The sequence below is a fragment of the Burkholderia sp. BCC1640 genome, assembly GCF_902833125.1.
Lineage (GTDB): Bacteria > Pseudomonadota > Gammaproteobacteria > Burkholderiales > Burkholderiaceae > Burkholderia > Burkholderia diffusa.
In genome coordinates this window covers 1-55,661 of record NZ_CADFEF010000031.1, presented here as the reverse complement: position 1 = coordinate 55,661, position 55,661 = coordinate 1, and the positions used below count along the sequence as shown (strand labels likewise).

53 protein-coding genes and 2 pseudogenes are annotated in these 55,661 nt (G+C 64.9%); 38 read left to right on the top strand and 17 right to left on the bottom strand.

Annotated features, from left to right (window positions below):
• Window positions 1-75 precede the first annotated feature (75 nt).
• Complete coding sequence (locus tag HWX25_RS27140) at window positions 76-711, top strand: thiol:disulfide interchange protein DsbA/DsbL (protein WP_175911518.1); 636 nt, start codon at window positions 76-78, stop codon at window positions 709-711.
• A 317-nt stretch (window positions 712-1,028) separates the two neighbouring features.
• Window positions 1,029-1,241 (top strand): annotated as a pseudogene (locus HWX25_RS27135) (transposase); the annotation flags it as partial.
• On the opposite strand, the pseudogene HWX25_RS33540 reads toward HWX25_RS27135, so the two are convergent.
• Window positions 1,225-1,344: pseudogene (locus HWX25_RS33540) on the bottom strand (IS3 family transposase); the annotation flags it as partial. The pseudogenes HWX25_RS27135 and HWX25_RS33540 sit on opposite strands and share 17 nt — an antisense overlap.
• A gap of 331 nt (window positions 1,345-1,675) precedes the next feature.
• Between HWX25_RS33540 and HWX25_RS27130 the strand changes: the two are divergent.
• The 7 genes from HWX25_RS27130 (at window position 1,676) to HWX25_RS27100 (ending at window position 8,307) form a co-directional block, all read left to right on the top strand.
• Window positions 1,676-2,206: a CS1 type fimbrial major subunit gene (locus HWX25_RS27130; protein ID WP_175911516.1), complete on the top strand. Its 531-nt coding sequence runs from the start codon at window positions 1,676-1,678 to the stop codon at window positions 2,204-2,206.
• Window positions 2,207-2,522: 316 nt separating this feature from the next.
• On the top strand, window positions 2,523-4,655 hold the full coding sequence (locus tag HWX25_RS27125) for a TcfC E-set like domain-containing protein (RefSeq protein WP_175911549.1): 2,133 nt from the start codon (window positions 2,523-2,525) through the stop codon (window positions 4,653-4,655).
• A gap of 30 nt (window positions 4,656-4,685) precedes the next feature.
• Window positions 4,686-5,366, top strand: coding sequence for a pilus assembly protein (locus HWX25_RS27120; RefSeq protein ID WP_175911514.1), 681 nt, complete (start codon window positions 4,686-4,688; stop codon window positions 5,364-5,366).
• 8 nt (window positions 5,367-5,374) lie between these two features.
• Window positions 5,375-5,836, top strand: coding sequence for a hypothetical protein (locus HWX25_RS27115; protein ID WP_175911513.1), 462 nt, complete (start codon window positions 5,375-5,377; stop codon window positions 5,834-5,836).
• Window positions 5,837-6,128: 292 nt separating this feature from the next.
• A complete protein-coding gene (locus HWX25_RS27110) occupies window positions 6,129-6,947 on the top strand; it encodes a hypothetical protein (RefSeq protein ID WP_175911512.1) in 819 nt (272 codons plus the stop codon).
• 8 nt (window positions 6,948-6,955) lie between these two features.
• Window positions 6,956-7,504 (top strand): hypothetical protein, encoded by a 549-nt coding sequence (locus HWX25_RS27105; RefSeq protein ID WP_175911511.1) that lies wholly within the window; start codon window positions 6,956-6,958, stop codon window positions 7,502-7,504.
• 92 nt (window positions 7,505-7,596) lie between these two features.
• The gene (locus HWX25_RS27100; protein ID WP_244135295.1) at window positions 7,597-8,307 is read left to right on the top strand and encodes a hypothetical protein; all 711 of its coding nucleotides are present in this window, start codon (window positions 7,597-7,599) and stop codon (window positions 8,305-8,307) included.
• Between the two features lie 508 nt (window positions 8,308-8,815).
• Here HWX25_RS27100 and HWX25_RS27095 read toward each other — a convergent pair.
• Window positions 8,816-10,669: an ABC transporter ATP-binding protein gene (locus tag HWX25_RS27095; RefSeq protein WP_175911510.1), complete on the bottom strand. Its 1,854-nt coding sequence runs from the start codon at window positions 10,667-10,669 to the stop codon at window positions 8,816-8,818.
• A 354-nt stretch (window positions 10,670-11,023) separates the two neighbouring features.
• Between HWX25_RS27095 and HWX25_RS27090 the strand changes: the two genes are divergently transcribed.
• The 3 genes from HWX25_RS27090 to HWX25_RS27080 all read left to right on the top strand — a co-directional run bounded on the left by HWX25_RS27090 (window position 11,024) and on the right by HWX25_RS27080 (window position 12,684).
• Window positions 11,024-11,395 carry a CidA/LrgA family protein gene (locus tag HWX25_RS27090; RefSeq protein WP_175911509.1) on the top strand — a complete coding sequence of 124 codons (372 nt, stop codon included), beginning with the start codon at window positions 11,024-11,026 and terminating at the stop codon, window positions 11,393-11,395.
• Window positions 11,392-12,126: an LrgB family protein gene (locus HWX25_RS27085; protein WP_175911508.1), complete on the top strand. Its 735-nt coding sequence runs from the start codon at window positions 11,392-11,394 to the stop codon at window positions 12,124-12,126. Before HWX25_RS27090 ends, HWX25_RS27085 begins: the two co-directional genes overlap by 4 nt.
• A 243-nt stretch (window positions 12,127-12,369) precedes the next feature.
• Window positions 12,370-12,684: a hypothetical protein gene (locus HWX25_RS27080; protein WP_059820816.1), complete on the top strand. Its 315-nt coding sequence runs from the start codon at window positions 12,370-12,372 to the stop codon at window positions 12,682-12,684.
• 119 nt (window positions 12,685-12,803) lie between these two features.
• Here the strand turns inward: HWX25_RS27080 and wrbA are convergent, their stop codons facing one another.
• Both wrbA and HWX25_RS27070 read right to left on the bottom strand, forming a co-directional pair.
• The gene (wrbA, locus tag HWX25_RS27075; RefSeq protein ID WP_175911507.1) at window positions 12,804-13,406 is read right to left on the bottom strand and encodes an NAD(P)H:quinone oxidoreductase; all 603 of its coding nucleotides are present in this window, start codon (window positions 13,404-13,406) and stop codon (window positions 12,804-12,806) included.
• Between the two features lie 61 nt (window positions 13,407-13,467).
• Window positions 13,468-14,193 carry a pirin family protein gene (locus HWX25_RS27070; protein ID WP_175911506.1) on the bottom strand — a complete coding sequence of 242 codons (726 nt, stop codon included), beginning with the start codon at window positions 14,191-14,193 and terminating at the stop codon, window positions 13,468-13,470.
• Between the two features lie 127 nt (window positions 14,194-14,320).
• On the opposite strand from HWX25_RS27070, the gene HWX25_RS27065 reads away from it, so the two are divergent.
• The 7 genes from HWX25_RS27065 to HWX25_RS27035 all read left to right on the top strand — a co-directional run bounded on the left by HWX25_RS27065 (window position 14,321) and on the right by HWX25_RS27035 (window position 21,499).
• Complete coding sequence (locus HWX25_RS27065; protein WP_175911505.1) at window positions 14,321-15,205, top strand: LysR family transcriptional regulator; 885 nt, start codon at window positions 14,321-14,323, stop codon at window positions 15,203-15,205.
• A 253-nt stretch (window positions 15,206-15,458) separates the two neighbouring features.
• Window positions 15,459-16,442 carry a lysozyme inhibitor LprI family protein gene (locus tag HWX25_RS27060; protein WP_244135294.1) on the top strand — a complete coding sequence of 328 codons (984 nt, stop codon included), beginning with the start codon at window positions 15,459-15,461 and terminating at the stop codon, window positions 16,440-16,442.
• 318 nt (window positions 16,443-16,760) lie between these two features.
• Window positions 16,761-17,174 (top strand): DoxX family protein, encoded by a 414-nt coding sequence (locus HWX25_RS27055; RefSeq protein ID WP_059449243.1) that lies wholly within the window; start codon window positions 16,761-16,763, stop codon window positions 17,172-17,174.
• Window positions 17,175-17,337: 163 nt separating this feature from the next.
• On the top strand, window positions 17,338-18,282 hold the full coding sequence (locus HWX25_RS27050) for an SDR family oxidoreductase (protein ID WP_175911503.1): 945 nt from the start codon (window positions 17,338-17,340) through the stop codon (window positions 18,280-18,282).
• 728 nt (window positions 18,283-19,010) lie between these two features.
• Window positions 19,011-19,340: an H-NS histone family protein gene (locus HWX25_RS27045; RefSeq protein WP_175911501.1), complete on the top strand. Its 330-nt coding sequence runs from the start codon at window positions 19,011-19,013 to the stop codon at window positions 19,338-19,340.
• Between the two features lie 267 nt (window positions 19,341-19,607).
• Entirely contained in the window at window positions 19,608-20,855 is a 1,248-nt protein-coding gene (locus HWX25_RS27040; protein ID WP_175911499.1) for an MFS transporter, read from the top strand.
• Window positions 20,856-20,932: 77 nt separating this feature from the next.
• Window positions 20,933-21,499, top strand: a complete 567-nt coding sequence (locus HWX25_RS27035; protein WP_175911497.1) for a DNA-binding protein — start codon at window positions 20,933-20,935, stop codon at window positions 21,497-21,499.
• A gap of 39 nt (window positions 21,500-21,538) precedes the next feature.
• Here HWX25_RS27035 and HWX25_RS27030 read toward each other — a convergent pair whose 3' ends face one another.
• The 4 genes from HWX25_RS27030 to HWX25_RS27020 all read right to left on the bottom strand — a co-directional run bounded on the left by HWX25_RS27030 (window position 21,539) and on the right by HWX25_RS27020 (window position 24,886).
• Window positions 21,539-22,657: a polyamine ABC transporter substrate-binding protein gene (locus HWX25_RS27030; protein ID WP_175911496.1), complete on the bottom strand. Its 1,119-nt coding sequence runs from the start codon at window positions 22,655-22,657 to the stop codon at window positions 21,539-21,541.
• 193 nt (window positions 22,658-22,850) lie between these two features.
• The gene (locus HWX25_RS33535; RefSeq protein ID WP_244135293.1) at window positions 22,851-23,072 is read right to left on the bottom strand and encodes a hypothetical protein; all 222 of its coding nucleotides are present in this window, start codon (window positions 23,070-23,072) and stop codon (window positions 22,851-22,853) included.
• A 398-nt stretch (window positions 23,073-23,470) separates the two neighbouring features.
• Window positions 23,471-24,163, bottom strand: a complete 693-nt coding sequence (locus HWX25_RS27025) for a pentapeptide repeat-containing protein (protein WP_175911494.1) — start codon at window positions 24,161-24,163, stop codon at window positions 23,471-23,473.
• Between the two features lie 84 nt (window positions 24,164-24,247).
• Window positions 24,248-24,886 (bottom strand): TetR/AcrR family transcriptional regulator, encoded by a 639-nt coding sequence (locus HWX25_RS27020; RefSeq protein WP_175911492.1) that lies wholly within the window; start codon window positions 24,884-24,886, stop codon window positions 24,248-24,250.
• A 273-nt stretch (window positions 24,887-25,159) separates the two neighbouring features.
• Between HWX25_RS27020 and HWX25_RS27015 the strand changes: the two genes are divergently transcribed.
• Window positions 25,160-26,347 carry a beta-propeller fold lactonase family protein gene (locus HWX25_RS27015; RefSeq protein WP_175911490.1) on the top strand — a complete coding sequence of 396 codons (1,188 nt, stop codon included), beginning with the start codon at window positions 25,160-25,162 and terminating at the stop codon, window positions 26,345-26,347.
• A gap of 50 nt (window positions 26,348-26,397) precedes the next feature.
• On the opposite strand, the gene HWX25_RS33800 is transcribed toward HWX25_RS27015, so the two are convergent.
• Window positions 26,398-26,532, bottom strand: coding sequence for a hypothetical protein (locus tag HWX25_RS33800; RefSeq protein WP_006750603.1), 135 nt, complete (start codon window positions 26,530-26,532; stop codon window positions 26,398-26,400).
• A 400-nt stretch (window positions 26,533-26,932) separates the two neighbouring features.
• On the opposite strand from HWX25_RS33800, the gene HWX25_RS27010 reads away from it, so the two are divergent.
• The 3 genes from HWX25_RS27010 to ampC all read left to right on the top strand — a co-directional run bounded on the left by HWX25_RS27010 (window position 26,933) and on the right by ampC (window position 29,619).
• Window positions 26,933-27,349: a hypothetical protein gene (locus HWX25_RS27010; RefSeq protein ID WP_175911488.1), complete on the top strand. Its 417-nt coding sequence runs from the start codon at window positions 26,933-26,935 to the stop codon at window positions 27,347-27,349.
• A gap of 102 nt (window positions 27,350-27,451) precedes the next feature.
• A complete protein-coding gene (locus HWX25_RS27005) occupies window positions 27,452-28,264 on the top strand; it encodes an alpha/beta hydrolase (protein ID WP_175911486.1) in 813 nt (270 codons plus the stop codon).
• Between the two features lie 185 nt (window positions 28,265-28,449).
• Window positions 28,450-29,619: a class C beta-lactamase gene (ampC, locus tag HWX25_RS27000; RefSeq protein ID WP_175911484.1), complete on the top strand. Its 1,170-nt coding sequence runs from the start codon at window positions 28,450-28,452 to the stop codon at window positions 29,617-29,619.
• 174 nt (window positions 29,620-29,793) lie between these two features.
• On the opposite strand, the gene shc is transcribed toward ampC, so the two are convergent.
• A complete protein-coding gene (gene shc / locus HWX25_RS26995) occupies window positions 29,794-31,839 on the bottom strand; it encodes a squalene--hopene cyclase (RefSeq protein WP_175911482.1) in 2,046 nt (681 codons plus the stop codon).
• 52 nt (window positions 31,840-31,891) lie between these two features.
• Between shc and HWX25_RS26990 the strand changes: the two genes are divergently transcribed.
• Window positions 31,892-32,596 carry a TetR/AcrR family transcriptional regulator gene (locus HWX25_RS26990; protein ID WP_175911480.1) on the top strand — a complete coding sequence of 235 codons (705 nt, stop codon included), beginning with the start codon at window positions 31,892-31,894 and terminating at the stop codon, window positions 32,594-32,596.
• 44 nt (window positions 32,597-32,640) lie between these two features.
• Here the strand turns inward: HWX25_RS26990 and HWX25_RS26985 are convergent, their stop codons facing one another.
• Complete coding sequence (locus HWX25_RS26985; protein ID WP_175911478.1) at window positions 32,641-33,054, bottom strand: hypothetical protein; 414 nt, start codon at window positions 33,052-33,054, stop codon at window positions 32,641-32,643.
• A 57-nt stretch (window positions 33,055-33,111) separates the two neighbouring features.
• Here HWX25_RS26985 and HWX25_RS26980 point away from each other — a divergent pair, with 57 nt between their 5' ends.
• Both HWX25_RS26980 and HWX25_RS26975 read left to right on the top strand, forming a co-directional pair.
• Window positions 33,112-33,366, top strand: a complete 255-nt coding sequence (locus HWX25_RS26980; protein ID WP_059820801.1) for a hypothetical protein — start codon at window positions 33,112-33,114, stop codon at window positions 33,364-33,366.
• A gap of 144 nt (window positions 33,367-33,510) precedes the next feature.
• Complete coding sequence (locus HWX25_RS26975) at window positions 33,511-34,683, top strand: 4-hydroxybenzoate 3-monooxygenase (RefSeq protein WP_175911476.1); 1,173 nt, start codon at window positions 33,511-33,513, stop codon at window positions 34,681-34,683.
• Window positions 34,684-34,767: 84 nt separating this feature from the next.
• On the opposite strand, the gene HWX25_RS26970 is transcribed toward HWX25_RS26975, so the two are convergent.
• Complete coding sequence (locus HWX25_RS26970; protein WP_059820799.1) at window positions 34,768-35,667, bottom strand: helix-turn-helix domain-containing protein; 900 nt, start codon at window positions 35,665-35,667, stop codon at window positions 34,768-34,770.
• Window positions 35,668-35,853: 186 nt separating this feature from the next.
• On the opposite strand from HWX25_RS26970, the gene HWX25_RS26965 reads away from it, so the two are divergent.
• The 4 genes from HWX25_RS26965 (at window position 35,854) to HWX25_RS26950 (ending at window position 40,489) form a co-directional block, all read left to right on the top strand.
• Window positions 35,854-36,687, top strand: a complete 834-nt coding sequence (locus tag HWX25_RS26965) for an SDR family oxidoreductase (RefSeq protein ID WP_175911543.1) — start codon at window positions 35,854-35,856, stop codon at window positions 36,685-36,687.
• 85 nt (window positions 36,688-36,772) lie between these two features.
• A complete protein-coding gene (locus HWX25_RS26960) occupies window positions 36,773-38,554 on the top strand; it encodes an FAD-dependent oxidoreductase (protein ID WP_244135297.1) in 1,782 nt (593 codons plus the stop codon).
• Window positions 38,555-38,568: 14 nt separating this feature from the next.
• Window positions 38,569-38,910: an NIPSNAP family protein gene (locus HWX25_RS26955; protein ID WP_175911472.1), complete on the top strand. Its 342-nt coding sequence runs from the start codon at window positions 38,569-38,571 to the stop codon at window positions 38,908-38,910.
• A 205-nt stretch (window positions 38,911-39,115) separates the two neighbouring features.
• On the top strand, window positions 39,116-40,489 hold the full coding sequence (locus tag HWX25_RS26950; RefSeq protein ID WP_175911470.1) for an MFS transporter: 1,374 nt from the start codon (window positions 39,116-39,118) through the stop codon (window positions 40,487-40,489).
• Between the two features lie 148 nt (window positions 40,490-40,637).
• On the opposite strand, the gene HWX25_RS26945 is transcribed toward HWX25_RS26950, so the two are convergent.
• Entirely contained in the window at window positions 40,638-41,579 is a 942-nt protein-coding gene (locus HWX25_RS26945) for a dihydrodipicolinate synthase family protein (protein ID WP_059525958.1), read from the bottom strand.
• 579 nt (window positions 41,580-42,158) lie between these two features.
• Here HWX25_RS26945 and abaF point away from each other — a divergent pair.
• Window positions 42,159-43,538, top strand: coding sequence for a fosfomycin efflux MFS transporter AbaF (gene abaF / locus HWX25_RS26940; RefSeq protein ID WP_059820796.1), 1,380 nt, complete (start codon window positions 42,159-42,161; stop codon window positions 43,536-43,538).
• 289 nt (window positions 43,539-43,827) lie between these two features.
• Here the strand turns inward: abaF and HWX25_RS26935 are convergent, their stop codons facing one another.
• Entirely contained in the window at window positions 43,828-44,751 is a 924-nt protein-coding gene (locus HWX25_RS26935) for a recombination-associated protein RdgC (protein WP_175911540.1), read from the bottom strand.
• 270 nt (window positions 44,752-45,021) lie between these two features.
• Here HWX25_RS26935 and HWX25_RS26930 point away from each other — a divergent pair, with 270 nt between their 5' ends.
• The 3 genes from HWX25_RS26930 to HWX25_RS26920 all read left to right on the top strand — a co-directional run bounded on the left by HWX25_RS26930 (window position 45,022) and on the right by HWX25_RS26920 (window position 47,218).
• Window positions 45,022-45,624: a DnaJ domain-containing protein gene (locus tag HWX25_RS26930; RefSeq protein ID WP_175911539.1), complete on the top strand. Its 603-nt coding sequence runs from the start codon at window positions 45,022-45,024 to the stop codon at window positions 45,622-45,624.
• 323 nt (window positions 45,625-45,947) lie between these two features.
• Window positions 45,948-46,331: an ATP-dependent protease gene (locus HWX25_RS26925; RefSeq protein WP_175911468.1), complete on the top strand. Its 384-nt coding sequence runs from the start codon at window positions 45,948-45,950 to the stop codon at window positions 46,329-46,331.
• 206 nt (window positions 46,332-46,537) lie between these two features.
• Entirely contained in the window at window positions 46,538-47,218 is a 681-nt protein-coding gene (locus HWX25_RS26920) for a GntR family transcriptional regulator (RefSeq protein ID WP_059525948.1), read from the top strand.
• 125 nt (window positions 47,219-47,343) lie between these two features.
• Here the strand turns inward: HWX25_RS26920 and HWX25_RS26915 are convergent, their stop codons facing one another.
• Window positions 47,344-47,538: a hypothetical protein gene (locus HWX25_RS26915; RefSeq protein WP_059693630.1), complete on the bottom strand. Its 195-nt coding sequence runs from the start codon at window positions 47,536-47,538 to the stop codon at window positions 47,344-47,346.
• 555 nt (window positions 47,539-48,093) lie between these two features.
• On the opposite strand from HWX25_RS26915, the gene HWX25_RS26910 reads away from it, so the two are divergent.
• The 4 genes from HWX25_RS26910 to HWX25_RS26895 all read left to right on the top strand — a co-directional run bounded on the left by HWX25_RS26910 (window position 48,094) and on the right by HWX25_RS26895 (window position 52,196).
• A complete protein-coding gene (locus tag HWX25_RS26910) occupies window positions 48,094-49,080 on the top strand; it encodes a TRAP transporter substrate-binding protein (RefSeq protein WP_059693628.1) in 987 nt (328 codons plus the stop codon).
• Window positions 49,077-49,655 carry a TRAP transporter small permease gene (locus tag HWX25_RS26905; RefSeq protein WP_175911466.1) on the top strand — a complete coding sequence of 193 codons (579 nt, stop codon included), beginning with the start codon at window positions 49,077-49,079 and terminating at the stop codon, window positions 49,653-49,655. Before HWX25_RS26910 ends, HWX25_RS26905 begins: the two co-directional genes overlap by 4 nt.
• A 4-nt stretch (window positions 49,656-49,659) precedes the next feature.
• Window positions 49,660-51,012, top strand: a complete 1,353-nt coding sequence (locus HWX25_RS26900; protein WP_175911464.1) for a TRAP transporter large permease — start codon at window positions 49,660-49,662, stop codon at window positions 51,010-51,012.
• Between the two features lie 359 nt (window positions 51,013-51,371).
• Window positions 51,372-52,196 (top strand): alpha/beta fold hydrolase, encoded by an 825-nt coding sequence (locus HWX25_RS26895; protein WP_175911462.1) that lies wholly within the window; start codon window positions 51,372-51,374, stop codon window positions 52,194-52,196.
• Between the two features lie 69 nt (window positions 52,197-52,265).
• Here the strand turns inward: HWX25_RS26895 and proP are convergent, their stop codons facing one another.
• Window positions 52,266-53,735 carry a glycine betaine/L-proline transporter ProP gene (proP, locus tag HWX25_RS26890; protein WP_175911460.1) on the bottom strand — a complete coding sequence of 490 codons (1,470 nt, stop codon included), beginning with the start codon at window positions 53,733-53,735 and terminating at the stop codon, window positions 52,266-52,268.
• Window positions 53,736-54,204: 469 nt separating this feature from the next.
• Window positions 54,205-55,272, bottom strand: a complete 1,068-nt coding sequence (locus HWX25_RS26885; RefSeq protein ID WP_175911458.1) for a porin — start codon at window positions 55,270-55,272, stop codon at window positions 54,205-54,207.
• Window positions 55,273-55,661 lie beyond the last annotated feature (389 nt).

Here is a 55,661-nt window from a genome sequence, read left to right as displayed (position 1 = left end):
AAATAGAAATCCGGCATCGGTGCGGCGGGAGTTTCCAACACGTTTCGCGCCGGTTGCCGGCACAAGGGAAACACGATGAAGAAAGAGTGGGTGCGGGCCGCGTTGATCACGGCGCTAGTCGTTGTACTTCAGGGCGGTCTCGATGTGCAGGCGGCGCAGGCGGGTGTTCGGACGCTCGATACGCCGGTACCGGTCAGCGTGCCGGCCGGCAAGGTCGAAGTCGTCGAATTCTTTCATTTCGGCTGCCGGTACTGCCGGTTGCTCGAACCGACCCTCGCGACCTGGCGGGAAAAGCAGGGCGACAGGATCGTGTTCCGACGTGTGCCGGTCGCGCCAGTTCCGCAATTGCTCCCGTATGCGAAGCTCTATCACGCGCTGGTTGCGTTGCACCAGGAGGCGTTGATTCCGGCCGCGTTCGATGCGATTCACGGGGGTAGCAACCGCTTGCTGACCACGGAACAACAAATGGCGTTCGTTTCCGCACACGGCGTCGATCCGCAGCGCTTCGCCGTAATGGTCGATTCGCCGGCGACGCAACGTGCGCTTCAGGCGGACCGGCAAATGTGGGAAGCGTACCGCGTGCGCGCGGTGCCGATGTTGGTTGTACAGGGGAAGTACAGCCCCACGATGGGCACCGGGCCGGCCGAGACAGTCGATGCGCTTGATCGCATCGTTGCCGATCAAATGAACGAGCATCAACGTGACAGATAATGGTTCGTACACGAACTGCACGATACAGCACATTCCGTGCGTTTGTGGTGCTGGGCAGGTCCTCTCGAAGTAGTAAGAGATGCCGCGGGGGAACCAAGCCATGTCCGCTGCTGCGCCATCTCGCGCAGCCGTTGCCGCAGTTCGTGGTCGGCGACAGACGGCGCCGGCCGTCGGAACGTCCGGCGATTGAGCTCAATGAGCGCGCGCACGTCCGGCGCTCCGAATAGTCGCGCTGTTCAATCACCTGCTGCACGGCTTCCCGGCGCGGTGTGGGCGAACTCACTTTTTTCCGAGAACACCCTGCAGGCCCCCGATGGCAAGGCTTCGCGCAAAGCCTGCGCGATCTGGCTTTGGCTTCCCTGCCGGTACCAAGCTACACGGCGCTGTGCCTTCGCGCGCAAACACTCGAGATCCAACTGCCGATCGTTCACGACAGCGACCCGATCCATCTGGCGGGCGACAGTTCGGGCATGAAGGTCGACGGCGAATGGAACGTGCTCCAGCCTGGCCATAGGCGATCTCGCGCATACACGACCGAAGCTTCGGACGAGGTTCCTTGACGCTTCTGTAGTACTGAACGCTGCGCAGTCGCATTACAAGCCGACAGGGCCGCCTCATCGTCAATCCGTAATGGCTCGTCGCATCATCCTCACGTCTCGTTTTGTCTCGTCTCTGCGCATGTAACGCTCGCGGGAAGCCTCCCGTTCGACTCCGGGGAATTTTTTTGGGGCTCGATGAATTGTTAAATTAATCTATCAATCACCGCGAAAATTTCCGGAAGAACGCCTTTTTCGCTCTTACTTGTCATATCTATTCCAATAATATTTTCTGACTTGTCTTATTTAAGAGGAGTTGGGAATCCGGAAAATTGCTTTCCTGTGGGGTGTGCATTCCACGCATTGCGTGTCGACCTTAATTTTAAATCGGCATTTATTTTTTTAAACGGCTTTATAGAGATTAGCTGATGAAACTCAAGCAACTCGTTCTGGCACTGGGCGTGACCTCGGCACTGTTTGGCATCGTAAACACGGCTCATGCCGATACGGTGTCGAAGAAAATCACGCTGACCGCGCGAATCGACGACGGCATCTTCGTGTCGAAGCCCGACGGCTCGACCTGGTACAGCACTGAAGAACTGCAAGCAGACGACCACACGCAGACGAAGTTCTCGAAGACGCTGCCGGTTCGCGTATGGTCGAAGAACGCGGACTTCAACATTTCGCTGGCCCAGCCGCTGAAACTGTCAAACGGCAAGTACGAAATGAAGAATGCCGCGGTCACGATGTCGAGCAACAGCGGCGACGCAGCTGTCACGTTCGGCACGGCGCAGAAGATCACTCAGACGGTCGCGGGCAACGGCGGCTTTGACGAAATTCACGACATCAAGATCAACGTCGAGGCGCCGACGAAAGTCGGCACCGTGAGCACGAGCGGCAGCTACAGCGGCGATCTGGTCATGGTTTTCGAACCTCTGGCAACTGCACCGAAGCCCTAACGGGAAGCACTCATTGAGCACGAACGGCAGCTGCCGCCGCGCTCAGGCCATGGTTTTCGAACCTCTGGTAATTGCAGAAATGATGAAGTAAGCGCTAACCGGAAGCCCTCATTGCAGGGCTTCCTGATTCGCTCCAGCCGAAAAAAATCGCTTATGTCCGTTCCTCCTCTTCCCCCATAGATTAAGCGTGTACGCCGATCAAGTCCCTTTTCGTCTCAACAAGCTGTGGGTAGGTGCGTTTCTCTTCATCTCGTCGCAGGCATTTGCAGATCTGAAGATTTCGTATGGAATCCCTGAGGGGTTCAGTGCGGCCGAAATGGATGATGCGGCGAATTACGTTGCGACGTTCAACGGGCGGACACTGCCGGGCTTTATTGGTTTTTCGCAAGCGGATGGCGTGCTGACGTTCGACGCCGCGAAATTCCAAGAAAATGGAATATCGGCGGAAGATGTCTCGACGCTCAAGCGAGTCGTCTCGCAACTGGATTACAAGCGTTGCAGCAAGGGCTGCGACCTGGAGATAGACGGTTATCACGTGACCGTCGACAAGATGAGACGATCGATCTCGATCCGCGACGCGCGCGAGGATTACATAGCGCCGCCGACGAATCTGGGTATCGTCAACAATCAGTCGATCGATCTCCGCGCCGCGTCCGACGGCTATCGCGCGGCGAATATCAACGGCAACACCTGGGTCGGGCTTCCATCGCAAAGCTTTGGCTATGCGAACTGGTATGCAAACCAGACGACGGCGCGCGGCCACAGTGGTAGCGACCGCGGCGTGTCGTCGTATTACTTGCAGAAGAACTTCGCCAGCACGTATGTTCGGGCAGGCAAGCAAAACAGTATCGACTATACGTCGGGCTCCGTCAGCACGCTGCTGTCGCCGAGCTTCGACCACTTCGTGACGATCGGCAGTCAGGCACACCTGAAGGTGAACACTAACGCCGGTTCGCTGATCCTTTATGCGACAGCCGAAGGTAATTACGAGTTTTACCGCAACGATCGCCTGATTTTGAAGCGGCCGGCATCGATCGGGCGTAATGAAATCAGCTTTGTCGACTTGCCGGGCGGCTACTACCCGGTCGAGGTCCGGCTCGTCGACCGCAACGGCAACGTGGTTAGCCGCGAGCGTCGTGAAGTCAACAACCTCAATTTCGGCGCCTCCGGCAGCAATGCTTGGCATTTCACCGCGGGCAAGGAGATGGGTAGCGGCGGGTATTTGCTCGAAGCTGCCGTGAGTCGCAACCTGAAGCAGTTCTATGTGAATGCTTCGATGCTGGCCGGCCACGGCGGCAAATGGGCGGCAGAAATCAATATCACGCGCCCGACGCAGATCGCCGGTATCGATGTTACCCCGACGCTCGGCGTGCTGAGCGGCGAGCGCGGAGTCGGCGGTTACGTGAACATCTCGATGGCCAGCGAGGCACTGGGCAGTCTGACAGTGAGCCGCTACCAACGCACGAATGTGTCGCGCTTTTACAGTGGGCAGCCGAGTACGAGCGCATCCTACAGTCGCAACATCGGAAAGGCGATCGTCGGATACAACTACCAGCAGTCGGGGTTCGGCGGTGCTTCACATCAGGCGGAGGTCCGCTGGAACTACCGGCCGAACGGCTTATGGGCCATGTTCGCACTCGGCGTGCAGAAGGGGGGCTACCAGAACGGCAACGGCGGCTACGGCGTGTACTTCAACACGACGATGACGCTGGACAAGGTTCAGGCAAGCTTCAACGCCGCGCATGCGGGTGGGCAGACCCAGTTGAGCGGCGATGTCCGCAAGGATTTCGTCAACGGCTTCGGCACATCGACCATTGGCGTCACGGCCAATCGGGTCGGCAGCAACTACGGCGTCAACCTCTACGGTACGCGGTCCGGTACGCGTGGCGATGTTTCGCTTAACCTCGGCACGAGCAATGGCGGCAGCAATGCCGACTTCAACTATCGCGGCATGGTGGCAGCGAGCAAGGACGGCGTGGCTGTCGGACGTTACAGCGCGAGCGGCAGTGCTTTATTGCTCAAGACACCGAATATGGACGGCATGAAGTATGGCTTCAATGTCGAAGGCAGCCCGGTAGCGGGAGGCGGAACATACGCTGTGCCGCTCAACGCGTACAGCGACGTGTCGTTTGCACGTGTGTTCAGCGACAACGCGAAGCTGGACATGAACATCGAGGTGCCGGCAAACGTCGTTCGAGCCCATCCGGGGCAGGTTTATTCGGCGAAGGCGCGCGTCGACATCAGCATGATCTACAGCGGCTTCCTGACGGACGAGAGAGGCAAGCCCGTCAGCGGCAGGATCGCCGAGACGGGCGACGTGGCGTACCGGAACGGGCTGTTCTCGATCGTGAGCAAGAAGATGCTGCGGCTCGTCACCGTTGAGCAAGAAGGGCGACGCCTGACATGCGATCTGACGGAGGAAAGCGGCAACTACTTCCGTTGCAAATGACGACCCGGTCAATTTCAGAGAGGAAATGCAATGAAACGTAATACCCCGCTTTCGCTGTTGTTCGGCTTGGTGATGGCAGCTAGCCAGTTTGCCCATGCCGAAGGCGAGTTGATGGTCATGCCGGTGTCGACGCAGGTCTTCAACGCGCACGAACAGACGGTGACCGTGAAGAACATGGGCGATGCGCCGCTCTATTTGAACATCAACGTGCAGAAGGTCACGAATCCCGGTGTGACGCCGGAAAAGAAGGTGAATCTGGGCGAGGTCGCCCGCCCGGGCATGCTGGCGAGCCCCGACAAGCTGACGCTCGGCCCGGGCCAGACGCGATCGATCGTGTTGAAATCGCTGGGCGAGCCGGAGCTGGAAGAGCTTTACCGGTTGTACATCCTGCCGGTCAGATCGCTGAAAGTCGACAACGCGCCGGACGACAAGATCACCGCCCCCATGTCGGTGGCGATTGGCTACGGCGTGCTGGTGCGGCACATGCCGGCACCGGGCAAGCAGAAATCCGCGTGGACGCATCGCTGCGAAAACGGCGGATTGACGCTGGAAAACACGGGGAATATCCGCCAGATCTTTACCGACGTCGTGTATGACAAGGCGAAGCCTGCGCAGACCCTGGCTGTCTTCCCCGGGACGCCGCAGCATTTTCCGGCCCGGCAGATGACGTTGCGTGTGGACGATGTGGCAAAAACGCTGGTGTGTCCGTGACGAGGCGCATGAACTGGGTTCCGGCGGCGCTCGCGGTGCTGTGCTGCGCCGGCTGTCATGCGGCGGGTATTCTGAAGTTATCGCGCACCGAATTGACGCTGGCGCCGGACAAGCCCGCGAGCGAGCTGTGGGCGACAAACATCGGCGACACGCCGTTGTATCTCGACATCACCCAGCAGTTGGTGATCAACCCGGGGCAAGTGCCGGAGCAGCGGATGCTGGTTGAGGAGGTTGAGCGGCCCGCGTTACTGGTTTTGCCCCGGCGGTTGGTACTCTCGCCCGGGCAGCGATATCGGATGGTACTGAAGGAGATTTCGGTGCCGGGACAGAATCAGGTATGGCGGGTGACATTCCGGCCGCGCGAGCGCGTCGCGGTCAGAGCCGATCAAAAGGAAGGCACGACGGCGCCGCTGCTTGTCAGTGTTGGCTATGGCGTCGTGATCTACCAGATGAACGGTCAGGGGGGGTAACGCCTCGCAGTTTGCGATGATGGTGTATGCGTCTGGTTGTCGATGTCGAGTCGCAGACAATTGAGCTTGTTTCTCAAATATTTATCAGCATGGCGGTACCTGACGCCGTGCCAGGGGAATGCCAAAGGTGTTGTTAGATAAAGTGAAATGTCCGAAATGGAAGCTATTGACGATGTGCGCCCTTTTTTTAGTATGCACGCATGCGAGCGGGAGTTCTTTGGTGCCCGCGAGCTTAATCAATGGATATAGCGATTGTTCATGGATGGACAACGGAGATGGAACGAGCAGCTTCATGGTCTCGATCGATTTCAAGAAAATGGCCCCTAGTAGTGGCAGCGTGGGTAGGGTATTGATCGTTCATACTTATGACGGAAATGGAAACGTTTTGGTCAAACGTCCAAGCGGCGTTTTTTTGAATGGCGTTGTAACTGCTTGGGGATGGCAAGACAATCCTCCCGGTGGAAGATCTTACGGCTATGGTCAATCCGAAGATTGGGTCAATACCGAACCGTTTATCGGAGTAGCGAGTGTACGAATGGATAACAGCAAAATTGCGGATTGGCCGGCTATCGGAATTATGGCTGCACAGAGTTTTTCTGATGGTTATCCAGGTTATTATGAAAATACCGGTTCCGTATATATCCGCGTTGGAGAGACCGGGGGGGCATGTACAGTTGTGAACCCGAATTCACCCCAGCCGCTGGATATCGCAGTAAACGTGACGGCACCGGACTGGAATCTGGGCGAGTTACCGCGGGGGGAATCGGAAAAATCGTTTCCCGAGATTGCGAATCAACTTTGCTTCACTTACTCCGGACCGAAGGTCAAAGGCAAGAATTTCGTCATCAACGCGAGCGACGCCAACGGCGTCGTCGCTAACCGGTACAGGCTTAAGAACGTGGCCGATGCGTCGCAGCTGATCCCGTACGACATCACGCTGGACAGTGGCACATCGGCCCTGTCTCTGCCAAACGCCTCGAATGCCGCGTTGCCGTTCGACAGCTCTGGCAAGACGTGTTTCGTGCCGACATTCAAGACCACCGTGGACGCCAAGGTGAAAGAGGGCGATTACAGCGATGTGCTGACGTTCACCGTAGTGGTCAAACCGTAGGAGCGAGCATGCCAAAGCGATTTATGAGGAAGTGGCTGTGCGTTGTGCTGATGCTGCCTGTGGTCGTGCAGGCGCAGACGGTAAAACTGACCGGCAAAACGACAAGCAAGATCACCGCCCACGTAACACGGCCCAACAATCTGTTTGTCACGAACGATTCGGGCGGGTGGTTCGATCATGGACTGGAAATGCAGCAACTCGGCGGCTGGGATACGCCCTACGAGGTGCAGGCACGGTTGAAGCTCGTGTCGAGCAGCGGAACCTTCCAGGTTCGCCTGGATTCACCGCTGACGATCACGCATCAATCGAATCCGGAGTTGGAATTTCGCGCGCCGACGGTCAAGCTGGGTATCGAAGGCGGCGCATCAAAGCCGCTGCTGGTCGGGCAGGCCACGGAGTTCCAGAACCCATCCGCGCCGGTTGAGGGAGTCGATTCGGTCGGGTATTACAACCTCAACATTGCCGCCTATCCTCCCGCCGGCGAATTCAAGAGCACTGCTGGCACGTACAGCGGCGTGTTGTCGATGACATTCGAGCCCGTGATCAAGACACCCTAACGGCCGACGTGTCGTCGAGCGTTCATCGGTCAAGCAAGATTCGGCGGCGAGCGTGCCGGCACAGTGAAGGGTTATTTGAAGGATATCTCCGCATGAACGAAAAATCATCCGTGTTCTTGCGCGCATTCAGTGCGATGGCGCTGACCATCCCGTTCTCGGCGATCGCGGCGATCGACATGATGCCGAAGGACGCGACAGTGAGGGATGAGGGCACCTCGGTCAAGGTGATCAACAATGGAGATCGCAACGAATACGTCAGCGTAACGCTGTCACGCCTGTTGAATCCCGGTGTGCCGCTGGAAAGCGAACGTCTTGAACCCGTCAGTAACGCCGTGCAGCCGACACTTTATGCATATCCATTCCGGATCAGCTTGGCTCCCGGGCAGACGAAGGTCATCACGCTCAAGGCACTGCGCGCGGTGGAGACGGAAACCCTCTATCGACTCGATGTGAAACCAGTAGTTAAGGTGCTGGGGGCCGATCATACAAAAAAGTCGTCTGCAAGCGTGGTCACCAACCTCGCCTTCAGCGGGATTGTTCGCCAATTGCCGGCGAAGCCCCGCGAGGGGCTCTCGGTCTCGTGCGAAACGTCCGGCGTGAAGCTGACGGCGAACGGAAATGTTCACTATCGAGTGGAAGGTGCCAAAGCGGACGGCCAAAGCCTCGACAATTTCAACGTTTATCCCGGCACCCCGATTCCGGTGACGGGACGTATCGTGGAGATTCCCGGCTATCCCGTCTGCAACGCGGTGGCCAGACCGAATGGATCGCTTCCAGCAGGGCGGGGCGTGCTCGAGTGGTGAGGTGTCGTCAAGTCCAAGTGAGTCGCGATGTCTAGCCGTAGCCTTTCCGGACTCTGTGGAAGAACTATCCCGCCTGTCGTCGATAAGGAGGTGTCTGCACGGAAGCTGTCTTTGGAAGCGCGCGTGATCTGCTATCGGTATGGGCAGTTTGAGCGCTGCAGCCTCGAGCGCCGGTCGGCGCGCGATTACGTGCAGAAGGTCACGAATTCCGGTGGACGCCGGAAAAGAAGGTGAATCTGGGCAAGGGCGCCCGCCCGGGCATTCTAGCCGCCGTGTGTTGCACGAGCAGTCCGGCCGCTGGCGTGCTGAAACTGTCCCGAACCGAGGTTACGTTGGAAGAGGGGAAACCCGCCAGTGCACCGATCGGGCCGATCCGGCCCGCCCTGAAGAGCCGGAATTTTCCACTTAAGACCGGGACGGAATTTGGGCCACCCGCATCAAACCGGCTCAACGACGCGCGCCATCGTGCATCCGCGCGCGTGGCGAATGCCCGATGCGTTGTCGTGCGTTACTGCGCCGCCCCCTCCGCATCCGCCGTCTCGCCGAGGAACCCGCCGCTCTGGTGCGCCCACAGCGCCGCATAGATGCCGCCCGCCTGAAGCAGCTGCAGGTGCGTGCCTTCCTCGACGATGCGCCCTTCGTCGAGCACGATCAACCGGTCCATCGCCGCGATCGTCGACAGCCGGTGCGCGATCGCGATCACCGTCTTGCCGCTCATCAGACCGTCGAGGCTGCGCTGGATCGCGACTTCGACTTCGGAGTCGAGTGCGCTGGTCGCTTCGTCGAGCACGAGGATCGGCGCATCCTTGAGCATCACGCGTGCGATCGCGACACGCTGCCGCTGACCACCCGACAGCTTCACGCCGCGCTCGCCGACCTCGACGTCGTAGCCGCTGCGCCCGTGCCGGTCGCGCAGCCGGTCGATGAAGTCGGACGCTTCCGCGCGCACGGCCGCGTCGTGCATCTCTTGCTCGGTCGCGTCGGGGCGGCCGTACAGGATGTTCTCGCGCATCGTCCGGTGCAGCAGCGACGTATCCTGCGTGACCATCCCGATCGCCGCGCGCAGGCTGTCCTGCGTCACGTGCGCGATGTCCTGTCCGTCGATCCGGATCGCGCCGTCGTCCACGTCGTAGAAGCGCAGCAGCAGGTTCACGAGCGTCGACTTGCCGGCGCCCGAGCGGCCGATCAGGCCGATCCGCTCACCCGGCCGGATCGTCAGGTTCAGCCCGTCGAACACCGCGCGCTCGTTGTCCTCGTGCGCGAAGCTCACGTTGTCGAACACGATGCCGCCGCGTTGCACGGCGAGCGCCTTCGCGTCGGGTGCGTCGACCACGCTGCGCACCTTCGTCAGCGTGTTGATGCCGTCCTGGACCGTGCCGACGTTCTCGAACAGTTCGGTCATCTCCCACATGATCCAGTGCGAATAGCTCGACAGGCGCAGCGCCATCGCGATCACGGCCGCGACCACGCCCGCGCTCGCCTCGCCGTGCAGCCACAGATAGAGCGCGAGGCCGGTCGAGCCGACCAGCAGCAGCGTCGACAGCAGGTGGTTGACGACCTCGAACGCGCTGACGAGCCGCATCTGCGCATCGCCGGTCACCTTGAACGCCTCCATCGCACGCCGCGCGTGGTCGGCTTCCCGGCGCGTGTGCGAGAACAGCTTCACGGTCGTGATGTTCGAATAGGCGTCGGTGATGCGGCCCGTCATCAGCGCGCGCGCGTCAGCCTGCCGGCTACCGACCGCACCCAGGCGCGGCACGAAATACGCGCACGCCACGCCGTAGCCGAGCGCCCACAGCGCGAGCGGAATCATCAGCCGCCAGTCGAAGCTCGCCGCGAGCGCGAGGATGCCGATCAGGTACGCGCCGACGCCGATCACGACGTCGACCGACATGAACAGCGCGTCGCGCACGGCGAGCGCGGTCTGCATGATCTTGGTCGTCACGCGGCCCGCGAACTCGTTCGCGTAGAACGAAAGGCTCTGATCGAGCATCAGCCGGTGAAACAGCCAGCGCAGCCGCATCGGGAAGTTGATCGCGAGCACCTGGTGCTTGATCATCGTATGCAGCGCGATCAGCAATGCGCTGCCGGCAAGGATCGCCGCGAAGCCGGCGAGCGTGCCGAAATGCCGGCCGCCGAATTCGGCCGGCGTCGCCGACGACAGCCAGTCGACCACGCGCCCCATCATCGCGAACAGCACGGCTTCGTACGCGGCGGTCGCGGCCGACGTCAGCGCGATCAGCAGGATCCAGCCGCGCGCGCCTTTCGTGCACGCCCAGACGAACGAGAAAAACCCCTTCGGCGGCGTGGCGGGATCCTCGAGCGGGAACGTCGGCAGGCGCCGTTCAAACCACGAAAACATTGAACCTTCTCCTTGATGCGGCGCGGGCAGGTGGCCCGGCCGCTCATGCATGTCTCATGTGCGCCGTGCGGCGCGCATTCGTTGCGAACGAATCCATGACTCGATCGCGCCGTGCGTAGGCGACGCATCCGCGTGCGCGCGGATTGCATCGTTTTCGCATCGTCCGGCGGCAAGTGTCGCATCGATTCGATCCGGCTGCAGGGCGGTTGCCCGCAGTCGCGCGCCGCGCCGACAGCCCGCCCGGCAGCCTTTGTTGATACGATCGCGCGTATCGTCCACGCCGGCGCGACACGCCGCCGGCTGATCGGTCGCGCGTCTGCACGAGCGCGCAGCCATGTTCGGGAGAAGCGCTTCATGCTGCAGGCGTTCGCGGTCTTGCTGACCTTCCAGTGTCTCGGGGAAGGGGTGTCCTATCTGTTCGGCCTGCCGGTGCCGGGCCCCGTGATCGGCATGCTGCTGCTGTTCGGCTTCGTGATGCTGCGCCCGCAGATGGCCGACGCGATCGAGCCGACTGCGCTCGAACTGCTGCGCCACCTGTCGCTGCTGTTCGTGCCGGCCGGCGTCGGCATCATGGTGTCGGCCGACCGCGTGCGCGGCGATGCGCTCGCGGTCGTCGTCGCGCTGGCGGTGAGCACGTCGCTCGCGATTGCCGTGACCGCGCTCGTCACGCGTGCATTGCTGCGCCGCCAGCGGCGCGCGGACGGCACGGCGGAGGGCACGCAATGACGGCCTTCCCGAAACTCGGCGCGATCTGGGTCTACCTCGCCGCGACTCCGTTGCTCGGCCTGACGATCACGTTGATCGCGTACCTGATTGCACAGGCCGTCTATACCCGCGCGCGCTTCAACCCGCTCGCGAATCCGGTGCTGATCGCGGTCGCGCTGATCGTCGTGCTGCTGACGATCACGCACACGCCGTATCCGACGTATTTCGAGGGCGCGCAGTTCGTCCACTTCCTGCTTGGCCCGGCGACTGTCGCGCTGGCGCTGCCGCTGTACCGCCAGTGGTCGAAGCTGCGGCGCGCCGCGGTGCCGCTGCTCGTCGGGCTGCTGGCCGGTTCGCTGACCGCGATCGTGTCCGCGGTCGGCATTGCCGCGCTGTTCGGCGCGTCGCACCAGACGATCGCGTCGCTCGCGCCGAAATCCGCGACCACGCCGATCGCGATGGCCGTCGCGCAGGAAATCGGCGGGATTCCGTCGCTGACCGCCGTGCTGGTGATCTCGACCGGGATTTTCGGCGCCGTGTGCGCCCGCGCGATCCTGAACGCGTTGCGCATCGAGGAGCCGGCCGTGCGCGGTTTCGCGCTCGGCGTCGCGTCGCACGGGATCGGCACAGCGCGTGCGTTCCAGGTCAGCGAGGAGGCCGGCGCGTTCGCCGGCCTCGGGATGGGGCTGAACGGCGTGCTGACCGCATTCGTCGTGCCGATCCTGCTGCCGGTGCTGTCGCGCTGGATCTGAGCGGCGCCGGGTGCCGGCGGCGCGCGATGCTATCGGTTTCCCTGATGGCACGTGCGCCACGCCGTCTGGCCGGGCGCCTGCCGCGCATGTATCGTTGCCGTTATCAGGAGAATTCAGGAACCGGCACGGACATTTGCGCAGCGATCGGCTAACGTTGCATCGGCGCCGTGGTCGCACGCCGACGTCCGTCGCGTGCGTGCCGGCGTTCGACCCACAACCAACAATCGACAAGGAGATCCGGCCATGACGAAGTCTCGCGTGGTTTCGGTGGCAGTGGCAGTAACGGCGTCGTTCGGTCTGCTGTTGACCGCCGCGCCGGCGGCATATGCGCAGGATCCGGCGTCCGCGCCGACGCAGAAGCAACTCGACAAGGCGCAGAAGAAGGCAGCCCGCAAGGCGGCCCGCGCGCGCCACGCGAAGGACCTGAAGGCGATCGGCACGGGCAGCGGCTACCGGCTGACCAACGATCAGAGCAACTATCCGCAGAACGCGGTCGAGAAGGCGCCCGCGACGAAGGCGGCGCCCGCTGCGCCCGCCGCGCCGGCATCGGGCCAGTAACGGCCTGCGTTCGCGCGACGGAAAACGGCGCCGGGTCGAACCGGCGCCGTTCGTTCTCGTGCGTGCCGCGCAGGCGGCGTGCGGCGCGGTCCCGGGCTTCCCGGGAGGGAGCGCCCGCGTTACGACGCGAGCTTCGCGGCGAGTTCCGCGACGTGCTTGCCCTGGTAGCGCGCGATGTCGAGTTCGTTCGCGCTCGGCTGACGGCTGCCGTCCGCGCCCGCGAGCGTGGTTGCGCCGTACGGCGTGCCGCCCGTGATTTCGTTCATGTTGACGAGCCCGCTGCACGCATAGGGCACGCCGACGATCACCATCCCGTGGTGCAGCAGCGTCGAGTGGAACGACGTGATGGTCGTTTCCTGGCCGCCGTGCTGCGTGCCGGTCGACGCGAACACGCTGCCGATCTTGCCGACGAGCGCACCCTTCATCCACAGGCCGCCGGTCTGGTCGAGGAACGTGCGCATCTGGCCGGCCATGTTGCCGAAGCGGGTCGGCGTGCCGAAGATGATCGCGTCGTAGCTCGCGAGTTCGTCCACGGTGGCGACGGGTGCGGCCTGGTCGACCTTGACGCCGATCGCCTTCGCCTGGTCGACGGGAATGGTTTCAGGCACGCGCTTGAGCGTGACCTCGACGCCGGGCACCGATTTCGCGCCTTCCGCGACGTGCTGCGCCATCGTTTCGACGTGCCCGTAGGACGAGTAGTAAAGAACGAGTACCTTGGCCATGTTGCGAATCTCCGAATAAGAAGGCCCCGCGTTCAGCGGGGCCCGATGTTCCGAACGGGCGTCATGCCCACTCGGCCGTCACTTCGACCGGACGCAAATCGAATACCAGCACTTCGGCATCCTTGCCATCCGTGAACGTCAATACCTGCTCGTCGCGGATACGTGCGCCGTCGCCTTCGCCGAGCGTCACGCCGTTGACCGTCACGCTGCCGCGTGCGACATGCACGTAGGCGAAGCGGTCCGGTGCGAGTTCGAGCGTGGCGCGCTCGTCGCCGTCGAACAGGCCCGCGTAGATCCGCGTGTCCTGGCGGATCTTCAGCGAACCGCCGCTACCGTCGGGCGACACGATCGGCGTGAGCTTGCCGCGCTTGTCGTCCGCCGCGATGTTCGTCTGCTGATAGCGCGGCTCGGCACCCTTCTCGGACGGCCCGACCCAGATCTGCAGGAAGTGGACGGGCGTCTCGTGCGAGTGGTTGAACTCGCTGTGACGCACGCCGGTACCCGCGCTCATCAACTGGACGTCGCCCGGCACGATCACCGACCCGGCGCCCATGGAATCCTTGTGCTCCAGCGCACCGTCGAGCACGTACGACAGGATTTCCATGTCGCGGTGCGGGTGCGTGCCGAAGCCGCGGCCCGGCGCGACGCGGTCGTCGTTGATGACCAGCAGGTCGGAGAAGCCGACTTGCTTCGGATCGTAGTAATTCGCGAAAGAAAACGTGTGACGGGAGCTGAGCCAGCCATGCTCGGCACGGCCACGTTGGTTTGCTGCACGAGTCTCGATCATGATTTTTTCCTGGATTTGGCCTGCCCTCGGAAGTGGGGCCGGCTGTTCGTTGAGATGAATCTTAGGTCAATCGATTTGACAAATAAATGGCTGTAGAGATAATGACTGTCACTTTGAGGTGGACAATATGGAACTCAACGACCTGAGGATCTTCGTCGCGACCGTCGATGCGGGCAGCTTCACGGCGGCGGCCGACCAACTGATGCTGTCCAAGCAGTTCGTGAGCCGGCGCACGATGGCGCTCGAGGCAGCGCTCGGCGTGCGTTTGCTGCATCGCAATACGCGCAATCTCGCGGTCACGGAATCGGGGCACGAGTTTTATGCGCGTGCGCAGCGGATCCTGGCCGAGGTCGCCGACGCCGAGCAGGCGATGTCGGTGCGCAGCACCGAGCTGCACGGCTCGCTGAAGATCAGCGCGCCGCTGTCGTTCGGGATCACGCATGTGTCGCCGCTGATCGCCGAATTCCTGTCCGCGCATCCGGCCGTGCGGCTCAACGTCGACCTGACCGACCGGCGTGTCGACCTGATCGGCGAGGGCTTCGATCTCGTGCTGCGGATCGGCACGCTCGAGGATTCGACGCTGATCGCGCGGCAGCTCGGCGCGTGGGAGATGATCGCGTGCGCGAGCCCCGCTTACCTGAAGCGCCACGGCACGCCGGCGACGCCGGCCGACCTCGCCGGCCACACGTGCCTGATGTATGGGCGCGAGCGGCGCGTCGGCTGGGAGTTCCGGGTCGACGGTGCGGCGCGCACGTTCGACGTGCAGGGGCCGCTCGTCGCGAACAACGGCGAAGTCGTGCGCGACGCGGCGATCGCGGGGCTCGGCATCGTGCTGCTGCCGCATTTCATCGTCGGCGCGGCGCTCGACAGCGGCGCGCTCGTGCCGGTGCTCGACGCGTATGCGCCGTCGCCGATCACGCTGAATGCGGTGTTTCCGCAGCACCGGGAAGGGTTCGTCACGCTGCGCACGTTCATCGGGTTTCTGGCGGAGCGGTTGGGCGCGCGGGGGTAGCGCGCCGATTGATCGGCGGCGCGCATTCGCGTTAGGCTTCGCCGGGGGCGCGGGCCGACAGCGCATGCCGGGCCGGGTATTTTTACCTCGAACGAATCGGGCACGTACATCGGGCACGTAGCTTCTACTCACCGCCATCCACGACGAGTCCAGTCCAATGACAATGAAGAATCGATCGAATGCTCGCGCGGGCGAGCGAGGGCAGGCTGCACTTCACGGCCGGCATGCGTGGAGCACGAACCTGCGATCCGTCATGATGTTGGCAATGCTTACGATCTCGCCGATTGCCGCGCACGCGGCCAGCTTCGATTGCGCGAAAGCCGTTTCGCCAACCGAAAAGGCGATCTGCGCGGACGCCGGGCTGTCGTCGCTCGACGGCGAGCTGGCGGCGGCATGGAAAAAGGCGCTCGCAAAAGGCGGCGATACGGCCGCGCTGAAGGCCGCGCAGCTGAAATGGCTCAAGCAGCGCGATCGCTGCGGCAACGATGCGTCCTGCCTCGGCGACCGCTATCGCGAGCGGCTCGCGATCCTGAACGGCACGTCGCTTGCGGCCGACCGCTGGCAGCAGACGTGGTATCGCGACAGCGCGAACCCGTCCGTCGGCGGCGTGCTGACGTTCACCGGCACGGCACCGCGTCTTCACTTCGAATTGAGCGGCAACAACGGCGCGAATACCGGCGGACTCAGCGGCGATATCGAATTGCACGGGGACAGCGCCACGTTTCGCCAGGATCGATGCCGGCTCGATTTCAGCCGCAAGGGCGGGCGCGTGCGGGTCGCACAGCAGGGCGGCGATGCCGATTGCGGCGCCGGTGCGGGCGTCGTGTATTCGGGCGACTACGTGACGGCGTCGAAGGCGCAGGCGAGCCAGGCGGCGGATCTCGTGACCCTGAAGGTGCTGGCGGATGCACGGCAGAACGCGATCGCGCACAAGCTGCTGGGCGCCGATTATCAAACGCTCGTCGACACGGTCAACTCCAGCGCGGACGAACAGGATCTCGACGGCCTGAATGCCGGCGTGAAGTCGTACTGGGTACGCGGCATCGCGACGACGAACGCCGCGATCGTGATGCGCCGGGGCACCGATTTGTGGATCGGTCTGCTGGTGTTCGATGCGCAAGACAAGGTGCGGATGCGCTATTACACGAGCGCGCCGGCGTGGAAAAAGACCGTGCCGAAGACCATTCGCGCATGGCATGACAATCTCGACAAGACGCTGCCGGTCGATTTGATGTGATCCGGCGGGCAGGCGCGCCGGCCAATGTGCCCGGCCGCGGATGACGCGTTTGTTACGTGACAATTGTCCACTCAATCGCGACAGCCAATCTTGTTTCGACGGATTGATGATTTTCGGTGAGACAGTAGACTGCACCCGTGCTTCGCCAGAACCGCTCCGCAGCGCGCCACGACGGCGCGACGGGGCGGATTCCTCGGCAGCGGGCCGGCCGGCCCGCCGTTCGATCGTGCGAGGAGGGTTCGTTGCCGATCCGTGGGTTCGCCGTTGCGGCGGCCATCGGCACCGAATGCGTCAAACCGTCAATTCAAGGTGATTGCTATGCGTTACGTTTCGCTGGAGTCGAAGAAGGACGAGCTGCTGCTGGCGGCTCGCGTGCTGATGATGATCCTGTTCGTGCTGTTCGGCTGGCAGAAGCTGAACGGCTTCTCGGGCACGGTCGCGTACATGGCCTCGACGGGCGCACCGTCGCCCGAGCTGTCGGCGGTGATCGCGGTGGCGGTCGAACTGGTCGGCGGCGCGCTGATCGCGGTCGGGTTCTACACGCGTCCGCTTGCGCTGGTGTTCGCGGTCTACACGCTCGCGACCGCGTTGATCGGGCATCGCTACTGGGCGCTGCAAGGCATGGACCAGTATCTCGCGATGATCAACTTCTACAAGAACATCAGCATCATCGGCGGGTTGCTGTTGCTCGCGGTGAGCGGGCCGGGGCGCTATTCGTTCGACCGGAAGTAAGCGGGCGCGAGGCTTCGTGCCGCACGACAGGCCCGGTGCGCGCAATCGCGCATCGGGCCTTGTTTTCATCACGCGCACGTCGTCGACGTGCGATCGAAATCGACATCGGTTGCGTGTTCTCGTATAGATTGGGGGCCCTCACTCCCTTTCATCGTTGGCCACCGTGTCGCATCCGACCATCCTTCTCATCGGCGCGTCCGGCCTGCTCGGCCGTGCGGTTGCCGCATCGCTGTCCCGCGAATCGTCACTGACGCCGATCGGAACGATCCGTAACCCGGACACCGCGGGCGCCCGGCGCCTCGCGTTGCCGCCGGAAAACGTCGCCCGACTCGACGCGCTCGATCAGCCGGCGCTCGAACACCTCTTCGCAACTCGCCGACCGGCCGCCGTGATCATCTGCGCCGCCGAACGCCGCCCGGACGTCTGCGAACGCGACCCGGCCGCCGCGCGTGCGATCAACGTCGACGCACCGGCCCGCATCGGCGCGCTCGCGGCGCGCTACGGCGCGTGGACGCTCGGCATCTCCACCGACTACGTGTTCGACGGCAAGGCCGCGCCGTACCGCGAAGACGCCGCGCCGAACCCGCTGAACATCTACGGCCGCACCAAGCTGGAAGGCGAGGCCGCGTTGCTCGCCGCATCGCCGCTTGCCTGCGTGCTGCGGCTGCCGTTGCTCTACGGGCCGATCGTCGACTGGCGCGAGTCGGCCGTCACGAGCCTCGTGCCGGCGATCGTCGCGTCCGCGCGACCGGGTGCGGATGCGGTCGGGATGGACGCATGGGCGATCCGCTATCCGACCTACACGCCCGACGTCGCGGCGGTCATTCGCGACCTGACGCTGCGCCATCTCGCGGGCTCGTCGGTCACGGGCATCCGTCACTGGTCGGGCGAGGAGCCGATGACGAAGTACGACATCGCGCAGCGGATCGCGGTCGCGCTCGGCGTCGATGCGGCGCTTGCACGGATCGACACGCCGGCCGACGCGACGCCGCGTCCGTACGATTGCCACCTGGATGCGTCGCGCGTGCGCGCACTCGGGATCGATCATGCGACGCCGTTCGCGACCGGGCTGCAAGCCGTGCTGCGCGACGCGCCGCCGCTGCCGTAAGCGCGTCGAACCGTGATGCCGCGACGCATGGCAGCGGTCATCGCAGGTGCACGGCAAGACGCCACGCCGCGCAACATTCCCGCTCGGCGGGGAACGTCGAGGCTGCGGGGCGGTGCGTCGGGTTCGCCGATGGCTTGACGCAATCGAACAATCACGAGAGCAGAGAGCGCCCATCGCGCTACGTCTTCGTATCGGATTCAATCGCGTGCACGACCTCGTGCGTGCCCGTTCCCGGCCAGGCTACCTTCTGGCCGCGTTGCCCGGAGACGTGAAACGTTACGTCATCCATATCGACGCCGAAACGTTGCACGCGCCGCGCGCGGCCAGCGCGGTCGTCAGATCGGGGCCGCGCGCGGCACGAAGCTGCATGCGCTGTTCGCGCGAGTTGCGTGGAACGGGTGCCGCTTCGGCACGTAAACCGCCGCACCGGCGCCGACGCGCGCGGGCTGGCGAAGGCAAGTGTGCGCCGGACCGCAAAAGTCCTCGAACATGACGGATGCGCACTGCTATCATTCGCGCCATGCCGCGCCTGTGCAAGGTGCGGCGCCATGTGTTGCGTGCCGATGCCGTGCGGTTTTCGACGATGGCGTGGCGTTCGGTACACTTCGAAAGCGTTACAGGTCCAGGCAAACGATTCACATATCGCAACACCGATTGGCGGAACTTCGTGATAGGTTCGGCCGTCGGAGGTTTTTTTGAATAAAAACATGCCCAAAGAGGATGAATACATGACCCAGGCCCTGCAGGATCTCGAAGCACAACTTCGGGACCTGAATATCAAGCTGTCGGAAGCCAAGCAGAAGGAGAAGCAAGCCGCACTCGCGGCATTCAAGGAGCAGGTCGAGTTGTTGGGCATCTCGCAGCAGGAAGTGCTGAGCGCCCTCGGCTACATCGTCCAGCGCAAACGCAAGGCGCCTGCCAAGTATTACGATCCGACGACCGGCCGCTCGTGGTCGGGCCGTGGCCCCCGTCCCAAGTGGCTCGAAGGCAAGGATCTCGATACGCTGATCGTCGACCGCGAAGCCAAAACCTGGTGGCCCGGCGACGATCAGGGCTGAGGCTGCCCCGCACCGGCACCGCTCCGGTGCCGTTCGACCCGCGCCGGCGGCGACGCCGGCCTCCCAACACCCGCTTCATCGCGTTCTTTCGGTGTCCCGCCTGACTGCGGATCGCCGGCTTCAATGTCTTTCAAATTTATTACCGACGCTGCCTGCTTCCGTTCCCGGAAGCGGGCAGCGCGGCGCTTTTCGCGTGCGCGCGTCCGGCGCCCGTGATGCGCGGGAACAGGCTTTAGAATGTCGCCCGGACATTTCCGGCAGGACACCATGGCAGCAAACATGAAATCTTCGGCGCTCGGCGATCCGGCGACGCCGCGCGGCGAGCAGGTCGGCGCGTACGCGTGGAAGGCGCTGGCCGGTTCGGCGATCGGCTACGCGATGGACGGCTTCGACCTGCTGATCCTCGGCTTCATGCTGCCGGCGATCACGGCGGCATTGCAGTTGACGCCCGGGCAAGGCGGCGCGCTTGTCACGTGGACGCTGATCGGCGCCGTCGCGGGCGGCATTCTGTTCGGTGCCCTGAGCGACCGCTACGGCCGCGTGCGCGTGCTGACCTGGACGATCGTGCTGTTCGCGATCTTCACCGGCCTGTGCGCGTTCGCCCAGGGTTTCCGGGATCTGCTCGTGTATCGGACCATCGCCGGCATCGGCCTCGGCGGCGAGTTCGGAATCGGCATGGCGCTCGCGGCCGAAGCGTGGCCGGCGAGCAAGCGGGCGCGCGTGTCCTGCTACGTCGCGCTCGGCTGGCAGGCTGGCGTGCTGCTGGCCGCGCTGCTGACGCCGTTGCTGCTGCTCCACATCGGCTGGCGCGGGATGTTCGCGGTCGGGGTGCTGCCCGCGCTGCTCGCGTGGCTGCTGCGCAACCGGCTGCACGAGCCGGAAGTCTTCGTGCAACGCGCGGCGCGGCCGCGGGCCAACGCGTTCCGGATGCTCGTCGCCGACGCCCGCACCGCGCGCACGAGTCTCGGCATCGTGATCCTGTGCTCGGTCCAGAACTTCGGCTATTACGGGATCATGATCTGGCTGCCGACCTTCCTGTCGAAGCAGATGGGTTTCTCGCTGACGAAGTCGGGGCTGTGGACGGCGGCGACTGTCGTCGGGATGATGATCGGCGTCTGGACGTTCGGGCAGCTCGCCGATCGCATCGGCCGCAAGCCGACGTTCCTGCTGTACCAGCTCGGTTCGGTCGTGACGGTCCTCGCATATGCGCGCCTGACGGACCCGACGGCGATGCTGTGGGCCGGCGCGCTGATGGGGATGTTCGTCAACGGGATGGTCGGCGGCTACGGCACGCTGATGTCCGAAGGCTATCCGACCGCCGCGCGCGCGACCGCGCAGAACGTGCTGTGGAACATCGGTCGCGCGGTCGGCGGCTTCGGGCCGGTGGCGGTCGGCGCGCTCGCCGCACACTACTCGTTCCAGACGGCGATCGCGCTGCTCGCCGGCCTCTACGTGCTCGACATGGTCGCGACGCTGTTCCTGATCCCCGAGCTCAAGGGCGTCGAACTCGAATGACGACGCGCGGCGCGCGCCGGGATTCGCGACCTGGCGCCACGCTTCGGTTCAATTCAACTTCATCACTGGAATTCACGATGCAACGCAACAACCGAACGATCGGCGTGATGGGCTCGGGCAAGGAACCGTGGCTCGCGTTTTCCGAGCCGCTCGGCGCGTGGCTCGCGCAGGCTGGCTTCAACCTGCTGACGGGCGGCGGCCAGGGCGTGATGCTGGCGGTCGCGCGTGCGTTCGCCGGCGTGCCGGGACGGGCGGGCCGGTCGATCGGCATCCTGCCGACGCAGGCCGATCCGCACGCGGGCTTCGCGCCGCTCGACGGCTATCCGCATCCGTTCGTCGAGATACCGATCCTCACGCCGCTGCCGCGCCGCGAACCGGGCGCCGATCCGCACACCATCAACCGGAACTACGTGAACGTGCTGAGCAGTGACCTGATCGTCGCGCTGCCCGGCGGGCACGGGACGGCCGAGGAGATCGCGCTCGCGCGGCAATGGCGCAAGCCGCTCATCTGCCTCGGACCGGACGGCGCGTTTCGGGAGCTTGCCGCGGGCGCGAAGTGTACGTCGTCGCTCGATGACGTGATCCGGTTCATCGACGCCACGTTCGCGGCCGCGTTGCCGCATGCGGAGCGGGTGCAGCGATAGGGTGGCCGTGGCCGTTGCTGCCCGTCGCGAGCTGCCCCGTCAGCGCCCGGTCTTCAGTTGCGCCCACAACCGGTTCTGGAGCCGGCGGATCTCGGGCGGCATCGGTTTGAGCAACGTCATCTTGCTCAGTACCTCGTCGGCCGGATAGACCGACGGATCGCGCGCGATCGCGGGCTTCACGAACTGGCGCGCGGCCTTGTTCGCGGTCGGGTAGAACACCGCGTTGGTGATCCCCGCGTTGACCTTCGGGTCCTGCAGGTAGTTGATCCACTTCAGCGCGGCGTCGCGGTTCGGCGCGTCCTTCGGGATCACCATCATGTCGAACCACAGCAGCCCGCCTTCCTTCGGATTCGCGAAGCGGATCTCGTACGGACGCTTCGCTTCCGCTGCCCGGCGATGCGCGATGCCGACGTCGCCGGAATAGCCGAACGACACGCACAGGTCGTTGTTCGCGAGATCGTTGATGTAACCCGACGAGTTGAACTGCGTGATGTACGGGCGCACCTTCTTGAGCACCTCGTACGCGGCGCGGTAATCGGCCGGATTCGTGCTGTTCGGATCCTTGCCCATGTACTGCAGCGTCGCGGCGAACACGTCGACGGCCTGGTCGAGGAACGATACGCCGCAGCTCTTCAGCTTCGCCATGTTGGCCGGGTCGAACACCAGCGCCCAGCTGTCGACCGGCGCCTTGTCGCCGAGCGCTTTCTTCACCGCCTGCACGTTGTAGCCGATGCCGTCGGTGCCATACGCCCACGGCACGCCGTACTGGTTGCCCGGATCGGCGTCGGCGACCATCTTCATCAGCAGCGGATCGAGGTGCGACAGGTTCGGCAGCTTCGTCTTGTCCAGCGGCTGGTAGACGTTCGCCTGGATCTGCTTGGCCATGTAGTTCGATGTCGGCACGACGATGTCGTAGCCGGAGTTCCCCGACAGCAGCTTCGCCTGCAGCGTGTCGTCGCTGTCGTAGTTGTCGTAGCGCACGTGCAGGCCGGTCTGCTTCTGGAAATTCGGGATCGTGTCCGGCGCGATGTAGTCGGACCAGTTGTAGATATTCAGCTCGCCGACCGCCTGGGCGTTCGTGCTGCCGAAGGCGGCGATGCCCGCGACGGACATCATGGCGGCGGTTGCGATGGCGAGGCGAAGGGTGCGGAGTTGCATGGCATGTCTTCCGTATTGGAGCGCGCGGTGCTCGGCGGTTGGCGAGTCGCCGCGCCACGGTTCAAGGGTGGACGTGTGTAACCGGCCGGCATTCGAAACGAGCGCCGGCGCTGCATGATGATCGGGAGTCCATTCGGTCTACGAAGCGAATCGCGCAGACACGATGCGCAGGTCGAACGGAAGGGACGGGGTGCTAAGGCAGGAGCGATGCCACGTCGTCGGTGTGGATCGCAACGAACGCGCGTGCGGCGACGGCGTTGTGACGGCGGACGGAACGGCGGGACAGGATGGTATAGATCGACAGATGCTGGCGAGGACTCTGCCGGCGGTCACTGTCGTCGGCGGACGAGATCGCGACGCGCACGTTGCGCGCATCGCCTCGTCTCCACCGCACCAGCGGGCCACGGATTCTCACGATTACTCTCGACCGGGTTGTTGAAAGTATTGAACACCTGGCGACTTGCGGACGCTTGCCGTTTCGTGCTTCGATCGTCGCGTTTGCCGCGCGGAGATATCGAAGCGTTAAAGCAAAACGAAAGCACTTTGCAAAGTGGAATCGCCGAAACATGACGTTCCTGTGAATCATCAGGTAAATCGCTGTAAGGATGTCTCAGGATTTTCCCTAGTGATTTGAATTCCGTTGGGTTCAGTGGGCGAATGTGAGCGCGCGGGGCGTGCGTGGTGCGCGCCGCTCGGAATGCCGCCGAAGTGACGAAAATATTCGACAGATCGCCGGCGACATTTGCAACATGCGCGGTTCGCGCGCGAAGTCGCGGATATCGGCCGCGATGCGAAGCAATGCGCGTGCAGTCGTCAGGTGACCCGGATTCCCAGATTCTCGATCAGCATCGCGGCCTGGTCATACGAGATGGTCGCGCCGCGCAGCACGCCCGACGCGAGTAGCTTCGGCGTGCCGCCGAGTTCCACGTCGCGCAGGTCGGCTCCATCGAACCGGACGTCGTTCAGATGCGCGTTGCTCAGGCTGCCGCCTTCGAACACGGCGTCGCGAAAGTCGGTGCCGGCGAGATCGGCATCCGAGAAATCGAGCGCCACGAGCCGCGTCTTTCGGAACGAGAAACGGCGCAGACTCGCGCCGACCAGCAGTGTGTTCGAGAACTCGATGCCGAGTGACTTGCATTCCTCGAAGTCCGCACCGGTGAGCCTGCATTCGTCGAAGCGTGCGGAGCTCAGCTTGCTGCGGCGCCAGCTCGTGTTGTTGAGATCGCAGGACTGAAACTGCGCGTCCTCCAGGTCGGCCGACGCGAAGCTCGTCTGGCGCGCGCGGCAGCGAATCCACGCGGTCTGCGCGAGTGTCGCGCCGACGAACGACGCTTCCGCGAGCGCGCAGCGCTCGAATCGCACGCCGCGCAAATCGAGCCGCGAAAGGTCCGCGCCTTCAAGGTCGCAGTCTTCGAGACGAATCGGCGCGGGCGAGCCTTCGACGAGAAGCAGCAAGTCGGCGCGATCGAGCGTTCGGCCGGAGACGGAAACTCCGCAGGTCGTCATGAGGGAATCCAGTGTGAGTTGAAAGGTTCGTGGCCGGTATCGGATGGCATCGGCCGGGTTGCGCGACATCGCGCGCGTTGCCGTTCAGCGCGCCGCCTTCATCCTGGCGGCGACCGGCTTGCCGGTCGGTACGGGCCGGAACGTCCACAGGATGCGCATCTGCGCGCGCATCGCCTGCTCGTCCGCCGGAATCAGGCAGTATGCGAGCCCGATGCGGCTGATCAGCGCGATGATGTCGTCAAGTGCGGGCACCTGCGCGCCATGCAGGGCGACGTATTCGCGGTACGGCCGTTCCAGCACGCGTTGCCACATTGGCGCGACGTTCTCGACGATGTAGCCGAACACCTCCGTGGAGACGCTCGTCGCGAGATAGTTGTGGTGAAAACCGCCGTGATGACGATCGCGGTAGCGCACCGCGAAGCACATGCTTTCCTCGCAATAGGCCTCGAAGTCGTGCTCGAAGCCGGTGAGCGCACGCTGCATCTCGTCGAAGAACGCGGCATTCTCGACGCCAATCACGCCCTGGATCAGTTCCTTCTTCGTGCCGAAATAGCGGTACAGCGTGCGTCGAGAAATGTTCGCGCGACGCGCGACGTCGTCGATCGACAGACGGTCGATCCCGTGCTCGATCATCGTATCGAGCGTCGCGCGCAGGATGGCATTTCGCCCGTCGTTGACGCTGTCCCTCCTGCTGGCGTCGCCCCAGCGCAGTTGCCGATCCATGCGTTTCCTCGATGCCGTGAGTGTCGTGAGTCGCGCGACGTGTGCCGGTGTGCCGACCGAATGCGCCGGTTCGGAATTCTCGCACACGTTGTCACAAATTGATTGATATGTGACATAGCGCGGGACGCATCAACCCGCCCTGCATGTTCTCGAGCGGCGGGCACGAGACGCCGGATTCGAGGGCTTTCATGCATCATGCGGTTGCATCGACCCGTCGAGCAGCAGGGTCGTGCGAGTCATTGCGTCCGCAACCAATCCGGAGAACCGACCGCCATGCATTCGAATCCCTTTCGCCTTCGTCGCGCCCGCCTGCTCGCCGCGCTGACGCTCGTCACCACTGCCGTCGCCGCGCATGCGGCCGACTGGATCGTGTCCGGCAACGACGGCAAGTACCAGCGCGTCGAAGGGCGCGACACCTATCTCGCGTCGCCGCCCGCCGACACGCTGACGCTGCTCGACGCGAGTGTGGTTCCGCCGAAGGTCGTGCTGCAGGTCGATGTCGAGAACGGCATCCAGGGGCCGCCGCAGGCCGTCGCGATCGCGCCCGGCGCGAAGCTCGCGCTGGTCGGCGCGCCGACGCGCTATGACCAGAACGCGAAGCAGCTCGTGTACGACACGTTCCTGCAGGTCGTGAACCTTGATGCGTCGCCGCCGGCGATCACGCGTATCGAACTCGGCACGCACCCGCAGGGGATCGCGATCGACCGGTCGGGCCGGCTTGCGCTGGTGGCGAACGTCGACGGCAGCGTGTCGATCCTGCGAATCGACGGGACGCAGGTGACGCTCGACGGCAACCTGAGGATCGGCAAGAAGCGGCTCGCGGGGATCAGCTTCACGCACGACGGCAAGCATGCGCTCGTGTCGCTGCGCGACGAGCAGGGTGTCGCGGTGCTGAACGTCGACGACGGCAAGGTGACCGACAGCGGCACGCGGCTGAGCACGGGCGTTGCGCCCTATACGATCGACGTGTCGAGCGACAATCGCTGGGCCGTCGTCAGCAACGTCGGGCTCGCGGGGCTGCCGGGCTACACGGGCACGCTCGCGGGCGATGCCGATTCGGTCGCGCTGATCGACGTGTCGCGCACGCCGTTCCGCACGGTCCAGTACCTGACGGTACCGTCGCTGCCGGAAGGCGTTGCGATCTCGCCGAACGGGAAGTGGATCGCCGTGCAGGCGATGGACGGCTCGAACCTGACCGCCGACAACCCGGGTCGCCACAAGCTCGGCAGGGTGGTGCTGTTCGAGATACGCGACGGCCGTGCGGTGCAGACGAGCGACGTGCCGGGCGGCGAAGCCGCGCAGGGCATCGTGTTTACGGCCGATAGCCGGCACGTGATGGTGCAGTTCAACGTCGAGCGCCAGCTCGCGCTGTATGTGGTCGAGGGCGGCAAGCTGCGCGATACGGGCAAGCGCATTGCGCTGTCGGGCGGGCCGTCGTCGTTGAGGACGTTGCCGCGGTGATGTGTTGAAGCGTTGACGGGCTGATCGTGTTCGCGCCGCGCCGACCGGCGTTACGGACGCAGCAGGTCGAATCCGCCGAACACGACCACGCCGCTGAGCGCAATCATCGCGACCGAATGCTGGCCGAAATAGAGAATCGCGGCCGCGAGCCACGTGGTCAGGCAGAAGGCGCCGATGCGGGCCATCGTAAGTTCCTCGAAATGCGTGATGAAGGGTGTGCGTGCCGGAGTCGGCGCGTCGTCATGTCGATGCGGGCGCGGGGCTCGCGCACCGACGGCGCCGGACGGCATCGCGTATCGGGCCCGATCGGGCGGGCGCCGACGCGGATAGCCCGCGCGGCCTTGCCGGAAGCAGCCGGTATGCCGCGGCAGCAGGCCAGCGGGCGATTTTACCAGCGTCGACGGTCGCCTAATCTGGCCCCTTCGCGACAATCGACGGTGCGCGTACGGCAGCCACGGCGCAGGTGCCGTTTCAACGCACTTCGGAGGGCGGGGCTAAAGTTTTGTCCGACGAATGCCGTAAACGAGTTGCAAGGTATCCCTTGTTCAACCGACCCGAGTCGCACACTCATTACGGACCGACACGATGCAGATCGATCTTTCTTCCGCCGCGCAGACTTCGCTCACCACCGGTCAGACGGCCACCGGTGCCGCGTCGACGGCGACGTCCACCGCGTCGTCGCCGACGGGCAGTGCGGCGCCGGCCGACAGCGCGGGGCAGACGCCGGGCGCGTCGGAATCCTCGTTCGAGGATCCCGCGGTCAAGCAGCTGAAGCAACTCATCGAGCGCTTGCAGAAACAGCTCGCGCAAGTGCAGCAGCAAATGGCGGCCGCCGCGCAGCGCGCGAAGAACGATCCGGCCGCGGCGATCGAGCAGCAGACGCTGAGCGCGGAAGCCAGCACAATCTCCGCCGCGCTGTCGACGGCGATCGCGCAGCTTGCGCAGGCGATCCAGAAGTCTGGCGGCTCGACCTCAGGCGGGCTGGTGTCGACGCAGGCCTGACGGCACGGCGCCGCACCGTCGCGCAGTGCGCGGACGCATCGCGGCACGCCACCCCGCGCATTACAATCGCAAGCTCGTCTCCCTCGAAAGGACGGCAGAACGATGAATGCGGAATTCACCGACGACGATCTCATCCGCTTCGACGCGCAAGGCGGCACGCCGCTGCCGGCGGCCGACAACGAGGGATGGCTGGACCACGACGGCGCGCGCATCTGGCACGCGTCGTTCGGTGATGGGCCGCCGGTCGTGCTGCTGCACGGCGGTCTCGGCCACGCCGGCAACTGGGGCGGCCAGGTGCCGGCGCTGCTCGCTGCCGGCTACCGCGCGATCGTGATCGACAGCCGCGGCCATGGCCGCAGCACACGCGACGATCGCCGGTATTCCTACGAACGCATGGCCTCCGACGTGCTCGCGGTGCTCGATGCGCTGCACATCGGGCGCGCGCGCTGCGTCGGCTGGAGCGACGGTGTGTGCGTGTCGCTCGTGCTGGCTGCCCGCGCGCCGGAGCGTGTGGTGGGCGTGTTCTTCTTCGCGTGCAACATGGATCCGGGCGGCACGAAGGAGATGGTGCCGAGCCTGCTGATCGACCGCTGCTTCGCGCGGCACCGCAAGGACTACGCGCGGTTGTCCGCGACGCCGGGCGAGTTCGATGCGTTCGTCGCGGCCGTCAGCGAAATGATGCGCACGCAACCGGATTACAGCGCGGCCGACCTCGCGGCGATCACCGTGCCGGTCGCGATCGTGCAGGGCGAGCACGACGAATTCATCCGCCCCGACCATGCAGCGTATCTCGCACACACGATTCCGGGCGCGACGCTGACGATCCTGCCAGGCGTGAGCCACTTCGCGCCGCTGCAACGGCCGGCGCGCTTCAACGCCGCGATGCTGGCGTTTCTCGACCGGTTGCCGGACTGACGTCCGTATGGCCGGTTCGCGGGCCGCATAAGTTTTTCTTTAGGCTCGCGCAAAATTTCATCGATTGTTGGCAAGCGGCCGGCGGCGGATAGTCCTGCTCGACAGATCGGCTACCGCAGTCCTCACGCGGCGCGGCCGGACCTGTTGTTCACGCAACCATCACAAAAATCGAAGGAACCGCAATCATGCGATTCAACGCGATCCGCATTGCCGCGACCCTGTTCGTCGCCGCGTGCGCCGCCGCCATGGCCGGCCGCTCGGCCGCCGCCACGCAGGACGAAATTCACGACACCGTGACCCGCCACGTCGCGCCGCTGATGAAGCAGTTCGCCATTCCCGGCATGGCGATCGGCGTCGTCGCCGACGGCAAGCCTTATGTGTTCGACTACGGCGTGATGTCGACGCAAACCGGCAAGCCGGTGACCGGCGATACGCTGTTCGAGATCGGCTCCGTCAGCAAGACGCTGACCGCGACGCTCGCGGCCGACGCACAGGAAGGCGGCGAACTGTCGCTCACGGACCCCGCCGGCAAGTACCTTCCCGCGCTGCAGGGCAAGCCGTTCGGTGTCGTCACGCTGCTCAATCTCGGCACGCATACGCCCGGCGGAATGCCGCTGCAGGTGCCGGACAGCATCCGCGACGATGCGGACCTGATGCGCTATCTCGACGCATGGCGGCCTGCGTACGCGCCGGGAACGCGTCGCACGTATTCGAACGTCGCGATCGGGATGCTCGGTTTTCTCACCGCGAAGGCGATGCACGAAGACTTCGCGGTGCTGATGGAACAGCGGCTGTTCCCCGCGCTCGGGATGACGCATACCTACATCGACGTGCCCGCCGCGCGCCAGGCCGACTATGCGCAGGGTTATACGCAGGACGGCAAGCCGATCCGGATGACGGGCGGCATGCTGTGGCAGCCGGCGTACGGCGTCAGGACGACGGCGGCCGACCTGCTGCGCTTCGTGCAGGCGAACATGGGGCTCGTCGAAACGTCGCCGCGGCTGCAGCGCGCGCTCGAACGCACGCATACCGGCTATTTCCGTGCGGGCCCGTTCACGCAGGACCTGATCTGGGAACAGTATCCGTATCCGGTCGCGTTGCCGACGCTGCTCGCGGGGAATGCGCCGCCGATGCTCCACAACGCGACGCCCGCGACCAAAATCGAGCCGCCGCTCAAGCCGCGCCCGGACACGTGGATCAACAAGACGGGGTCGACCAACGGCTTCAGCACGTATGTCGCCTTCGTTCCCGCGAAGCGGATCGCGATCGTGATGCTCGCGAACCGCAGCTTCCCGATCGAGGATCGCGTGAAGACCGCGTACCGGATCGTCGAGTCGCTGCAGGGCAAGCCGTAACCTGCGTCGTGCCGGCCTGCGTGGAATTGCCGACGATCGGCGTGCAGTGTCCGAGAGCGATCCGCGCGACGAGCGAGCGGGAAGGGTGGCGGATCGAAGTGTGATCGCGCCGGACGCCGTGACGCGCACCGGCGCGTTGCCGCCCGAGCCTGGGCTCGGGCATGACGCACATGCTCAGGCGAGCGCGGTGTCGGTGGTGTGCGAGGTCGCCACGCCGGACCCGCTGGAAGAAGACGCACCGGCCAGACGCCGATAGCGCGCGAGCGCCCACAGCGGGAAGTACGCGGTGTAACCGTGATACTTCAGGTAAAAGATGCGCGGAAAGCCCGGCGCATTGTGCGATCGGTGCCACCAGAAGCCGTCGTCCTGCTGCACCGATTGCAGATACGCGATGCCGCGTTTCACCGAGTCGGATTCGCAATCGCCGAACGCCATCTGCGCGAGCAGCGCCCACGCGGTGAAGTTCGACGCGCTTTCGCTTGCGTTGGTGCCGGCGAGCGCCGGGTCGATGTAGCTGTCGTTCGTTTCACCCCAGCCGCCGTCAGCGTGCTGACGCGCACGCAGCCACGCGAGCGCACGGGCGATGTACGGCTGCGACGGGTCTTCGCCTGCGAGCGCCAGCCCGGCCAGCACGCTCCACGTGCCGTAGATGTAGTTCGTGCCCCAGCGGCCCCACCAGCTGCCGTCGGGTTGCTGCGTGCGCTTCACGTAGTCGATCGCGCGCGCGAGCGACGCGCGGTCATCCGCGCGCTTCGTGACGCCGAAGCACAGCAGCACGCGGCCCGACACGTCCTCGGTCGGTGGATCGAGCAGCGCGCCGTGATCGGCGAACGGGATCGCATTCAGGTACATGCGGTCGCAATCGGCGTCGAAGGCCGCGAAGCCGCCGTTGCGCGATTGCAGGCCACGCATCCAGTCGAGCGCGCGCGCGACGCGTGCCGCATACGGGTGCGAGCCGTCCGCGTTGCGATGCGTGCGGCCGCGACGGTCGAGCATCGCGGTGACGACCGCGGTGTCGTCGATGTCAGGGTAGTACGGGTTCGCGTACTGGAACGCCCAGCCGCCCGGTTGCGTGTCGGCGGGCGCGTTCTCGACCCAGTCGCCGCGCAGGTCGTTCACCTGACGCTCGGCGAGCCAGTCGTACGCGCGCGTGATGCGCGCGTCGAGTTCGTCCAGTGCACTCGCGGGTGCGCCGGCTTCCGGCGCGGCCACGCCGCGTGCCTGTTCGAGCGCCATCGTGCTCCACGCGGTGTCCCATACCGGCGACAGGCACGGCTGGCAGTAGACGCTGCCGTCGGGCCGCGTGACCAGCAGCTTCTCGAGTGCGTTCTGGCAGTCACGGCGCAACGGATGATCGTCAGGATAGCCAAGTACGTCCATCATCTGGTAGCTGTAAACGATCGGCGGAAAGATTCCGCCGAGGCCGTCGTCGCCGTTCATGCGCTCCGCGCACCATGCTTCCGCATGCCGGATCGCGTGCTGCCGCAGGCGTTTTGGCAGCAGCGGCTCGACGTGGCGCACCACGCGGTCGAGCGCGAGGAACGCGCGGCGCATCCCGCGCGCGGGCGGGAAGTACTGGCGTTCCTGGTCGGGCGGCGTGACGAACAGCTCGGGAATCGCGATGTTGCGCGGGTTGCGCGCACGCGCCTTCAGCGAGCACAGCACGAGCAACGGCACCATCGTCGTGCGCGCCCAGTACGCGACCTTGTACATCGAGATCGGCACCCACTTCGGGAACAGCACGAATTCGATCGGCATGAATGGCGCCGCGCGCCATGGCACCTGGCCGAACGTCGCGAGCAGGATGCGCGTGAACACGTTCGCGCGTGCGGCGCCGCCGAGCTTCAGGATCGCGTCGCGCGCGCGGACCATGTGCGGTGCATGCTCGCTGTCGCCGGCGGCCTTCAGCGCGAAGTACGCCTTCACGCTGCACGACACATCCGGATCGCCGTCGACGTACAGGTCCCACCCGCCGTGCGTGTCGAGCCGCTGGATCGCGCGCAGGTAGCGCGCCATCTGCGCCTGGCGCGCGTCGTCGATCTTGTCCACGAAATGCATCATCAGGATGTATTCCGCGGTGATCGTCGCGTCGGACTCGAGTTCGAAACACCAGCTGCCGTCAGGCTGCTGAAGACGCATCAGCGCGTCGCGTCCGCGGGCGATCGCGGCGTCGAGCGCGGACCAGTGGGAGGGGGCGGGTTTGTTCATGCGGCGGATCATACCATCCAGCTGGAATGTTTATATCGAGACCACGGGTGCTAACATCGCCCCCATGAAAAAACGCCCAGAATCCGCTTCGCGCGACATCTCCACGCCTGTCGACACGGCAGGGCCGGCAGGCGCACCGGAAGCACACGAAGCCGCGCCCGCCGCCGGCGTGCGGCGAAAAAAAGCGCCGGAGCAGGTGCGCGCGCAACTGCTGGAAGCCGCATCCGAGATCGCGACACATCAGGGTGTGGCCGCGTTGACGCTCGACGCGGTCGCCGAACGCGCGGGCGTGACGAAAGGCGCGCTGCAGTATCACTTCGCGAACAAGCAGGGCTTGCTCGATGCGCTGTTCGGGCAGGCGACCGAGCGCTTCGCATCGCAGATGGCCGCGCACCGGGCGGCCGATGCGCATGACAATGGCGCGGCGGCGCGCGCGTATCTGCATGCGGTGCTCGACACCGCGCAGCCGGCCGCGAGCACCGACGTGCTGCGCGTGCTGGTCGCGTCGATGATTACCGAGCAGGAGACACGTGCACGCTGGTCGGTGCCGATGCGTGAGTGGACGCGCCCGGACCCGGTGCCGCTCGAGCAGGCGGCGATGCTGATGATCTGCCGGCTCGCGGCCGACGGGCTGTGGATTTCCGAGCTGCTCGACAGCGTGGAGATTTCGGCCGAGTTGCGCGCGGAGATCGTTCGGCAACTGGACCGGATGAGTGCGGGCGAACCGCCTGCGGGCAAGAGCAAAGGCTTGCGCGGCCGGCGCGGCTGAGCGGGTTCGGTCGCCTTACAGCGCGCCGGGACCGGCGCGCCTTCTCACAACCGTTCTTGCGACGGCGCCTTGATCTTGCTGCGCATGGTGCCGATCCGCACGCCGTGCATGCGGCTGTCGATGTCGGTCGTGACGGCCATTTCCGCACGCGTGAGCGTGCCTCGGACATCCCCATTTTCTGATTGCCGCAGGCGCCGCATCGCACGGATGCGGTGCGATCGATTCCAGCAGGCATCCTCAATATTGAGGATGTCGCGGCGAGGCGCAGCATCTACGATCGTCAACGAAGGATCGGGGTGCGGGTGCATCCGACGCGGCACGGCGGCGACGTTTCGAAGGCTGCGCGGCAATGATCCGATGATAAGAACCAAATCATTGCGCTGATCGGCGGTGTTCTGACACAGAGCGTGCGTACCGTGACGAGAAGCGAGTACGACGTGTCCCGCGAAAACGACCATGCGGCGATGCGGCGATGACGACAGGCCAGGGCTGTGTTGCGGGGGAATATCGATCAAATGCTGACGAGAGACTATGTGGAGCGCGAGCTGTCTCATATCGAGAGAATGGTCGCGTTGCTGGAAAGCGATGCCGAAAGCGGCGATGCGGCGATGCCGTGCGCGATGCGCGTGAGTCGTCCGAGTTACTGGCGCGGGCGGATCGAAGCGCTGCTGGCGATTCCCGGCATGCCGCGCCGCGTGACGGAACTCGGCAATGGCCTGCTCGCGAAGATCGACGGGATGGAGTCTCGGCTGACGACGGTAAAACCCTGACCGGGTAGCCGCATACCACGCATGGCGTGAAGCGTACTCGGCCTTTATCCGTTATCGAGATAGTTCATATTCCGGATATCGCGTTGCGGGATAGCACGCGCCGCCGCCAAACTTGCGCAAAATCAATCCTACCCGGAGACATTCATGCGTACGCAAGTCGGCATCATCGGCGCGGGGCCCGCGGGCCTGCTCCTTTCCCATCTTCTTCATCTGCGCGGCATCGAGTCGGTCGTCCTGGAGTCGCGCAGTCGCGAACAGATCGAGTCCACGATTCGCGCCGGCGTGCTCGAACAGGGCACGATGGACGTGCAGACTGAAGCCGGTGTCGGCGACCGGATGAAAGCGGAAGGCGCGCTGCATCACGGCTTCGAACTCGCGTTCGAAGGCAAGCGCCGCCGCATCGATCTCACCGAACTGACCGGCAAGGCGATTACCGTCTATGCGCAGCACGAGGTGCTCAAGGATCTCGTGGCCGCGCGTGTCGCGGCCGGCGGTGCGCTGTATTTCAACGTATCCGGGACGACGATTTCCGGCATCGAGACCGACGCGCCGTCGATCCGCTTCGTGCACGACGGTGTCGAACAGACGCTCGACTGCGATTTCGTGATCGGCTGCGACGGCTCGCAGGGTGTGTCGCGCACGATGATCCCCGCCGCATTGCGGCAGGACTACGAACGGGTCTTTCCGTTCGGCTGGTTCGGCATTCTCGTCGAAGCGCCGCCGTCGTCGGACGAACTGATCTATGCGCGCCACGAACGCGGTTTCGCGCTCGTCAGCACGCGTTCGCCGAACGTGCAGCGCATGTATTTCCAGTGCGACCCGAAGGATTCGGTCGACAACTGGTCCGACGATCGTATCTGGGCGGAGATGCATGCGCGCGTCGATTCCGCCGACGGCCAGCGGGTCGTGGAAGGCCGGATCTTCCAGAAGAACATCGTCGGCATGCGCAGCTTCGTGTCGACGACGATGCAGCATGGGCGACTGTTCCTCGCCGGCGATGCCGCGCATATCGTGCCGCCGACCGGCGCGAAGGGCCTCAACCTCGCGGTGTCGGACGTGCGCATCCTGACGGCCGCGTTGCAGGCGTTCTATGACGAAGACCGCACCGACCTGCTCGATGCATACAGCGAAACCGCGCTGCGCCGGATCTGGCGCGCCGAACACTTCTCGTACTGGATGACGCGCATGATGCATCGTCTCGACGACGCATCGCCGTTCGAGCAGCGTTTGCAGGTCGCGGAGCTCGAGCACGTGACGACGTCGCGCTCGGCGGCGATGGCGATGGCGGAAAACTACGTCGGCGCCGTCGCGGTCTGACGGGCCGCCAGATCTGGCGGGTCGGCTTTTCCGGTCGCGACACCTCGGTGTCGCGACCGGCTCCGCCGTCCGGATCGGGCCGGTTCAAGACTGGCCGGGCATCAGGTCGCGATGGGCCGATTCCCTGAATTCGCCCGGCGTCTGACCGGTCTGCTTGCGGAAATAGCGGCTGAAGTACGCGCTGTCCGCAAAGCCCATCTCGTGCGCGATCTGCTTCACGCTCAGATTCGAATAAACCAGATCGCGCTGCGCTTCGCGGATCAGATGCGCGTTGACGACCGCCGTCGTCGAAATCCCCAGCTCCTCGCGGCAGACGCGCGCAAGCTGCGCGGCCGTCACGCCGAGCCGCTCCGCATAGAATTCCACCGGCCGATGCTCGCGGAAGTGTGTGTCGATCAGCTCGCGAAAACGTCGCAGCAACGTCCCGCGCCGGTCGACGCCCGCATGCGACGGCGCTGCCGCGAGATCGCTCAAGCGCGCGACATGCACGACCAGCGCGACCAGCAGCGCCATCCCGGCCGCGCCGCGGCCGCGTGACGTGCTGCGGAATTCCTGTTCGAGCAACGCGAACAAAGGCATCAGCATCGACACGCTCGCGTCCGGCCCCTTGACCGGAATCACGGCCGCTCGTTGCAGAATCGACAGCGCGCCCGGCGCGACCGTCTTGACCAGTTTTTCCAGCGCGTGCTGCACGACCGTGATCACGAGGCCGTCGATTTGCGGCGAGAACTCGAACGCATGGACCGTCTGCGCGGGCAGCAGCACGAGGCACGGCGGCGCGAACGTGTGCTTCCCGCTCTCGATCACGACATGCCCGTGCCCGCCGCGGATGTACAAAATCTGCAATAGCGCATCGTGGCGGTGCGCGGCGATACGCCAGTCGTTCGGCTGGCTGCGCTCCGGTATCCATTCGAAGTTGAACGCGTCGTACCAAGGCGGGCGCGCCGATTCGCCATACAGATCGTAGTTAGGGATTCTCCTCATGCCGCGCGGCCTCCTGTGTACAAATTGTCCTGTTGCTTGCGGCGTTTGTCCAATTTTCGCGCGATGCGCGCTTCTATACTTTTCTCATCGACGTAGCGCTCGCAACTGACGCATCGCGCGACGTTCGGGCAGCGTATGCCGGTTCGATCCGGACATTTCAAGCCTATTTAAAGAGGAAACCTAATGATATCGCAAGCAGACAACCGGAAGGCGGACTGGCTGCATCTCGACGGAAAAGTGTGTGTCGTGACGGGGGCGGCGGGCGGCATCGGCACGTCGATTGTCGAAGTGCTCGTGGCGGCCGGTGCGCGAGTCGCACTGCTCGATCGCGACGCGGACAGGACCATTGCCGTCGCGGAGCGGCTGCGCACGGCAGGCGGCGATGTCGTTGCGATCGGATGCGACATCGGCGACGCGGCGAGCGTGACCCAGGCCGCGGAACGCGTCGAGCGCGATCTCGGTCCCGCCGACGTACTCGTGAACAATGCCGGCCTGTTGCGTGCCGGCGGCATCGAGACCATCAGCCTGGACGCATGGAACGCGATGCTGCAGGTCAATCTCACCGGCTACATGCTTTGCTCGCAGGCGTTCGGCCGCGCGATGCTGGCGCGCGGCTCGGGCTCGCTGGTGCATGTCGCGTCGATCGCGGCGCGCTACCCGCAGACGCATAGCGGTGCGTACAGCGCGAGCAAGGCGGCGGTCGCGATGCTCGCGCGGCAACTGGCGGCGGAGTGGGGGCCGCGCGGCATTCGAAGCAATACGGTGTGTCCGGGGATGATCCGCACGCCGCTGTCCGAATCGTTCTATCAGAGCGGGGACATCGAGGCGCGCCGCAGTGCGATGACCGCGAGCCGGCGCATCGGCCGACCCGACGACATCGCGAACGTCGTCGCGTTTCTCGCGAGTCCGCGCGCCGCGTATGTGAACGGAGCGGAACTGGTGGTCGACGGCGGTCTCGATGCGATGCTGATGGATCTCGTTCCGCGGCCGGGCTATGAGGCCGGTGCCGGCGCAAGGTAGTTCAACGACATTGCCGCGCGTGATGCAGACATGCCGTGTTCAGCGGTGTGGCGGCGCGGCTGTTCCATCCATGGAGGAAGACATGATGAATGATCGGCATCGTTCGACGCACGTCACGTGCGATCTGCTCGTGATCGGATCGGGAGCGGGCGGCCTGTCCGCCGCGATTACCGCGCGCAAGGCCGGCCTCGACGTGATCGTCGTCGAGAAGGAAGCGTGCTTCGGCGGCACGACCGCGTTTTCCGGCGGCGTGCTGTGGATTCCCGGCAATCGCCACGCGCGTGCAAACGGCGTGCACGATACGCGCGAGGCGGCGCGCATGTATTTGCGCGGCGAAACCGGCGCGTTCCGTGACGACGCGGCAATCGAGGCCTTTCTCGAGCACGGCCCGCGCATGCTCGAATTCTTCGAGCGCGAAACGGACGTGAAATTCTTCCCGACGTTGTATCCCGACTATCATCCGAACCTGCCCGGCGGAGTCGACATCGGCCGCTCGGTCGTCGCGGCGCCGTTCGATGCGCGGCGGCTCGGGCGCGATCTCGAGCGCCTGCATCCGCCGTTGAAGACGATCACGTTCATCGGGATGATGTTCAATTCGTCGAATGCGGACCTGAAGCATTTCTTCAACGCAACGCGCTCGCTCAAGTCCGCGTGGTACGTGACGAAGCGGCTCGCCGCGCATCTGAAGGATCTCGCGCTGTACCGGCGCGGCGTGCAGATCACGAGCGGCAACGCGCTCGCTGCGCGACTCGCGAAGTCGGCGCTGGACCTCGGGATCCCGATCCTGACGAACACGCCCGCACGTGAACTCGTGACCGATGGAGGCCGCATCGCCGGCGCCATGGTCGGGGCGGACGGCGAGACGTATCGCATTTCCGCGCGCCGTGCGGTCGTGCTGGCGAGCGGCGGATTCTCGCACGACGTCGCGCGAATCGCGCGTGCGTATCCGCACGTCGCGCGCGGCGGCGAACATGTGTCGCCCGTGCCGGTCGGCAACACCGGCGACGGCGCGAAGCTGGCCGAGCAGGCTGGCGGCCGCGTGGAGATTCGCTATCCGCAACCGGCCGCATGGATGCCCGTTTCGCGCGTGCCGCTCGGTGATGGCCGCTTCGGGGTGTTTCCGCATCTGCTCGATCGCTACAAGCCGGGTGTCATCGGCGTGACCCGCCGCGGCATGCGTTTCACGAACGAATCGAATTCCTACCATGACGTCGGTGCCGCGATGATCGCCGCATGTCGCGACGAGACCGAAACGGCGATGTGGCTCGTGTGCGATCGCGCGACGATCCGCAAATACGGGCTCGGCTTTGCGAAACCCGCACCGGTGCCGCTCGGGCCGCTGCTGCGCAACGGCTATCTCGTGCAAGGCCGCACGCTGGTGGAACTCGCGCAGCGGGCCGGTATCGATGCGGCGAATCTGGAGGCAACCGTGCAGCGCTACAACCGTGATGCCGCACATGGTGAGGATCCCGAATTCGGCCGCGGCACGACGTCGTTCAACCGCTATCTCGGCGACGCCGATCATCGTCCGAATCCGTGCGTGGCGCCGCTCGGCAACGGGCCGTATTACGCGCTGAAGGTGGTGATGGGCGATCTCGGCACTTTCGACGGAATCCGTACCAACGCGGTTGGGCAGGTGCTGGCCGCGGACGACAAGCCGATCGCCGGCCTGTACGCGGTCGGCAACGATCGCGCCAGCATCATGGGTGGAAACTATCCGGGTGCGGGGATCACGCTCGGTCCGATCATGACGTTCGGCTATCTGAGCGCGCGCCATATCGCGGGGCTCATCGACCTGATCGGCCCCACCGAACCGACACCATGCGCTGCCGTGGCGCATCCCGCCGACACGCGCGCGACCGCGTGAACCCGGAGCACACCATGACTACCGCGAAAGCATTCATCGATCATCGCATCTATACGATCCGGCCGCGCGGCATGGCTGAGTTCATCGAGATCTTCGACCGGCTCGCGATGCCGATCCAGGTGAAGTATCTCGGCGCGCCCGTCGGCTTCTACATGAGCGACATCGGCGCATTGAATCAGGTCGTCCACTTGTGGGGCTACGACAGCATCGCCGATTACGACGCGCGGCGCACCGCGCGCGATGCCGATCCGGACTGGCCCGCGTATCTGCAGGCATCCGGCCATCTGATCGTCGCGCAGGAAAGCCGCATCATCCGCCGCGTCGAGTTCCCGAGCCTCGCGTACCTGACGCGCTGAGTCCATAACGACGACACCCCGTTACGACATGGACGCCATTCGCGTGGAGAGGGTGGCGGTCGTGACGGGCGCCGCCGATGCGCCGCCTGGCTGACCTGTGCACGTCGCCTGGACGCCAGACATACAACGAAACATGAACATGGAGATATCCGCGCGCGTGCGGCGCATCAGCGCCGTCTTGCGCCCGGACTGAAGGAGACACACGATGAAAACCCAACCGCGTACGCTCGACGTGCAGTCGTTCATCGACGCCGAGCGCTTTTCCCCCTGCCAGTGGCTGATCCTGATCCTGTGCTTCCTGGTCGTGGCCGCCGACGGCTACGACACGGCCGCGATCGGCTTCATCGCGCCCGCGCTGACGCACGACTGGGGCATCGCGCGCAGCGCGCTCGGCCCGGTGATGAGCGCGGCGCTGGCCGGACTCGGCATCGGCGCACTTGCCGCCGGCCCCTGCGCGGACCGGCTCGGCCGCAAGACCGTGCTCGTGCTGTCGGTTGTGTGCTTCGGTGCGTGGAGCATGGTGTCGGCGCATGCGCAGTCGATCGAGGCGCTGACCGCCTTTCGCTTTCTGACCGGGCTCGGCCTCGGCGCGGCGATGCCGAACGCCGTCACGCTGATGGCGGAGTATGCGCCGGCCCGGATTCGTGGCGTGGCCGTCAACGCGATGTTCTGCGGCTTCTCGTGCGGGCTCGCGGTGGGTGGCATCACGTCGGCATGGCTGATTCCGCACTTCGGCTGGCAAAGCGTACTGACCGCGGGCGGCATCGGACCGATCGCGCTGGCGGTCGCGCTCGTGATGCTGCTGCCCGAGTCGGCGCAGTATCTCGCGGCACGACCGGGCACGCATGCGCGCATCGCGCGCATCCTCGCACGGATCGCGCCGAACGAGCGCTTCGACGACTGTACCTTCGTTGCCGCCGGCGCGCGCCCGCAGGCCGGCGGGGCGTCCGCGCTCGCGCAGGTGCTGTCCGCGCAGTTTCGTTCGCGCACCCTGATGCTGTGGGCGGCCTACTTCATGGGGCTGCTGATCTATTACCTGCTGACCAACTGGATGCCGACGCTGCTTCGCGATGCGGGCTTCAGCGCCGAAGGCGGCGCGCTGATGACGTCCCTGTTCCCGCTGGGCGGTGTGCTCGGCAACCTCGGTGTCGGATGGCTGATGGATCGCTTCAATCCGAACCGGACGATCGTGTTCGCGTATGTCGTGGCTGCGCTGCTGGTGCTCGTGGCGAGCCGCACGATCGGGCATGCCGCGTGGCTCGGCACGTTGATCTTCCTGTGCGGCACCGTGGTAACCAGCGCGGTGACGTCGATGTCGGCCTATGCGGCGAGCCTGTATCCGACGGGTTGCCGCGCGACGGGCGTGGCCTGGATGCTCGGCATCGGACGGATCGGCGGCGTGGCCGGCGCGTTCGCCGGCGCGCTGCTGATGGGGCTCGGCTGGCGCTTCGGCGATGTGTTCAGCCTGCTCGCGGTGCCGGCGCTCGTCGCGGCCGGTGCGTTGCATGCGATCGGCCGTTGCCGCACGGAAATCACGGAACAGGAGCGCGCGAGTGGCGCGGCCGTGCAGCAACACTGATGCGGCGGGGGCCTGACGAGCACGTGCGTGCGCGTTGCTTCGGGGCGGGGCATGAACAAGAAAAAAGCCACGGAGGGCTCCGTGGCTTTTCTTCTCGATCACGCAGCCGTGTCACGGCCGCGTATCGCACTCCATCGTGCGAGCGCGCTTACGCGATGCTCTTCGACCAGTTCGCATACCAGTTGCGGAACAGCGTGTACTGCGCTTCCGCGTAGTTGCGTTGCGCGTCGCTCAGTGCGTCGGTTTCGTTGAAGTGCAGCGTGTATTCCTTGTCGCCGTTCAGCACCATCAGGTGCTTGTAGAACAGGACCAGGTCGCAGCCTTCGTCGAACGACGACAGCACGGCCAGCGCCGCTTCCAGTTCCTTCGCACGTACGCGTGCCACCGCATCGCCTTGCGCGGCCTTCTTGCACAGGTCGACGAGTTGCAGCACTTCGCGCGGCAGCGCGTTGCCGATGCCGGTGATCGCGCCCGCGGCGCCGCAGTTCACGAAGCCGTGGAAGACTTGCGTGTCGACGCCGGCCATCAGCGTCACGCTGTCGTCCTGCGACGTGATGTTCTCGGCTGCGTAACGCATGTCGGCGGCACCGCCGAATTCCTTGAAGCCGATCAGGTTCGGGTGCTGGCGACGCAGTTCGAAGAACAGGTCGGCACGGGTCGCGAAGCCGTAGTACGGGCTGTTGTAGATCACGGCCGGCAGGTTCGGCGCGGCGTTCAGGATTGCGGCGAAGTGTGCCTTCTGCGCGGCCGGCGATGCGCCGCGCGACAGCACGCGCGGGATTACCATCAGGCCGTGCGCGCCGACCTTCGCGGCATGCGCCGCGTGCGACACGGCTTCCTTCGAGTTCACCGCGCCGGTGCCGACGATCGTCGGGACGCCGGCTTCGACCAGGCGCGCGACGCCTTCCTGGCGCTGCGCTTCGGTCAGCAGCGGCCAGTCGCCCATCGAGCCGCAGTACACCACCGCGCGCATGCCGAGTGCCACCAGCTCCTTGCCCTTCTTCACCAGCGCATCGAAATCCGGCTGACGGTCAGCGGTACACGGCGTCATCAGGGCCGGAATGGTGCCGGTAAAAATGTTGTCGCTCATCTCGTTTCCTCACATTCAGATAGGGTCAACTGCCATTGCTGGCAACGTGGGCGGTACGCGCGCTCGCCGTCTCGTCGGTGCTTCACGTGATCCGGACGGCGGCTGGCCACCTCTTGTTTGCCTCGGTGCCGAAACGTTGCCTCCGGTTTCGCCCGAGAGTCAGCCATCGACGAGTGCATTCTAGCCAGTTCGCATATTTTATACAATATAAAATAAAAAGGGCATGACGAAGGTGTCGTTCCGGGGCAGCGGGGCGGGCGGCGAACCCCTGCGCGCCGGCCTCTGGCGAGGATGGTGGGGCGATTCCGGCGAAGTCGGCGCGATGCGGGTCCTGGCGCCGCACGATGGTCCGTAAAGCCGGACCAACGTTGCGCAAGCTGTTCCCGTCGCGCTTTCATCTGACCGAAATCCGCTTGCTCCGATGACTCTCTGAACGACCGCCGACGTGTCGCATTTCCGCCGAAGGAATTTTTGAGATTGCTTGGATTGTGTATTGGATATTGTATAAAATCTTTCGGCGCGCTTACCCGCGAACCGGCCCGTCAAGGGAAATGGAAAATAACGAGAGGAGATACGGAGATGACAAGTCAGGTCGGCGAGGCAGTTTCGCCTGGTGGTGTGGCGACCGTGCAGGACACGGCATCGAAACGGGAATTGAAGCGGGTCGTCGCGGCGTCGATGGTCGGGTCGGTGGCGGAGTGGTACGAGTTCTTCCTGTATGGAACGGCGTCGGCGCTGGTGTTCGGCACGCATTTCTTCAAGAAGACGGGCAACCCGATCGACGGCCTGCTCGCGGCGTTCGCGCTGTATGCGGTGGGATTCGCCGCGCGCCCGATCGGCGGGCTGGTGTTCGGCTATTACGGCGACAAGTTCGGCCGCAAATACCTGCTGCAGGTCAGCCTGATCGTGGTCGGCATCACGACGTTCCTGATGGGCTGCCTGCCGACCTTCGATGCGATCGGCTACTGGGCGCCGGTGCTGCTGGTGTCGCTGCGCCTGATTCAGGGCTTCGCGTTCGGCGGCGAGTGGGGCGGTGCGATCCTGCTGGTCAGCGAGCACAGCCCGGACAACCGCCGCGGCTACTGGGCCAGCTGGCCGCAAGCCGGCGTGCCGGCCGGCAACCTGGTCGCGACGATCATCCTGCTGGTGCTGTCGAGCTCGCTGTCCGAGGCCGACTTCCTGGCGTGGGGCTGGCGCGCGGCGTTCTGGTTCTCGGCGGTGGTCGTGCTGATCGGTTTCTGGATTCGCCGCAAGGTCGACGATGCGCCGATCTTCAAGGAAGCGCAGGCGCGCCGCGCGCAGAAGCAGGAAAAGCAGCTCGGCGTGGGGCACGTGCTGAAGTACCACTGGCGGCAGGTGCTGATCGGTATCGGCGCGCGTTTCGCCGAAAACATCCTGTACTACATGGTCGTCACGTTTTCGCTGACGTACCTGAAGCTGGTCGTCGGCTTCGATACCACACGGATCCTGAAGCTGATGTTCGCCGCCAACGCGATCCACTTCTTCTTCATTCCGCTGATGGGGCTGATGTCGGACCTCGTCGGCCGCAAGCCCGTGTACCTGACCGGCGCGGTGCTGACCGCGGGCTGGGGCTTCGTCGCGTTCCCGATGATGGACACCGGCAACGACTGGATCATCATGGCCGCGATCGTGCTCGGCCTGTTCATCGAATCGATGACCTACTCGCCGTACTCGGCGCTGATGACCGAGATGTTCCCGACCAACGTGCGCTATACCGCGCTGTCGCTGTGCTATCAGGTCGCGCCGCTGATGGCGGGCTCGCTCGCGCCGTTGATCGGGCTGTCGTTGCTCGAGCGTTATCATTCCTCGACGCCGATCGCGTTGTATCTGGTCGCGGCGGCGGCGATCTCGATCGTATGCGTGGGCCTCGCGAAGGAAACGCGCGGCAAGTCGCTGCGCGACGTCGACGCCGAGGCAAGCCGACGGACCCACGCGTGACGTATGCGACCGAAGCCTGCTTGAACGCACCGAAGCCACCCGCGAGGGTGGCTTTTTTTCGGTTCATCGCGGATTCCCGGGGGAGGGCGGGGAAGACGGTCAGTGGCCTTCTACGAATTGCCTGGAGCCCTTGACGATCGCCGCCGCTTTCAGGAATTGCTCCGGTTTCCTATGGATCGCGAGCGCGCAGCCGCGACCCGCGCCGGCGCGGCGACGGTCCTGCTCGACATGTCGCGTCAGGGCAAAACCTTGCCGCCGCGGGGCGATGATTTTCGACAGTCGACGGGGTTCAGGCTGCTGCCGCCTGATGAATCGCGTCGTCTCGATCACCGCCCAGGATATCGACAAGATCGGTCAACATCCGCCCCAATTCACCCGTCATCAGAGTGACGTCCGAGTCGAAGCGTTCCTCGTCGTTTTGCGCGGTCGGATCTGTTGCTTCCTTGATCACGTCGAGCGGCGTGACACGCTTGATCGTCAGCGACGGTGTCAGCACGAAGGAGATCCGGTCATCCCAGGTCATCGCGAGGCGCATGCATTGTTTGCCGGCCTCGATGTGCCGGCGCATGTCGTTCGCTTCCAGCGCGTGGCCGACGTATCGCACCGTGGCGCCGCCTTCGCCGCTCGAGCGCAACTCGGCGTCCTGGTCCACGGTGAATCCGCCCGGCGCGTCGCCGGACAGCAGCCAATCCGTCATCGCGGCGACCGGCGAAAGCGCCACTTGAACGCCGGCGAGCGGCAATTGATCGATCGATTTGACGAGCAGGCTGCGGACGTCGTCGGCGAGCGCCTGTGCAGCCGCATCGATGACGAGCCAGCCGTTCACCGTATCGATCCATACGCGGGTATCGCGGCGAATGGTGAACGCGCGCGGCAGCAGTTCGTCGGTGACCTGCTCCTTGAGTTCGCGCAGCTGTTTTCGTCCGACCTTGAAGCCCTGCTGCTCCTCGACTTCAAGCGCGCGGGCCTTGGTCACCTGATTGACGACCGAGGCCGGGAGCAGCTTCTTTTCGGCACGAAACGTCAGCAGCATCTGCCGGTTGATCGAATACACGAGCGCGCCGTCGTCACGCGGCGACGCCCATCCGACGCGCTGCATCTCGACGCTGGTGCCCGGCTGAAACGCGTGAGGCGCCAACCATGCTTCCATCTGATCGGGGGTAACGGCCCACGGTGCCGGAAGACGATGAAGCTGAAGATTCTTGAACCACATAGGCGTGCGGGCAAAGCGCATCATTCTATATGACGGTGACGTTTGCCGGCCAGGAAGCGCCGTCAGCCTGCATGCTCATTCGGATACTCGAGCGACCGCTCCGGTTGGCAAACGGACGTTCCGATGTGAATGATTCGGATCTCGTCATCCACCAAAGTGCTCCCGACCTGCACTCAGGGTGTTCAGCATCTGGTGAATTCTCAACCCGACAAATTGGCGTTGCGGCGACATGCTACGATCAACGCGATCCGACTTTCATCCCGACGCACGATGACGACAATGTATGAATTGCTCGGTGTGTGCGAGAACGCCACCGACGAGGAAATCAAGCGCGGCTACCGAAAGGCGGCGATGAAAGCGCATCCCGACCGCAACGTCGGGTGCGAAGCGGACGCGCATGCGCGATTTCAGGAGATCAAGGAGGCATACGCGATTCTCTCGAATCCGGAGCTGCGCCGCGTCTACGACACCGTTTACGCAGAGGAAATGCTCCGTCACGCACGGCTTCGCGAAGAAGAGGAGCGCCTGAAGGCGGAGCGCGAAGCGGAATATGCGCAGTTCGTGGCATGGGCGATGCGCTTCGCCGAGCAAGGGCACAACCGCGACGTCGTGTTCGGTGTTCTGCTCGGCCGCGATTGCGATGTTCAACTCGCCGAGCGCATTGCCGACAGCGTGGTCGAGCTGCATGCGTCGCGCCAGCCTGGTGCATCGCGGGACGGACAGCATGATGAGCAGATGCCGCAATGCGACGAGAGGGCGACGCAGGCGGCATCGGCGCAAGCGTCAGAGAGCGACGCGCGAAGGAGTGACGAACACGCGCATACGGACTTTTTCCGCGCTCTGTGGCACGGCATGTTCGGGCTGCGCCCGTGAGTCCTGGTGGGCGACCGGTTTTGCGAACGCGGAACTCGACCGCGATCGGTGCCGTCTTCGGGGGATGTTCTTCGATCGACTGCTTCATGAATCGATGGCTAATTGGATTGAATCTGCATCACTAAACGGTCATTCCCATCGAGGACGATGAGTTGACACACTTGCGGGGCAGAGGCCCGAGACGGCGATACGGCCGTTGAACGGGTGCGAAGGCGCACGGGCCAAACGTCGGCGTCAGGCGGCGCGTTGCATCGTCCGAATTCGCGGCGCCTGTCCGGGTGCGACCCATGCGATGATGTGCCGTGACCAACATGAGAGATGGAATGACGACTACGTTCGACCAGGCGACAACGGCGGCGATCGCCGCATTTGCCCAATTGGATTTCTACACGGCGGTGCAAGCGATGCGCGCCGAGGCCGATTACGACCGCGAGCGAGACCGGTGGATCACGCGCTATATCGATGAGCACGGCGGCGGGGCGGACGATGCAGCATACGATGCGCTGCACGCGCAGGCCCAGGCGACCCCGGAATACGCGGAGTTCGTCGATGCGGTTCGCCGGGAAATCCTGGAATACTTCGGCGTGACCGACGATCAACTGGACTGCATGGTCCTGCTGCGCGATGACGATAGCGATGAGCTGTGGGCGGAAGTCAATCGGCAGCGGAGCGCGCTGGGAACCGGTGAAGTGCGCGGCGATCTCTGATCGTTGCTTGTCGCTGGGGTGTTGAGTCGTGCTGGGTGCAGTGGGGCGGTACCCGACATCCGCAGGCGGGCGAACGAAGGGCGCGACAGCGTGAAGCCCCATGCGGGGGCGGTTCGACGACACGGGCGCTCTGCTAATATTGTAGAAAATATGCAATATCCGCCGCTGCGCCGGCATCCTGCCTGACCGCCTTCCCCAGCCCGAACATGAACGAGAAACGCCCTGCTCTTGTCTACGCCACGCGCGCCGAAGCCGCAGCGAACGAATTGCGCCGCCGTATCCTGACAGGGGAGTATGTCGACGGCTATCAGCTTCGCCAGGATGCGCTGGCGACCGAGCTCGGCATCAGTCGGATCCCGCTGCGCGAAGCGCTCGTGCAGCTCGAGAGCGAGGGGCTCGTCAAGATCCTGCCCCACAAGGGGGCGATCGTTTCGGAACTGTCCCCGGAAGACATCACCGAACTGTTCGAACTGCGCGCGCTGCTGGAACCCGTGCTGCTGAAGAAGTCAATTCCGAAGCTGACCGCCGAGGATTTCGCGCGGCTCGATGCGATCCTCGAGGAATACAGCGAGGTGCTGCATGCGAGCCAGTCCGGGCGCTGGGGCGAACTGAACACCGAACTGCATCATCTGCTGCTGTCGCGCGCCGACCAGCCGAAGACGGCGGCGATCGTCGCGTCGCTGCTGCAGCAGACCGACCGCTACACGCGCGTGCAGTTGTCGCTGTCCGAGGCCGCGCGCGACGTGGCCGAATCCGAACACGCCGAACTGGTCGCGTTGTGCCGCAAGGGCGATGCGCGCGCGGCGGCATCGCTTCTCAAGCGGCATATCGAGCATGCGGGCGGCGAGCTGAACGCGTTTCTGCGCGATCGACGCCTCGGTCGTTGAGCGCGCGTCCGGCCAGGACGCTGCGAACACCGCGTTGCAGCGGATTCCGGCATCGAGGCGCGATCGCGTGCGAGGCGCGGCCCGTCTGGGCATCGCGGCAACGGGCCTGCATGCGTGACGTTCGCCTACCCGCCGCCGATACCCTGTAGCACCTTGCCCGTTCCGCCGCACACCGTGCACGGCTGTCCTTCGACCATGCCCGTGCCGCGGCACACGCCGCACAGGTCCTCGCCCACGCCCGGCGCATCGGGCGGCCCTTCGTCGCCCGGATTCAGCGGTGTGTCCTGATTCGGCCCTGCCGACATTCTGGTCGTCTGCATCGCATACCTCCTTTCGCATTTTCGATGTCGCCGCGAGCACGCATCGCGCGTGCCCGCGGCGACTGCATGCGTGTGGGCGCCGGTCCGTATGCCGAAAGTCGTCATCGCATCGTCGTTACAACGACGGCGCCCACATCGAGCCACGTTGCGAAGCGTGAGGTTCGCATCCGGTTGATCCTCGAGACCTGGAGTCGCGCGGCAGCGATTGTCGCGTGGTCGGTCATCCTACAACTTGCGAAATAGAAGTGGATCCCGGTGTTCGATCTCGGGAAAGCGATACAACGTCGTGCCGATTCAGATGCCGACCCATTTCCGGAAAACGTTTCGCCAAAAGTCACCCGAATAGAGAAGACTTCGCCTCATATCCCGCCGCGAGCCCGCGCCAGTGCCCGTTATAGGGTATGCACCAAGTGAGTAAAACGATTAACCGCCGTACATTCGCTCCGACACATCATACAACGTATGACTGCGATTCCTCGAAGGGCCGTACGTCGATGCATGCGGATGCCGCCCGGATCGCTGCCAAATAACGAGCAACCAGCAAGGAGACTGACGATGAAGCACCGATTCACCCGCTCCCGTAACGCACTGGCCGTCGCACTGATGGCCGGCTTCGCGGTGTCTGCGCAGGCCCGCGTGTTCCGCTCGGCGGACGTGCACGGCGACAGCTTCCCGACCAATATGGCGGTCAAGTACATGGGCGACGAGCTGTCGAAGCTGACGGGCGGCAAGGACTCGATCAAGGTGTTCGGCAACAGCGCGCTCGGCTCCGAGAAGGACACGGTCGACCAGGTGCGGATCGGCGCGATCGACATGGCGCGCGTGAACGGCGCGTCGTTCAACGAGATCGTGCCGGAATCGCTGATTCCGTCGTTCCCGTTCCTGTTCCGCGACGTCGACCATTTCCGCAAGGCGATGTACGGCCCGGCCGGCCAGAAGATTCTCGACGCGTTCGCGGCGAAGGGGATGATCGCGCTGACGTTCTACGAGAGCGGCGCGCGCTCGATCTACGCGAAGCGCCCGGTGCGCACGCCCGCCGACATGAAGGGGCTGAAGGTGCGTGTGCAACCATCCGACCTGATGGTCGACGAGATCCGGGCGATGGGCGGCACGCCGACGCCGATGCCGTTCGCCGAGGTCTACACGGGCCTGAAGACGGGCCTCGTCGACGCGGCGGAAAACAACCTGCCGTCGTACGAGGAAACCAAGCACTTCGAAGTAGCGCCCGACTACTCTGAGACGCAGCACGCGATGACGCCGGAAGTGCTGGTGTTCTCGAAGAAGATCTGGGACACGCTGTCGCCGCAGGAACAGGCCGCGATCAGGAAGGCCGCGGCCGATTCGGTGCCGTATTACCAGAAGCTGTGGACCGCGCGCGAGGCGTCGGCGCAGCAGACGGTGACGAAGGGCGGCGCAAAGATCCTGCCGGCCGCGCAGGTCGACCGCGCGGCGTTCGTGAAGGCGATGCAGCCGCTGTGGGCGAAGTACGAGAAGACGCCGCAGATGAAGCAGATCGTCGACGAGATCGAGGCAACCAAGTGACCCGTCGCACTTCCCTGAACGGCGCGGCCGCCGTGGGCTCGCCGGATGCGGCCGCCGCGGACGGTGCGACATCGTGCCGGCCGCGCGCGGCCGCGCCGCTCCTGCGTTGCGTGAACGACCTGCTGTTCCGCGCACTGGCCGTGGTCGCGTCGCTGTGTCTCGCGGCGCTCACGGTGTTGGTGTTCTACGCGGTCGTGATGCGCTACGTGTTCGAGAACGCGCCCGATTTCGTCGAGCCGATCGCGCTGCTGCTGGTGATCGTGATCGCGATGTTCGGCGCCGCGATGAAGGTGCGCGACGGCGGCCACATCGGCCTCGACTCGCTCGTGCGGCGCTTGTCGCCGTGCGCGCGCACCGTGGTGATCGCGATCCAGCACCTGAGCCTGATCGCGTTCGCGATCGCGATCATGGTCGGCTGCGGCAGCATGGCCGCCGAGACGATGGGCGACCGCATTCCGATCATCGGGCTGCCCGAGGGCGTGCGCTACCTGATCACGATTCCCGCGGCGATCGCCATCATCCTCTTCTCGCTCGAGCACCTGCTCGCGCTTCGTCGTTCTTCGTCGGGCCAATAACGTCATGGAACTCGCGATCCTGTCCGTCAGTTTTCTGCTTTTCCTCGTGCTCGGCGTGCCCGTTTCGTTCGCGCTCGGAATTGCCTGCGTGCTGACCTATATGGTCGAAGGGCTGCCGATCGCGACCGCGATGCAGTCGATGATCTCGGGAATGAATGCGTTCTCGTTCCTCGCGGTGCCGTTCTTCATCTTCTCCGGCGAGCTGATGCTGCACGGCGGCATCGCGGACCGGATCCTGCGTTTCGCGCAGGCGACCGTCGGCCACTTCCGCGGCGGCCTCGGGATGGCCAACGTCGTCGCGTGCACGCTGTTCGGCGGCGTGTCCGGCTCGCCGACCGCCGATACGTCGGCGATGGGCGGCGTGGTGATTCCGCTGATGAAGCGCGAAGGCTACAGCGCGGCCTACGCGGTCAACGTGACGACCCACGCGTCGCTCGCCGGCGCGCTGATGCCGACGTCGACCAACATGATCATCTACGCGTTCGCCGCGCAGGGGATCACGGGGATGCTGCATGGCCAGCAGGTGAGCGGCGTGTCGATCGGCGACCTGCTGTTCTCCGGCCTTCTGCCCGTGCTGTGGGTGATGGGCTTCGTGCTCGCCGCCGCGTACTGGCAGGCCGTGCGTCACGGCTATCCGCGCCGTGAAGACGGATCGTCCGCGCTGCCGGCGTTCCCGGGCTGGTATGCGGTGCTGCGCAGCTTCGTCGGCGCGGTGCCGGGCCTGATGGTGATCGCGATCATCCTCGTGTGCGTCGCGAAGGGGATCGCCACCGCGACGGAAGCGGCCGCGATCGCCGTCGTGTATTCGCTCGTGCTGACCGCGATCGTGTACCGCACGCTGACCGTCGAGAAACTGCGCCGCGCGCTGTCGCATGCGGCGCGCACGACGGGCGTCGTGCTGCTGCTGATCGCCGTGTCGAACATGCTGCGCTTCCAGATGTCGTACCTGGAGATTCCGGATGCGATCGAGGGGCTGCTGAAGCAGTCGACCGCGGCGCCTTGGCTGATGCTGCTGTACATCAACATCATCCAGGTGTTCCTCGGCACGTTCGTCGACATGGCCGCGCACATCCTGATCACGACGCCGCTGTTCCTGCCGATCGCGATGGCATGCGGCGTCGGGCCGGTGCAGTTCGGGATCATGCTGCTGCTGAACTGCTCGCTCGGCCTCGTTCATCCGCCGATCGGTTCGGTGCAGTTCGTCGGCTGCGCGATCGGCAACGTGTCGATCGGCGAGACGACGAAGATGGCGTGGCCGTATTACCTCGCGATCTTCAGTGCGATCAACATCGTCACGTACATGCCGTTCTTCTCCACCTGGCTGCCGAGCCTCATCAGCGGGCACGCGGTGTTCTGATCGCGCGTTTCGCCCGTCGCGGCGCCGGACGACCGAGGTTATCCGGCGCCGCGGTCACGTCTACGGTGTGCTTCACGCACGGCAAATTCACATCGACATGAAAAGAGCATGGCGCGCCGTCGCGGCCGCCGCATTCGCGTTGGCCGCATCGCTCGCGCATGCGGCGACGTAAGCGTATGTCTCGAACGGCGACAGCCGCGGCATTCCGGTGTTCGGCGTCGTCCCGGTCGCACGGCGGCGGTCACACGCCGTGCGGCAACCTGTGCGATGATTCGCCGCTTCGCGTTCGTCGCAGAACGCCGCGGATCGCGGCGCCCGTTTCTGGGCCGCCGCCGATCGCATTGACATCCGGAGACGACATGCCCGCACACATTGTTCATGGCAGCACCCTGCATTACCAGGATCACGGCGCCGGCTTTCCGGTGCTGCTTGGACACAGCTACCTGTGGGATTCGGCGATGTGGGCGCCGCAGATCGACGCGCTATCGAGCCGCTATCGCGTGATCGTGCCGGACCTGTGGGGGCATGGCGCGTCCGACCCGCTGCCCGACGGCACCCAGACGCTCGACGACCTCGCCGCTCATGCGAGCGCATTGCTCGATGCGCTCGAGATCGAGCAGTGCGCGGTCGTGGGGCTGAGCGTCGGCGGGATGTGGGGCGCGCGGCTCGCGTTGCGCGAACCGCGGCGCGTGCGCTCGCTGGTGCTGATGGATGCATCGCTGGAGGCCGAACCCGACGCGACGCGGTTGCGTTACTTCGGAATGCTCGACGCCATCGACGCCGCCGGTTGTATCGTGCCGCCGCTGCTCGATGCGATCGTGCCGCTGTTCTTCCGGCCGGACGTGAACCTTGCCGACCCGGTGCCGACCGCGTTTCGCGCCGCGCTCGCGAACCTGCCGTCCGACCGGCTGCGTCAGTCGATCGTCCCGCTCGGCCGGCTGATCTTCGGGCGACCGGATACGCTGGCCGCACTCGCCGAACTGGATGCCGAGCGCACGCTGCTGATGTGCGGCGCGGGCGACATGGCGCGCCCGCCGTCGGAGACGGTGAAGATGGCGGGCGTGATCGGTTGCCACCATGCGCTGGTGCCGGATGCCGGCCACATCTCGAGTCTGGAGAATCCCGCGTTCGTCACGCGGACGCTGCTCGACTGGTTCGACGAACAGCAGCTCGCGGCGGGCTGAGCACCGTACGCGATGCCGGCGGCGGGCGCCGCGCGGCGTCGCAACGACTTGCGTTACTGCATCACTGCATTACGCGCGTTCGCCGACCGGCGTGAACTTGCGGTCGCGCACGCGCCCCTCGTCAACGCCGCGGCGAATCAGGTCCTGCGCTTCCGCGCGGCTCGCGACACACGGCGCGGAGCCGGGCAGCGGCCGCCGTGCGGTTTCGCGCAGCGCGAGCACCGACACGATGCCGATGAACGACGCGCCCATCAGGTAGTAGGCCGGCATCATCAGGTCGCCGGTGCGATCGACGAGCCATGCGGTGACGAGCGGCGTTGTGCCGCCGAACAGCGACACTGACACGTTGAAGCCGATCGCGAGCGCGCCGTAGCGGATCCTCGTCGGGAACAGCGCGGGCAGCGCCGACGGCATCACGCCGGTGAAGGTCGACAGCAGCGTACCGTAGATCAGCATCCCGCCGAAGACCGACAGCATCTCGCCGGAGCGGATCAGCAGCAGCGCGGGCACCGACAGCACGAGCAGGCCGACGCAGCCGAACATCATCACCGGCTTGCGGCCGAGCCGGTCCGACAGATGCCCGGCGTAAAGCGTCATCGGCATCATCAGCACCATCACGAGCAGCACCATGAACAGGCCGTGCGTTTCGTTGAAGTGCAGCGTCGCCGACAGGTAGTTGGGCAGATACGACAGCGCCATGTAGTCGGTCACGTTGAAGATCAGCACGAGACCGACACACTGGAGCAGTGGCCTCCACTGTTCGACGAGCAGCGTGCCGAACGACTGTTTCGGGCGCGATCGTTCGTCCGCTTCGCGCGCTTCGGCTTCCTTCTTGAACGCGGGCGTCTCCTCGAGCTTGATCCGGATGTACAGGCCGACGAGGCCCAACGGACCGGCGATGAAGAACGGCACACGCCAGCCCCACGACAGCAGCGCTTCCTGCGACAGCGACGCGGTGAGCAGCGCGACGACGCCGGCGCCCATCACATAACCGATCAGCGTGCCGAACTCGAGGAAACTGCCCATGAAGCCGCGGCGCTTGTCGGTCGAGAACTCGGCGATGAAGGTGGCGGCGCCGCCGTATTCGCCGCCGGTCGAGAAGCCCTGCACGAGACGGGCGACGAGCAGCAGTATCGGCGCCATGATGCCGATCGACGTGTAGCTGGGGATCAGGCCGATCGCGAAGGTGCCGACGGCCATCATGATCATGGTGGCGGCGAGCACGCGCTGGCGGCCGATGCGGTCGCCGAGCGGGCCGAACACCATGCCGCCGAGCGGGCGCACGAGGAACGCGGCGGCGAACGTGCCGAAGGTCGCGAGCAGCTGCGCGGACGGGCTGCTGGACGGGAAGAACACCTTGCCGAGCGTGACGGCGATATAGCTGTAGACGCCGAAGTCGAACCATTCCATCGCATTGCCGAACGCCATGGCTCCGACCGCACGCTTCAGGACGGCAGGGTCGACGATCGTGATGTCGTCCAGCTTGAGGGACTTGCGCGAAGACCGGGCTTTCGCGGGGTGCGCTTGCGATGAACTCAAAGAACGCTCCTGGAGAAGCCTTCGGCTGGCCGAGCGGATTCGGAACCGTCGGGGACGAAGGCGGTTGTCTCGGGATCGCCGTGATGTCGGTGATGCGGCGCGCGTCACGCGACATCCGGCAGGTGTGTGCTGGTGTGAAGCAGTGTAGAGAAACGGGAAACGCTGACTATCGGTCATGCGCCCGGAAATCGGTCGAAAACGACACGGATGGCGCAGCTGGGCAACTCCGGGTAACAGCAGGTTCGGCAGATGGCGGTCCGGGCCGCGTCGATGGCGGTCTATACCGGGCGTTGATCTTGCCGGTGGCGGATCGTGCGGGCATGGGATCGGCGATGCATCGCGTACGGATGCACGCGATGGAAGTCGCACCGAATCCAGACGCATATTCGCGTGCCGAAGTCGGTGCAATATAATTCGGACTGCGAATACACGGCGGCGGCGATTCGGCACTTGAACCGCCGCTTGCGCATCAGAACATGTGGCGGATCCCGACGTTCGCGCCGACGGTCGTGCCGGTGACCGCGTAAAGCGCGTTGTTGATCCCGAGCCCGGTGTTCATCGCACCGTGGTTGTTGACCATCGCGACTTGCGCGTACAGCGCGGTTGCCTTCGACAGGCTGTAGGTCGTGCCGACGGCTGCGAGCAGCGAGTGATTGGCGGTGTCGTTGCGATCGCTGGTGAACCAGACGCCGCCGTTCAGGTCGACGGCGGGCGTGGCCTGGTAATCGAGGCCGCCGCCATACACGTTGTTGCTGAACGATCCGCCGCCCTTGTAACTCGTGAACGATGCCTTCGCGGTGACCGGGCCGAAGCGGTACGCGGCGCCGATCGTGCGCCCGACGAACGCGACGGTGCTCGGCGTCGGCGTCGGGTTGGTGCCGTCGTTGCCGTCGTAGAACGCGGCGTCGATCATGAAGCCCTCATGTTCGTACTTGAGGCTCGCCGAATACTGGCGGCCGGCCTGGAAGTCGCCTGCCTTGCCGCCGAACGCGAACATCGCGCTGCCGGTGAGGCCGGCGATCGTCGGGCTGGTGTACGACACGGCGTTCGGGTTGAACAGGCCCGTCACCAGCACGTTGTCGACGTAGTTGATCAGCCCGCTACCGAAGTGCGAGAAGCTGCGCGGATCCGAATCGAAGATCGCGAGCAGGAACGGCGAGTACTGCACGCCGGCCTTGACCGTGCCGAAGCCGCCGTCGAGCCCGACCCACGCCTGGCGGCCGAAGAAGTTGCCGTTCGAATGGGCGAACGCGCCATTGGTGACGGCAAAGCCGCTTTCGAGCTGGAATTTCGCCTTGAGGCCGCCGCCGAGATCCTCGGTGCCGGTCATCCCGAACGTCGTGGGCGTCATGCCGGTGTCGGTCATCGCGAACTGATGGCCGGCGTTCGCGCCGGTGGCGGCGTCGAGCGTCTTGCTCGTATACAGCAACGCGGCGTCGAGGTTGCCGTACAGCGTCACGCTGCTCTGCGCGAAGGCGCTGCTGCCCACCATCGCGCCCGCCAGCGCGGCGCAACCGATCACGATTCTGCTTTTCATTGGGTGTCTCCAGTGTTGTTGTACGTCGATGCATCGAACGGGGAATGCGCTGGACATCCGACAAGCGGTGTCCGGTGCGCGGGCCGCATACGCAGGATGGGGCGCGGCGGAACGCACGTGCGTGGCCGGGTGTCGGCCGCATGCGACGCGTTCATGGCGGGGATGGGCGCCCGAACGCGCGTGCGTCGAAGAGGTTGGGTAGGGCCGGCCGATGCCGGCCCCGTCGTTCAGAGTGGCTGGCCGAGCTGCTCGAGGATCGCCGGGTTCTCGAGCGTGGACGTGTCCTGCGTGATCGCCTCGCCCTTGGCGAGCGAGCGCAACAGGCGCCGCATGATCTTGCCCGAGCGCGTCTTCGGCAGGTTGTCGCCGAAGCGGATGTCCTTCGGCTT

Excerpts from the sequence above, each read along its gene's own strand:
- HWX25_RS27140 (WP_175911518.1), top strand. The coding sequence starts at position 76 with ATGAAGAAAGAGTGGGTGCGGGCCGCGTTGATCACGGCGCTAGTCGTT.
- HWX25_RS27130 (WP_175911516.1), top strand. The coding sequence starts at position 1,676 with ATGAAACTCAAGCAACTCGTTCTGGCACTGGGCGTGACCTCGGCACTG.
- HWX25_RS27125 (WP_175911549.1), top strand. The coding sequence starts at position 2,523 with ATGGATGATGCGGCGAATTACGTTGCGACGTTCAACGGGCGGACACTG.
- HWX25_RS27120 (WP_175911514.1), top strand. The coding sequence starts at position 4,686 with ATGAAACGTAATACCCCGCTTTCGCTGTTGTTCGGCTTGGTGATGGCA.
- HWX25_RS27115 (WP_175911513.1), top strand. The coding sequence starts at position 5,375 with ATGAACTGGGTTCCGGCGGCGCTCGCGGTGCTGTGCTGCGCCGGCTGT.
- HWX25_RS27110 (WP_175911512.1), top strand. The coding sequence starts at position 6,129 with ATGGTCTCGATCGATTTCAAGAAAATGGCCCCTAGTAGTGGCAGCGTG.
- HWX25_RS27105 (WP_175911511.1), top strand. The coding sequence starts at position 6,956 with ATGCCAAAGCGATTTATGAGGAAGTGGCTGTGCGTTGTGCTGATGCTG.
- HWX25_RS27100 (WP_244135295.1), top strand. The coding sequence starts at position 7,597 with ATGAACGAAAAATCATCCGTGTTCTTGCGCGCATTCAGTGCGATGGCG.
- HWX25_RS27095 (WP_175911510.1), bottom strand. The coding sequence starts at position 10,669 with ATGTTTTCGTGGTTTGAACGGCGCCTGCCGACGTTCCCGCTCGAGGAT.
- HWX25_RS27090 (WP_175911509.1), top strand. The coding sequence starts at position 11,024 with ATGCTGCAGGCGTTCGCGGTCTTGCTGACCTTCCAGTGTCTCGGGGAA.
- HWX25_RS27085 (WP_175911508.1), top strand. The coding sequence starts at position 11,392 with ATGACGGCCTTCCCGAAACTCGGCGCGATCTGGGTCTACCTCGCCGCG.
- HWX25_RS27080 (WP_059820816.1), top strand. The coding sequence starts at position 12,370 with ATGACGAAGTCTCGCGTGGTTTCGGTGGCAGTGGCAGTAACGGCGTCG.
- wrbA (WP_175911507.1), bottom strand. The coding sequence starts at position 13,406 with ATGGCCAAGGTACTCGTTCTTTACTACTCGTCCTACGGGCACGTCGAA.
- HWX25_RS27070 (WP_175911506.1), bottom strand. The coding sequence starts at position 14,193 with ATGATCGAGACTCGTGCAGCAAACCAACGTGGCCGTGCCGAGCATGGC.
- HWX25_RS27065 (WP_175911505.1), top strand. The coding sequence starts at position 14,321 with ATGGAACTCAACGACCTGAGGATCTTCGTCGCGACCGTCGATGCGGGC.
- HWX25_RS27060 (WP_244135294.1), top strand. The coding sequence starts at position 15,459 with ATGATGTTGGCAATGCTTACGATCTCGCCGATTGCCGCGCACGCGGCC.
- HWX25_RS27055 (WP_059449243.1), top strand. The coding sequence starts at position 16,761 with ATGCGTTACGTTTCGCTGGAGTCGAAGAAGGACGAGCTGCTGCTGGCG.
- HWX25_RS27045 (WP_175911501.1), top strand. The coding sequence starts at position 19,011 with ATGACCCAGGCCCTGCAGGATCTCGAAGCACAACTTCGGGACCTGAAT.
- HWX25_RS27040 (WP_175911499.1), top strand. The coding sequence starts at position 19,608 with ATGGCAGCAAACATGAAATCTTCGGCGCTCGGCGATCCGGCGACGCCG.
- HWX25_RS27035 (WP_175911497.1), top strand. The coding sequence starts at position 20,933 with ATGCAACGCAACAACCGAACGATCGGCGTGATGGGCTCGGGCAAGGAA.
- HWX25_RS27030 (WP_175911496.1), bottom strand. The coding sequence starts at position 22,657 with ATGCAACTCCGCACCCTTCGCCTCGCCATCGCAACCGCCGCCATGATG.
- HWX25_RS27025 (WP_175911494.1), bottom strand. The coding sequence starts at position 24,163 with ATGACGACCTGCGGAGTTTCCGTCTCCGGCCGAACGCTCGATCGCGCC.
- HWX25_RS27020 (WP_175911492.1), bottom strand. The coding sequence starts at position 24,886 with ATGGATCGGCAACTGCGCTGGGGCGACGCCAGCAGGAGGGACAGCGTC.
- HWX25_RS27015 (WP_175911490.1), top strand. The coding sequence starts at position 25,160 with ATGCATTCGAATCCCTTTCGCCTTCGTCGCGCCCGCCTGCTCGCCGCG.
- HWX25_RS33800 (WP_006750603.1), bottom strand. The coding sequence starts at position 26,532 with ATGGCCCGCATCGGCGCCTTCTGCCTGACCACGTGGCTCGCGGCCGCG.
- HWX25_RS27010 (WP_175911488.1), top strand. The coding sequence starts at position 26,933 with ATGCAGATCGATCTTTCTTCCGCCGCGCAGACTTCGCTCACCACCGGT.
- HWX25_RS27005 (WP_175911486.1), top strand. The coding sequence starts at position 27,452 with ATGAATGCGGAATTCACCGACGACGATCTCATCCGCTTCGACGCGCAA.
- ampC (WP_175911484.1), top strand. The coding sequence starts at position 28,450 with ATGCGATTCAACGCGATCCGCATTGCCGCGACCCTGTTCGTCGCCGCG.
- shc (WP_175911482.1), bottom strand. The coding sequence starts at position 31,839 with ATGATCCGCCGCATGAACAAACCCGCCCCCTCCCACTGGTCCGCGCTC.
- HWX25_RS26990 (WP_175911480.1), top strand. The coding sequence starts at position 31,892 with ATGAAAAAACGCCCAGAATCCGCTTCGCGCGACATCTCCACGCCTGTC.
- HWX25_RS26985 (WP_175911478.1), bottom strand. The coding sequence starts at position 33,054 with ATGGTCGTTTTCGCGGGACACGTCGTACTCGCTTCTCGTCACGGTACG.
- HWX25_RS26980 (WP_059820801.1), top strand. The coding sequence starts at position 33,112 with ATGCTGACGAGAGACTATGTGGAGCGCGAGCTGTCTCATATCGAGAGA.
- HWX25_RS26975 (WP_175911476.1), top strand. The coding sequence starts at position 33,511 with ATGCGTACGCAAGTCGGCATCATCGGCGCGGGGCCCGCGGGCCTGCTC.
- HWX25_RS26970 (WP_059820799.1), bottom strand. The coding sequence starts at position 35,667 with ATGAGGAGAATCCCTAACTACGATCTGTATGGCGAATCGGCGCGCCCG.
- HWX25_RS26960 (WP_244135297.1), top strand. The coding sequence starts at position 36,773 with ATGAATGATCGGCATCGTTCGACGCACGTCACGTGCGATCTGCTCGTG.
- HWX25_RS26955 (WP_175911472.1), top strand. The coding sequence starts at position 38,569 with ATGACTACCGCGAAAGCATTCATCGATCATCGCATCTATACGATCCGG.
- HWX25_RS26950 (WP_175911470.1), top strand. The coding sequence starts at position 39,116 with ATGAAAACCCAACCGCGTACGCTCGACGTGCAGTCGTTCATCGACGCC.
- HWX25_RS26945 (WP_059525958.1), bottom strand. The coding sequence starts at position 41,579 with ATGAGCGACAACATTTTTACCGGCACCATTCCGGCCCTGATGACGCCG.
- abaF (WP_059820796.1), top strand. The coding sequence starts at position 42,159 with ATGACAAGTCAGGTCGGCGAGGCAGTTTCGCCTGGTGGTGTGGCGACC.
- HWX25_RS26935 (WP_175911540.1), bottom strand. The coding sequence starts at position 44,751 with ATGTGGTTCAAGAATCTTCAGCTTCATCGTCTTCCGGCACCGTGGGCC.
- HWX25_RS26930 (WP_175911539.1), top strand. The coding sequence starts at position 45,022 with ATGACGACAATGTATGAATTGCTCGGTGTGTGCGAGAACGCCACCGAC.
- HWX25_RS26925 (WP_175911468.1), top strand. The coding sequence starts at position 45,948 with ATGACGACTACGTTCGACCAGGCGACAACGGCGGCGATCGCCGCATTT.
- HWX25_RS26920 (WP_059525948.1), top strand. The coding sequence starts at position 46,538 with ATGAACGAGAAACGCCCTGCTCTTGTCTACGCCACGCGCGCCGAAGCC.
- HWX25_RS26915 (WP_059693630.1), bottom strand. The coding sequence starts at position 47,538 with ATGCAGACGACCAGAATGTCGGCAGGGCCGAATCAGGACACACCGCTG.
- HWX25_RS26910 (WP_059693628.1), top strand. The coding sequence starts at position 48,094 with ATGAAGCACCGATTCACCCGCTCCCGTAACGCACTGGCCGTCGCACTG.
- HWX25_RS26900 (WP_175911464.1), top strand. The coding sequence starts at position 49,660 with ATGGAACTCGCGATCCTGTCCGTCAGTTTTCTGCTTTTCCTCGTGCTC.
- HWX25_RS26895 (WP_175911462.1), top strand. The coding sequence starts at position 51,372 with ATGCCCGCACACATTGTTCATGGCAGCACCCTGCATTACCAGGATCAC.
- HWX25_RS26885 (WP_175911458.1), bottom strand. The coding sequence starts at position 55,272 with ATGAAAAGCAGAATCGTGATCGGTTGCGCCGCGCTGGCGGGCGCGATG.